The 44,298-nt window shown below is 32.6% G+C and carries 28 protein-coding genes; 12 read left to right on the top strand and 16 right to left on the bottom strand.

The features are described 5' to 3' along the window. Positions 1 to 177 precede the first annotated feature (177 nt). A complete protein-coding gene (locus F0000_RS19950) occupies positions 178 to 2,055 on the bottom strand; it encodes a peptidase M61 (protein WP_149626488.1) in 1,878 nt (625 codons plus the stop codon). 506 nt (positions 2,056 to 2,561) lie between these two features. On the opposite strand from F0000_RS19950, the gene F0000_RS19945 reads away from it, so the two are divergent. Further along, entirely contained in the window at positions 2,562 to 5,003 is a 2,442-nt protein-coding gene (locus tag F0000_RS19945) for a S9 family peptidase (RefSeq protein ID WP_149626487.1), read from the top strand. A gap of 69 nt (positions 5,004 to 5,072) precedes the next feature. Here the strand turns inward: F0000_RS19945 and F0000_RS19940 are convergent, their stop codons facing one another. Both F0000_RS19940 and ychF read right to left on the bottom strand, forming a co-directional pair. Next, positions 5,073 to 7,259 (bottom strand): ATP-binding protein, encoded by a 2,187-nt coding sequence (locus F0000_RS19940; RefSeq protein ID WP_149626486.1) that lies wholly within the window; start codon positions 7,257 to 7,259, stop codon positions 5,073 to 5,075. A 785-nt stretch (positions 7,260 to 8,044) separates the two neighbouring features. Beyond that, a complete protein-coding gene (ychF, locus tag F0000_RS19935) occupies positions 8,045 to 9,139 on the bottom strand; it encodes a redox-regulated ATPase YchF (protein ID WP_149626485.1) in 1,095 nt (364 codons plus the stop codon). A 233-nt stretch (positions 9,140 to 9,372) separates the two neighbouring features. On the opposite strand from ychF, the gene F0000_RS19930 reads away from it, so the two are divergent. The 3 genes from F0000_RS19930 (at position 9,373) to F0000_RS19920 (ending at position 14,215) form a co-directional block, all read left to right on the top strand. Beyond that, a complete protein-coding gene (locus tag F0000_RS19930) occupies positions 9,373 to 9,921 on the top strand; it encodes a hypothetical protein (RefSeq protein ID WP_149626484.1) in 549 nt (182 codons plus the stop codon). A 360-nt stretch (positions 9,922 to 10,281) separates the two neighbouring features. After that, positions 10,282 to 12,912, top strand: coding sequence for a TonB-dependent receptor (locus F0000_RS19925; RefSeq protein ID WP_149626483.1), 2,631 nt, complete (start codon positions 10,282 to 10,284; stop codon positions 12,910 to 12,912). 631 nt (positions 12,913 to 13,543) lie between these two features. Beyond that, positions 13,544 to 14,215 carry a hypothetical protein gene (locus tag F0000_RS19920; RefSeq protein WP_149626482.1) on the top strand — a complete coding sequence of 224 codons (672 nt, stop codon included), beginning with the start codon at positions 13,544 to 13,546 and terminating at the stop codon, positions 14,213 to 14,215. A 417-nt stretch (positions 14,216 to 14,632) separates the two neighbouring features. On the opposite strand, the gene F0000_RS19915 is transcribed toward F0000_RS19920, so the two are convergent. The 5 genes from F0000_RS19915 to F0000_RS19895 form a co-directional block, all read right to left on the bottom strand. Further along, positions 14,633 to 15,601 carry a T9SS type A sorting domain-containing protein gene (locus F0000_RS19915; protein ID WP_149626481.1) on the bottom strand — a complete coding sequence of 323 codons (969 nt, stop codon included), beginning with the start codon at positions 15,599 to 15,601 and terminating at the stop codon, positions 14,633 to 14,635. Between the two features lie 743 nt (positions 15,602 to 16,344). Next, positions 16,345 to 17,889: a hypothetical protein gene (locus F0000_RS19910; protein ID WP_149626480.1), complete on the bottom strand. Its 1,545-nt coding sequence runs from the start codon at positions 17,887 to 17,889 to the stop codon at positions 16,345 to 16,347. Positions 17,890 to 17,953: 64 nt separating this feature from the next. Next, the gene (locus F0000_RS19905; RefSeq protein WP_149626479.1) at positions 17,954 to 18,883 is read right to left on the bottom strand and encodes a hypothetical protein; all 930 of its coding nucleotides are present in this window, start codon (positions 18,881 to 18,883) and stop codon (positions 17,954 to 17,956) included. A 9-nt stretch (positions 18,884 to 18,892) separates the two neighbouring features. Continuing rightward, a complete protein-coding gene (locus F0000_RS19900) occupies positions 18,893 to 20,383 on the bottom strand; it encodes a RagB/SusD family nutrient uptake outer membrane protein (protein ID WP_149626478.1) in 1,491 nt (496 codons plus the stop codon). A 16-nt stretch (positions 20,384 to 20,399) separates the two neighbouring features. Further along, complete coding sequence (locus F0000_RS19895; RefSeq protein WP_149626477.1) at positions 20,400 to 23,474, bottom strand: TonB-dependent receptor; 3,075 nt, start codon at positions 23,472 to 23,474, stop codon at positions 20,400 to 20,402. Positions 23,475 to 23,704: 230 nt separating this feature from the next. Between F0000_RS19895 and F0000_RS19890 the strand changes: the two genes are divergently transcribed. Continuing rightward, positions 23,705 to 24,574 carry an AraC family transcriptional regulator gene (locus F0000_RS19890; RefSeq protein ID WP_149626476.1) on the top strand — a complete coding sequence of 290 codons (870 nt, stop codon included), beginning with the start codon at positions 23,705 to 23,707 and terminating at the stop codon, positions 24,572 to 24,574. 628 nt (positions 24,575 to 25,202) lie between these two features. Here the strand turns inward: F0000_RS19890 and F0000_RS19885 are convergent. From F0000_RS19885 to F0000_RS19875, 3 genes are read right to left on the bottom strand one after another with little or no spacing between them, the layout of a single operon-like run. Continuing rightward, complete coding sequence (locus F0000_RS19885; protein ID WP_223148926.1) at positions 25,203 to 26,798, bottom strand: sodium:solute symporter; 1,596 nt, start codon at positions 26,796 to 26,798, stop codon at positions 25,203 to 25,205. Positions 26,799 to 26,838: 40 nt separating this feature from the next. Beyond that, positions 26,839 to 28,395 carry a cellulase family glycosylhydrolase gene (locus F0000_RS19880; protein ID WP_149626475.1) on the bottom strand — a complete coding sequence of 519 codons (1,557 nt, stop codon included), beginning with the start codon at positions 28,393 to 28,395 and terminating at the stop codon, positions 26,839 to 26,841. Beyond that, positions 28,388 to 29,449: a glycosidase gene (locus F0000_RS19875; protein WP_149626474.1), complete on the bottom strand. Its 1,062-nt coding sequence runs from the start codon at positions 29,447 to 29,449 to the stop codon at positions 28,388 to 28,390. Before F0000_RS19875 ends, F0000_RS19880 begins: the two co-directional genes overlap by 8 nt. 506 nt (positions 29,450 to 29,955) lie before the next feature. On the opposite strand from F0000_RS19875, the gene F0000_RS19870 reads away from it, so the two are divergent. After that, the gene (locus tag F0000_RS19870; RefSeq protein ID WP_149626473.1) at positions 29,956 to 32,814 is read left to right on the top strand and encodes a TonB-dependent receptor; all 2,859 of its coding nucleotides are present in this window, start codon (positions 29,956 to 29,958) and stop codon (positions 32,812 to 32,814) included. A 62-nt stretch (positions 32,815 to 32,876) separates the two neighbouring features. On the opposite strand, the gene F0000_RS19865 is transcribed toward F0000_RS19870, so the two are convergent. The 4 genes from F0000_RS19865 to F0000_RS19850 form a co-directional block, all read right to left on the bottom strand. Continuing rightward, positions 32,877 to 33,677 carry an alpha/beta hydrolase gene (locus F0000_RS19865; protein WP_149626472.1) on the bottom strand — a complete coding sequence of 267 codons (801 nt, stop codon included), beginning with the start codon at positions 33,675 to 33,677 and terminating at the stop codon, positions 32,877 to 32,879. Then, the gene (locus F0000_RS19860; RefSeq protein ID WP_149626471.1) at positions 33,664 to 34,539 is read right to left on the bottom strand and encodes an alpha/beta hydrolase; all 876 of its coding nucleotides are present in this window, start codon (positions 34,537 to 34,539) and stop codon (positions 33,664 to 33,666) included. The genes F0000_RS19865 and F0000_RS19860 overlap by 14 nt, the downstream gene beginning before the upstream one ends. Positions 34,540 to 34,648: 109 nt before the next feature. Next, positions 34,649 to 35,263 (bottom strand): outer membrane beta-barrel protein, encoded by a 615-nt coding sequence (locus F0000_RS19855; protein ID WP_149626470.1) that lies wholly within the window; start codon positions 35,261 to 35,263, stop codon positions 34,649 to 34,651. A gap of 117 nt (positions 35,264 to 35,380) precedes the next feature. Beyond that, a complete protein-coding gene (locus F0000_RS19850) occupies positions 35,381 to 35,731 on the bottom strand; it encodes a 4Fe-4S dicluster domain-containing protein (protein WP_149626469.1) in 351 nt (116 codons plus the stop codon). Between the two features lie 66 nt (positions 35,732 to 35,797). On the opposite strand from F0000_RS19850, the gene F0000_RS19845 reads away from it, so the two are divergent. The 6 genes from F0000_RS19845 (at position 35,798) to F0000_RS19820 (ending at position 41,282) form a co-directional block, all read left to right on the top strand. Beyond that, the gene (locus tag F0000_RS19845) at positions 35,798 to 36,859 is read left to right on the top strand and encodes an acyl-CoA reductase (protein WP_149626489.1); all 1,062 of its coding nucleotides are present in this window, start codon (positions 35,798 to 35,800) and stop codon (positions 36,857 to 36,859) included. Positions 36,860 to 36,987: 128 nt separating this feature from the next. Then, the gene (serC, locus tag F0000_RS19840) at positions 36,988 to 38,052 is read left to right on the top strand and encodes a 3-phosphoserine/phosphohydroxythreonine transaminase (protein WP_149626468.1); all 1,065 of its coding nucleotides are present in this window, start codon (positions 36,988 to 36,990) and stop codon (positions 38,050 to 38,052) included. A 27-nt stretch (positions 38,053 to 38,079) separates the two neighbouring features. Beyond that, positions 38,080 to 39,030, top strand: a complete 951-nt coding sequence (locus tag F0000_RS19835; RefSeq protein ID WP_149626467.1) for a D-2-hydroxyacid dehydrogenase — start codon at positions 38,080 to 38,082, stop codon at positions 39,028 to 39,030. A 193-nt stretch (positions 39,031 to 39,223) separates the two neighbouring features. Further along, positions 39,224 to 39,862 carry a DUF937 domain-containing protein gene (locus F0000_RS19830; RefSeq protein ID WP_149626466.1) on the top strand — a complete coding sequence of 213 codons (639 nt, stop codon included), beginning with the start codon at positions 39,224 to 39,226 and terminating at the stop codon, positions 39,860 to 39,862. Positions 39,863 to 40,295: 433 nt separating this feature from the next. Continuing rightward, the gene (locus F0000_RS19825) at positions 40,296 to 40,724 is read left to right on the top strand and encodes a DUF6146 family protein (protein WP_149626465.1); all 429 of its coding nucleotides are present in this window, start codon (positions 40,296 to 40,298) and stop codon (positions 40,722 to 40,724) included. A 30-nt stretch (positions 40,725 to 40,754) separates the two neighbouring features. Continuing rightward, positions 40,755 to 41,282 (top strand): DUF6787 family protein, encoded by a 528-nt coding sequence (locus F0000_RS19820; protein WP_149626464.1) that lies wholly within the window; start codon positions 40,755 to 40,757, stop codon positions 41,280 to 41,282. Between the two features lie 41 nt (positions 41,283 to 41,323). Here F0000_RS19820 and F0000_RS19815 read toward each other — a convergent pair whose 3' ends face one another. Then, positions 41,324 to 43,903 (bottom strand): T9SS type B sorting domain-containing protein, encoded by a 2,580-nt coding sequence (locus F0000_RS19815; protein ID WP_149626463.1) that lies wholly within the window; start codon positions 43,901 to 43,903, stop codon positions 41,324 to 41,326. Positions 43,904 to 44,298: the final 395 nt, after the last annotated feature.

The following is a 44,298-nucleotide window of genomic DNA, read 5'->3' as shown; positions in this document are numbered from 1 at the left end:
TCTTGCCGCTCATAAATTGTTCAAGAGCTTTCTTCTCTAGTTCTTGTTGTTCTGTATTTGTCATCTTATCTGAATAATGTGTAAATTAAAAATTTAGTATTCAGACAAGGTTATATTTACACTCTCGATCTATATAATAAGAATACACAGACCTCTTTAAATATTTATCATTAATTTTTATCCTTTTAACCAGGCACTTTTTAATTTCGTTTGTTTTTCAGAAATATTATCCAATGCTGTTAACTTTTCTCCGTTAGTATATGATTTCACAAGTTTCGTTTTTATAACGACCTCTTCTCCTCCTCTATCTAATTTCACTTCAAGATCATCACCTTCTTTCCATTGAAAAGTTCCTTGTAAGACCTGATTAGCATTCAATAGTGTCACTGCGGTTCCATTAACTTCTTTAATAACATCATTAGCTTGTACACCACTATCTGCCCAAAAACTATTATCTTTAACTAATTCATTAAAAAAAATAGCTCCTTTTTCCTGATCCCCTGCCAGAATAAGAGCTCCTGCATTTTGGATATAGTTGGTTTCAATTTTTTCCATTTTTATTGCAAGACCAACCTTTTCAAAAAACTCATTATAATTAATTGGTGTATTTCCTACTACGTGTGTATTTAAAAACTTTCCTATAGAAGGATATGTCATTTCTATAATTTCTTCTATTATTTTATCATCTTCAAAAGGTTTACTTTTTCCATACTTCAAAGACAATTCTTTCATAAATGATAATATACCTCTATTGCCTTCGCTCTCTTCTCTAAGTAAAATATCGAGACACATACCAATTAAAGCTCCTTTTTCATATACGTTTGCATAATTTTTAGCATAAGGCTCTTCGAGTATATTTTCACTCATCTTAGTAAAACTCATACGATCATCATATCCGCCAGAGGATTGAATTTTAGCCATTATTTTTGTATAGAACTCATCTTCTGTAATCAAATCCTGATCTATCTGAAAAATATTAGCAAAATACTCTGTCACTCCTTCATACATCCATAAGTGTTTAGAAAAGGTAGGATTGTTATAATCAAAATAATGCACATCTTCTGAGTGTACACTTAATGGAGTAACAATATGAAAAAACTCATGAGACACAACATCAATCATTGCAGATGCTAATGTCTCTGTTGGTAATGCTTCTGGTAATACTACTACCGTTGAAGTATGATGTTCTAAAGCACCAAAACCTTGAGGAGCTGTCGGTGACTGCGGAGCCAAATATAAATAAATATCATATCTGGGTGTACTATTAATATCTCCCAGGTATGTTTTTTGTGCCTTCATCATCTTAAAAACAGTTTCTTTGATACTTGCTGCGGTATATGTTTTATTGGGAGAATAAACACTTAATACAATTTTAATATCACCTACCTTAAACTCCTCTACATCCAAGTCTCCATACATCATCGGATTATCCGTAATATCAAAATATCTTGCAGCAAAATACTTATCCGTTGTTATAGAACCGTCTTCGTTTTTCTCCATATCAATTTTCTGCAAAGCCGAGGTTCTCTTCATCGAAGTAGGTGCTTTTACCTCCAGAGCATATTGATTATTTTTTAAAACATCAAAATAACCGATAAACCCATGTAAATTTAATACATAGTTATCATCTTCTATATTTGTCCCCGAAGGTGAAAAAGGAATACCCTTTTCTGTATTTTCTATATCATACGTATCATTAACCTGATATGAGATCTTGTCTAATTGTTTTGCATTTATTATTTGCCATGTATTTGCATCTAGTTTCACTATTGGTAATTCTGCTCCTGCATAATCTATAGCTCTGAAATTATCAACAAATTTTCCAAAATCACTAACAGCATATGTTCCCTGCACCACTTTAGGAAGATAATATTTTATAGTATCCTGTAGAAAACGACCTGGATTAATAACCACCGGTACTTTATCTCCTTTTGTTTTGGTTAGATCTACCTGAGTAGCAATTGGTACTTTTGTAGCACTATTTTTAGATTGATTTGTTGATCCACATCCAATTAGTAATAATCCAATGGATACTAGGGTTAATGCATTCTTCATTTATAAAACTATTTAGTAAGCTAGACGTAAAAATTTAAAACATGTTACAGCTTTTGTGGTGCAAAATATATAATTTGCAAAGACTTTAACCTATTTTTGAATTTTATTTATAATAATCCGTTGTTTTGGGCACCATAATTGATAATGAACATCTATCTTTATTCTAAGTGAAATATCAAATTCCCTTATCTTACAAACAGCTCTTATGTAATCGTTTAGACTTTTATGACTAACCAAATTATTATTTTATACTTCATCGTAACCAAAAGAAATTAAGAAACGTATCAAAACTGAGTGTAAAAGGATATTTTAAAGAAAACTACCTCGGGGCAAGGATACGAGTCATTTATTGAAAAAAAATTCGATTTCGAGGCAAGCCTCAAAACATTTAAATCTCGATTATCAAGTAAAAACAATACTGATTTAATTACATTTCGTGTGACTATTTTTAATATCTTGTAATACTATACATCAATCTCTTAAAACTCTAAAATTAACCACACGACATGAAATTCATCAAATCATTTTTTATAATATTTTTCATATTCAATATATCTACTGCTCAAGATAATATCAAGTATCAAAAACCATCTAGAGAAATTTTGGATCTTGTAGATGTTCCTATGGCTCCAGCAATTAGGATTGATAAAAAAGGAGAAAATATACTATTATTATACAGAGATAGTTTCAAAACTATTGCGGAGCTCTCTGAACAAGAAATGCGACTGGCTGGGCTGAGAATTAATCCTAAAACAAATATCTCAAGCAGAACCAGATATTATAAAAATATTAAACTAAAGAAAACTTCTGAAAAAGAAGCAAAACAAATTGAAGGACTCCCTGAAAATCCTAGAATTACATATATCACCTGGTCTCCGGATCAAAGTAAAATAGCTTTTACCAACACCACAATAAAAGGAGTAGAACTATGGGTTTTGGATATTAAAACCAAAAAAACTACTAAAATTTCGAATCCTACGCTAAATGCTAATATTGGAAGCCCTTTTAAATGGTTTAAAGATAATTCAGCTCTTTTAGTAAAATTCTTGCCTAAAGAAAGAAAAAAAATAATCAGTACCGAGAAAATAGTGCCAGAAGGCCCGATCATTTCTGTAAGTGATGGTACAAAAGCTCAAAACAGAACATATCAGGATTTATTAAAAAATCAAAATGATGTGCATAATTTTGAAATACTAGCCACCTCAGAGATATACAAAGTAACTTTAGATGGTTCAAAAAAGATATGGGCCGATGCCAGTATGTATACTACTACTACATTTTCTCCGAATGGAGCCTATGTTATGGTCACAGAAATTAAAAAGCCATTCTCATATTTGGTGCCTTATCGTCGTTTCCCGCAAGAAACTAAATTATTTAAAAGTTCCGGAGCTTTTTTTAAAACGGTCAATAAAGTCCCTCTTACTGAAGTCTTACCAAAAGGGTTTATGTCCACAAGAACAGGGAAAAGGTTCTTGAACTGGAGAGCGAATCAACCAGCCACTCTTGTCTGGGCAGAAGCTTTGGATAATGGTGATCCCAATCTTAAAGTTGAGTATAGAGATGAGCTTTTCACACTAGAAGCTCCTTTTAATAATAAACCTACTAGTATCTTAAAAACTATTAATAGATTCCATACTATTCATTGGACAAATAATGATATCGCTATAGCATATGATTATTGGTGGAATTCCCGGAATACCAAAACCTATGTTTTTAATACATCCGGACTCGAGCAAAAACCAAACATTATTCATGACAGAAATTATCAGGATACATATAGTGACCCAGGTGATTTTGTAAGAACCGTAAATGAATATGGCAATTATGTGGTCTATATGGATAATGAAAATCTATATTTAACTGGTGATGGGTATACCAAAGACGGACAATTTCCTTTTATTGATAAGCTATCCTTAAAAAATAACAAGACAAGCCGAATTTACCAATCAACCTATAATGATAAGGTAGAAGATATATATAATGCTATCAATATTAAAAAAGGAGAATTTCTCGTTAGAATAGAATCTCCCAGTGAATATCCTAATTATTATATTAGAAATATCAATAAGGCTAATGATCTAAAACAAATAACAAACTTCAAGAATCCTTTCTCCACCATACAGAATGTTCATAAAGAAGTCATCAAATATAAGAGAGATGATGGGCTTGACTTATCTGGAACCTTATACCTTCCTGTAGACTACGATATTACTAAAAAAGAAAAAATGCCAATGATATTATGGGCATACCCTAAAGAATTTAAAGATAAAAATAGTGCTTCGCAAACCACCTCTAATCCAAATGCTTTTACGTATCCATTTTGGGGGTCAATGTTATATTGGATTACAAAAGGATATGTTATACTTGACAATGCCTCTTTTCCAATTGTTGGAGAAGGTAATGATGAGCCAAATGATTCTTTTAGAAAACAATTGGTTGCCAATGGAAAAGCTGCTATAGATGCCGTAGATGCTTTGGGATATATTGATAGAAATCGAGTAGCTGTTGGCGGTCATTCATATGGCGCTTTTATGACAGCAAATCTATTATCTCATTCTAATTTATTTGCTGCTGGTATTGCCAGAAGTGGTGCATATAACAGAACACTTACACCTTTTGGTTTTCAAAGTGAAGAACGCAACTACTGGGATGCTCCAGAGATATATAATACAATGTCTCCTTTTATGCATGCAGATAAAATGAAAACCCCTCTTCTTCTTATTCACGGAGAGGCAGATAATAATTCTGGTACGTATCCATTACAAAGTGAGCGATATTTTAATGCTTTGAAAGGGCTTGGAGCTACTACCCGATTGATAATGCTCCCTAAAGAAAGTCATGGATATCGTGCCAAAGAGTCTATTCTTCATTTGCTATGGGAACAAGATCAATGGTTAGAAAAACATGTCAAAAACCGAAAAAAACCTATTCCAGAGGGAACAAATTAAATTATAAAAAGTAAGATCCCTTATATCCCAGATTATATCATATAAGTCTTTCTAATGAGTACTATAAGATTACAAGAGATTTCTGCTTATAATATCTCTTAAATCACCTTTATTAAGAGGTTTATTGATGACATCATTCATTCCTATAGCAATGCATTCTTCTTCTACTTCTCCTAGTTCAGCTGCTGTTAATGCGATAATCGGTGTGGTCTTATCGAATTCTCGAATTCTTTTTGTAGCCTCATTTCCATTTAAATATGGCATATTAAGATCCATTAAAACAAGATCAAAATCTTCTTTTTTTATCATCTGTATTGCATTGAATCCATTCTCTACAATGATACAATCATATCCTATCAGATTTAGTAAGTTTTTTGTCACAATCTGATTAATCTTATTATCTTCTGCTACCAGAATTCTTCTATAAACCGTTGTTGCTCCATTGTTTCTTTTAGCACCAGCAAGTTTATGTTCTTCTTTTAAAATTTCTAACTCTAAATCAAAATAAAATTTAGTTCCTCTACCTTCATTACTTTCTAAGTAGATTTTACTCCCCATCATCGTCAAAAGGTTTTTTACAATAGAAAGCCCTAAACCTGTACCTTCTAATTTATTCGATTCACGATCTACCTGAGAAAATTTCTCGAATACAAAATCCTTTTTATCTTCGGGAATCCCAACTCCATTATCTTCGATCTCATACCTGATTTTAATTGTATTTTTTTCTAATGCCAAAATTTTAATCCGTAACCATATCTTACCATTTTCGGTAAACTTAGATGCATTACCAATAAGGTTTATTAATATTTCTGACAATTTAAGCGAATCCACATTTAGCGAGGTAGGGAGTTTATTATCGACGTCAAGAATGAGTACATTATCTTTACTTTTTGCCTGATACTCAAAAGAGTTTAATAAATTTTGTGATAATTTAAAAAGGTTCGTAGGTGTTTTTGCCAACCGTACTTTTTTTGATTCAATTTTACTTATTTGTAGTACATTATTAATTAGGTTCAAAAGATAATCTCCAGAAAACTTTAAAGAGTCTAATAATTTTTTATGTTTCTCTAATATATCTTTATCTTCCAGAAGTAATGAGGTAATACCAACTACTCCATACAAAGGTGTTCTTAATTCATGGCTGACCGTAGATATAAATTGTGATTTTGCTTGTGTAAGCTTCTCCGCTTCTGATTTTGCTTCTGATAATTGCAGGTTTTTATCCTTCAGCACATTATTAAGTCTTTTCTTAGACCTATATCCTATAAAAAAGAAAAAAGCTGCTCCTAATAAAAATATCAAGGCTATAATAGATATCAGGTTTATAATTCTATTGTTTTTAGCAATACTTATTTGGTAATCTTTCTCTCGGTTTGCTAGTTCAATTTCTCGCTTGTATTCATCTACATTAAAACTTATACTTGCTACTTCTATTTGTTTCAGTCGCTCTTTATCATAAAGTTTGTCTTTATATTCATTATACAACTTCATATCCTGATAAGCAGCAGGTAAATCACCTAATTTTTCGTGCAACTCTGCGCTGGCTTTATATAGATAAGAAAGCTCCAACAGCATATCATGTTTTTTGGAGAGTTCGATAGACTCCTTAAAATATGCTTCGGCCTGATCAAAATCTTTTTTGCCAAAAGCATATCTTCCTTTTAGATAGCGTACTTCACAAAATCCTTGTATATCGTTGCTTTCTGTCACCAATCTTTCTGCTTCTACCAAATAAGGGTATGCTTTATCATATTCTTCAATATCTATATACACCCAGGCAAGGTTAATTACAGGAGTCATATACTCCATTGGATTATGAAGCTTTTTTCCTAAGTTAGTAGCTCTATGGTAAAAATCTAAAGAAGATTCTAGATCCTTATATCCCTCAGAAAACACATTGCCTAATCCATTATAATTCCATAAAACAAGTAGAGAATCGCTTGATTTTTCTGCATATTCTAATGATTTTCTAAAATATTGTTCTGCATTTTTGTAATCAACTAATGTATTATAATTATATGCCATCAGGTAATAGGCTTCGGCTTTATAATGATCATTATCTAATTGATAAGCGTAATTAACTGCTTTTATAGCATACTCCAGAGATTCTTTTATTTTATATTTATAAGTTAAATTATTAGAGATATCAAGCAATGATTGTAAGCTATCATTTTTAGAAAATCCGGAATTTTCCTGACTATTTCCTAAAAAAACAATACCTACAATAAAAAATATAAATAGAATTATTCGTTTCAAGATGACTGGTTTTAACCTTCTGGAATGATTTCATACCATTTGTCAAACGAAATTACCTACTAAAATCATTTCTTTTTTTTCACTCTTCAAAATAAAATTCATTGATAGTGCTACGATCTATGAATTTTATTTCTCGTCTGAATTAAAAAATAATTTGATTCAGTTTACGATTATTTCGTCTAAGAACTGGCATCAATTATTAATATTATGAGTAAATGTAATTATTAAATTACTAAAAAATGCAAACAAACAACAAATAGTTAATGATCCATATATGATAGAAACGAGATATTGAACCCCTGTGTTTCCTGATAAATCAGAATTTAAGTCTTCAAAAACAGCGTACTAAGTCGCATGCCAGGAGATAATATACTACCTAAAAATTCGCAATTATTACTAGTAAAAAAAGGGAATAATACGTCCGATTATAAACTTATCCCGAGTATTCAATCAAAATCAACATAGCTAATCTTTATGCCTATTCTAATTTTTTTAGCTTCGCTGTGGTTTGAAAAGACCTTAATATCGAAATGCAGTATATAAATTTTGTCGACAATAGTATAACCAGTAACCACTTTTTCTTTAAAGATATATTTTTATTGTAAGAAAACCTGCGTTGAAAAACTTTCATTGACGTATCCTGTCCAGTTGTCAAATTTAGAACGTCAGTTTTTAGGTATAATTGCTGCGTAGCGCAAAACCTGATCTCCCTTTTAATGAACTCCTCTTGCCCCAAATAAACCTCTAGATTATATCGCTCTGTAAGAAATTATTTTTAGCCATGCTTATACATTAAATAAAAAGTGCATAACATCACCATCATTTACCACATATCCTTTACCCTCTATCCCTAATTTACCAGCCTCTTTAACCTTATTTTCACTTCCATAAGAAACATAATCATCATACTTAATGACCTCTGCCCTAATGAATCCTTTTTCAAAATCTGTATGAATAACACCGGCAGCTTGCGGCGCAGTAGCTCCTATTGGAATTGTCCAGGCTCTTACTTCTTTTACTCCAGCTGTAAAATATGTTTGTTGATTTAATAGCTTATATGCTGCACGAATTAATACGGATGCTCCGGGTTCTTCTAGTCCCATATCCTGAAGAAACAGTTGTCTTTCTTCATAATCTTCTAGCTCTGTAATATCCGCCTCGGTTCCTACAGCAAGAATAATCACCTCTGCATTTTCTGTTGCAACAGCTGCCTTTACTCTTTTTACATGGTCATTACCATCTACAGCAGCACTTTCGTCTACATTACAAACATATAGTACTGGTTTGTCAGTAATAAACTGTAGCGGATGTACATAAGCAAGATGATCCTCCTCTGATACTTCTATAGCTCGTATTGAAATGCCAGCGTCTAAACCTTCTTTTAATTTTAATAATACAGCTTCTTCTTTCTGAGCCTCTTTATTTCCTGTTTTGGCAGCTCGTTTTATTTTATCCAGCTTCTTCTCCAGCGTTTCTAAATCCTTTAGCTGTAATTCTATATCTATCGTTTCTTTATCTCTAATAGGATCAATGGAACCATCCACATGCACAATGTTATCATTGTCAAAACAGCGTAACACATGAATAATCGCGTCTGTTTCTCTAATATTCCCGAGGAACTGATTTCCTAAACCTTCTCCTTTGCTCGCTCCCTTAACCAGTCCTGCAATATCAACTATTTCTACAGTTGCTGGCAATACACGTTCCGGATTTACCAATTCTTCTAATTTCTCCAATCTGGGATCTGGAACATTTACCACTCCTATATTAGGCTCTATTGTACAAAAAGGAAAGTTTGCACTTTGCGCTTTTGCATTAGATAAACAATTAAAAAGAGTAGATTTTCCTACATTTGGTAACCCAACGATTCCTGCTTTCATAATATTTACTATAATACTCGGATAAAAAATCTCTATCCAAATTTTTAAGAGTGCAAAGATAATAGTATTACCCCTTAGTAAACAAATACAATCCTATAGATTAAAACAAAAAAGAACAGAGGAAATTTCATTTCTAAAAATAATAAACGATAATCGATACCCCATATTTTAAGTCCAAAAAATTAATTTATGTTTTTTTTGTAATTTTAGCCAATCAAATAAACAACTAACCTATGAAGATCTTTAAAACAATTGTATTCGCCATTTTGCTAGCATGTACTTGTATCACCTACGGTCAATCAGAAAAAGAGACTGTAGAAAAGAAGGAAGCCGAAGAGATAAAGCCCAAAGAAAATTCTTCTCAGGAGACAGTCACCAAAATCATTAAAATTAAAGGAGCTAATGGAGAAGAAAAAGTGATTAAAGAAGAGCAAATCATTACCAAAAAAAGTAAGTTACAACTGGATCCTGAAGATGAAGATAAAACAAATCAAACAGCTGTTTATACAACAGAAGAAATATCTATTAAAAATTCGGATTCTTCGTCAGACGAAAGAAAATATACAATGATACCGGATGGAACAGGATATATCATGACTTTTAATGATGAAAATGGACAAAAAATATCAAAAGCAAGATTAGTAAGTAATGGGTATTATCTGGTGAATAACGGAAATAAAGACAATTGCTTAGGGCATTTTGATGAAAATAAAAATTTCATTTTAGAAATGTTTGATTCTAAAACAGATTCTATAATTAAAATAACATACTCTGAAAATTAAATTACTATAAGATAGAAGGTAGCAGAAATTGAGATATCAAAAAAAGACAACCCTTTTTTTGACATATACTATTTTTTTGTTCAAGATATTTTTTGAACAAGACCTAAGAAAATTTTCTTATAAGCTATCAAAAATATCAAAAAAGAATTCATCATAAATTGACCATCTCACATTTTTATCAGAATATCTGCAAATATCTGACTACAAGATGATTTCTTGAATGAAAAGTATTATTTTTTGTTTAAAAATTGTTTAAATAGATAAAAATATACTCAATCAAAATACTAAACTTACAATACACATTATCAACACTTTCCTTTATTTGATAATGAAATATATTTAAAAATTAACATTACATAAATGAAAAAACTTACACTTATTTTATTCGGCTTATTAACTACCATATGTTTTGGTCAACAAACAGTGACAGGAACGGTTACTGATACCTCTGGAGTACCAATCCCATATGTTAACGTTTCTGAAAAAGGTTCTTCTAATGGCACTACTACAGATGGTGATGGTAATTATAGCATCAGTGTAAATAAAAATGCTACTTTACTATTCAGTTATGTCGGTTTTCAAACTCAAGAAGTCAATGTAGAAACACAAGGCAAAATTGACGTTGTTCTTCTGGAAGGAGAAGCATTAAGTACCATAATTGTTGTAGGTTCCAGAAGCCCAAAACGTACAGCTACAGATACCCCTGTAGCAATCGATATTATAGATATGCAGGATGTTATAACTAAAAGTGGTAAAATAGAAATTAATGAACTATTACAATATTCTGCTCCCTCATTCAATGCCAACAAGCAATCAGGTTCTGATGGTGCAGATCATATAGACCCCGCTTCTTTAAGAGGTTTGGGACCAGATCAAACATTAGTATTAATAAATGGTAAGCGAAGGCATGCATCTTCTCTAGTCAATATCTTTGGCACCAGAGGTAGAGGTAATTCTGGTACAGATCTAAACGCTATTCCTGCTTCTTCTATTAAAAGGATCGAAATTCTTAGAGATGGTGCAGCTGCACAATATGGATCTGATGCGATTGCAGGAGTAATTAATATTGTATTAAAAGACAATGTTGATAAACTTAGCGGTAGTATTAGTTATGGTACATACAATACGAATGCAAAAGGTGATTTCCCTGTCGGAACCCCAAATACTGATGGAAACCGATTAGACACAGAAAATGATGGAAACAGGCTTGCTGATGATCAAAATTTTGATGGAGGTTCTGTAAAAGTTACTGCTAATTATGGAGTACAGATTGGCGATAAAGGATATGCTAATTTTACTACTGAATATCTTAGTAAAAACAAAACACTGCGTCCTGGATTTGATTTTAGAAGAGGATTTGGAGAAGCTGCAATAGATGGTTTTAGTTTCTTTACAAATGCAGCGATTCCAGTAACAGACAAAACAGAATTTTATGTATTTGGTGGCAGAAATTATCGTGATACAGATGCTTTTGCATTTACCCGTAATGGTGGGGAACGTGTGGTTGTCTCCATATTTCCAAATGGTTTTACACCAAGAATCACATCCAATATTATTGACAATTCTGTATCTGTAGGCGTTAGAACTGAAACTGCAAGTGGTTGGAAAGTAGACATCAATAACACCTGGGGTAAGAACAATTTTCACTACTTTATAGAGGGAACTCTAAATGCTTCTTTACAAGAATCATCTCCAACAGAGTTTGATGCTGGTGGACATAGCCTAAGCCAAAATACAACAAGTCTGGATTTTTCTAAATATTATCCTGATGTAGCAAATGGATTGAATATTGCCATGGGTACGGAGTACAGAACAGAGAATTTTATCATATTTGCCGGAGAAGAAGGTTCTTATGCCACTTATGATATTAATGGACTGGCAATTACAGATCCAGCCAATCAAACACAACCGACTTTTACAGATCCCGATACGGGTGAAATATCTCTAAGACCCGGAGGTTCCCAAGGTTTTCCTGGATATAGCCCTGCTAACGAGGTAGATCGTTCTCGTTCTAATCTTTCATTATATGCCGATGCAGAAATAGATATTACTGATGCATTCTTATTAGCTGGAGCTGCTAGATTCGAAAATTATAGTGATTTTGGCAGTACCGTAAACGGTAAATTAGCGCTTAGAATAAAAGCAGCAGAAACAGTTAATATTCGTGGATCAGTAAGTAGTGGTTTTAGAGCCCCATCTTTGGCTCAAATATATTATAATCTACGATTCACAGATTTTCAGGGAGGTGTTGCAACCGAGACACTGCTATCTGCGAATAATAGCCAGGTAACTTCCTCTTTTGGTATTGAAAGTCTTAAAGAAGAAACCGCGATTAATGCCGCTGTTGGAGCAACGGCGAGTATTGGAAATTTCACACTAACTCTTGATGGCTATTATATTGATATCAAAGACAGAATCGTTTTGACAGGTACATTTGCTGCTCCTCAGATACCTAATGTAGCAGAAGCACAATTTTTTGCTAATGGAGTGGATACAGAAACTATAGGAATGGATCTGGTACTTTCCTGGAAAGGAAACTATAGCTTTGGTAACTTATCAACTATTATTGCAGGAAATGTAAATAATATGTATATAACTGATGTCAATACAGATCTTGATCCCGACATATTTTTTGGAGGAAGAGAACAAGCTTTCTTACTAGCCTCAGCACCAAGAAGTAAGTTTGCACTAAATGTAAACTACAGTACTCAAAAATTTAATGCAGGATTAGGAGTAACTCGATTTAGCGATATTACATTGATTGATTTTACGGATACAGCAGATGAATATAGTGCCAAATTTACTGCTGATCTAAATGTAGGATATAAAATAACCGAAAATCTTAAGTTTACCATAGGTGGTAATAACATATTTAATGAGTATCCTGATCAACAAAATGATGGAGAAACAGAAGCTGGTGGATACTGGGATTCTGTACAAATGGGATTTAGCGGTGCATATTACTATGCTAGATTAGATTTTAATTTTTAATAGTATTTGAACTCATCTTGAGTAATGTTTCAACCTACAAAATTTACGTTTTGCACTCTAATTTTGTTTTTTTTAACCGTATGGCTATGCTAAAAAAAACTTATTTCATTATAGTACAAAAGCCAAGCTTTTCGGTTGAAAACCACTACGCAAGATGAGTTCTTTATTATCATATACGTATTCATATAAGACCCCATAAGAAATTGTTATTTCTTATGGGGTTTTTAGTAGTCCACAAATTATGTTTTAAAAATACTCCAGTGAAAAGCGACAATTTCCTGCCTGAACAAAAAGAGAGTTAAGAAATAGCTGCGACTTCTTTTTATTTTGAAGAATTCACGAAAAAACTAAATTTTATTAGATAATTTTATAGTCGAAAGGGTATTAGGATTCAAAATATAAATTTGTTGGTAAAAGCATCGACTCAATATGAAATCATACTTGCTTATACAACTATCAAATCATTTTCTTGTATGTATTACCCGCAAATCAACAACCTTATTTTTAGACTGAAAAATTATGTTAAAATAATAAATTTTTAAATTCATAAATAAGAAAAAAAAGAAAGGTTTATTACCTTTTCATTACATTTGCGGAGTTTAATTTTCAAGTCCCCTTAACACCTAAAACCGTGAAAAAAACAATACTATTCTCTTTATTAATATCAACCCCAATTGTATTTGCTCAACTTCCTGAATCATTAATTACTCCAATAGAAAAAATCAAAAAATTTGAGGGTTATGATGGTTATATTTATAAAAATATGAGCTATAAAGATTCAAAAGTTATTAATGAAAAAATCGGAACCTTTTCGTCTAAATTAAAATATAATATCTATACAGATGCTATAGAATTGAGTATAGACTCTCAATTATATGAATTGAAAAAAACTCCCGAAACACATGTAGTCATAAAGAATGATTATTATTACTATTGCAACTTTAAAGATCAATTAGACAGAATAAAAAGTGGGTATTATGTATTAGTCGAATTAACTAATAATTATAGAATATATAAGAAATATACACTTAAAATAGATGACCCTGAAAAATCTAAAATCATCAAGAATTCTTCTTCTAATGCAGGTACTATTAAATTAATTAAAACCTATTACCTGGAAAAAAATGGCATCATCAATATATTACCAACTGATAAAAAAACCATACTAATTACTTTTAGTGATAAAAAAAAGGAATTGGAAAAGTATATGAAAAAAGAAAAAATTCGTCTAAAAAAAGAAGAAGATTTAATGAAGCTGGTAGCAAAGTATAATGCACTAAAGAACATGGAATCTCGCTTTTAATATAGGAAAACTGTGTAGAGAATAGTTTTTCTTAGTACACCAAGCTTACTTTGTATTAATGCAATATATTATTTGTTTGATTTTATTAGATTAGCTTGTCATTAATTGATCATACGTTTTAATCTACTTCTGATAACGCAAATCCTAATTGTGAATCAGCTTGTAAGAAGAACAACGTATTGTTCATCATAAAAAAATAGAAGTTCGGTATAGCCTGCGCTATGGCTCACGCTTATTTTAAGCAAAAGCCCTTAATTACTAACAAATTATTCAGGAGACAAAAGATCAATAGCATAAGGAAAACACATAAAATTTATAAAAACAATAACCTTATTTGCTAATGCAAATAAGGTTTATTGCTGCGTTTCAATTAAATTTAGTTTGATTATAATTAATCGAGTACTATGGGGAATGGGGTTAAATTTTTGTGATTTTTTTTGTCGTAATAGTTCCTTTTATATCTTCTACAGAAACAAAATAGAATCCTGAAGAAACATCGGTAAGATCTAGTTTTGGGGTAACAGATGTTTTTATAACTTGTCCATTGATGTTGGTCAATATTAATTTTTTAATTAACTCTGATTTATCGCTTTTTATACTAACAAAATCTGATGTTGGGTTTGGATAAATCATCAATGTATTAGAAAATGAAGAATAATTATCCTCAATCGACAGTAGCATCATATCCACATCAATATCTGCATACGCGTTACCATCGCCATCTGGTAATGCCTGTATTTTTGCTACATAGTTTCCTCCATCCTCAATGGTTACTGATCCATGTGTTCCGGTATATTCAAATGTATTAACACCAGCAGGAACGGTAGTTATATATACGTCTCCACTACCATTATCAGGTTCTACTATAAAAATATTATGTCCTTGTGTCGCATTCTGATCTGCATCCCAACTTAATGTAAAACTTGCAGGTGTAGCATTAGAAATCGATAATCCCATTGGTGCTGATGGATCTACAATCGCTCCACCGCCTATAGTAACAGAAGTATCTGCAAATGCATTTCCATTAGCATCTGGTAATGCTTGAATTTTTGCTATATACGTTCCTCCTTCTCTAATGGTTATCGATTGATATGTTCCTGCATATTCATAATTGGTAGTACCTGCAGCAACAGTAGTTATATATATATCACCACTATCAGCACTAGGCTCTACAATAAAAATATTATAGCCTAGTGTGGCATTTGCATCTGCATCCCAAGTAAGTGTAAAACCTGTTGATGTTTCATTAGAAATGGTTAATCCTGTTGGCGCAGAAGGATCTTGTGCGTATAGAGAAGTTGTCAAAAACAAATAGACAAAAATAATGACACCCGAAAAAGTAGGTCTTTCAGAAAAAAAGTGAGTTCTAGTAATTTTACAATTCATATTGATATCGCGTTTAGATTAAGTACATTGTTTGGTTAATATCTTATTAAATTACACTAAATACTACTTAATGTAAGATTATAAAAAGATTTAATTCTAACATTAACTATTAAAATTTTGATCACTAAATTCGAAGGTAAAATTAGTTATTAGACGGCTTTAGAAATGACTATATAATGTTTATAACTACCTTTATGATGAATTTTTAAACATATATTCTGAATATTTGAGTCATACATGATGGGGAATTCTACTTTGTAGCTAGCAATAAAGAACAAATTTTAATAAGTAATAGTTCAATTCTCAAATGGAATTACCTGCTAAAATCATTTCTTTTTGTTTTATACTTCAAAATAAAAAGCATCGATAGTGCTGTCATTTATGAATTTTCTTTCTCGTCTGAATTAAAAAAATAATTTGATTCAGTTTAAGTGATTTCATCCAAAAACTGCTATAATTTTAAGGTAGCATTGGTAGTATCCGTTCTTGCTAAAAAAATCCTTTTATTTTTCATTAAAAAAAAACTGCAAACAACTTTATATTTCAAAAGTCATTTACAGCTTACGTCAACATTCAATTTTGAGAGTTTTTAGGGCTAACTCTCTCTCATTAAATGTCATGTCTGAAAATTTTTAAATTTTCAGTTAAATTAAGATATCAATTTAGTATGTTGACATCCATAGTCAAGTAGGTAGTTAATCCTTCTTTATATAAGTAATAGAGTTTATGTGTTTCTAAGTTAATTAGTATTCAAAATTTGTAATTACGGTTAATGTTTTTGAGGAAACCGCGATTGATGCTCCTTTAACAAGATCTAATGTTAATCCTTCTTCTTCAGGCACTGGAAAGCCATTATCATCTATTTTTCTATCATTCTCTTTATATACAAATTTCTTAGCCCCGGAAAGACTAATATTGTTATCAAACTTAACATCAACAACATACTCATCCTCATAAATGTTATTTATTGCGATCATATACTTACCATCTTTTTCAATAGCAATAGCGTCCACTCCTATCAAACCAGGCACTTCTACTTTAAAAACTTTAGTACCTTTTTGCATATATCTGGTTAATAAAGAATATGAATAAAAATGAGGTCTTATTTCTTCTTTTTCGGGACTTCCTAAAAGCTCATCTCCTAAAATATTCCAAAATCCCCATACTTTCAGATCTTGTCCTCTTTCTGTTCCACTATGCATCGCATCATCTAAGTTCCAATTAATTGCTCCAGAATATCCGGCATTGATAATTTTCATTGTAATAGCGATCAGGTCAACACCGTGGAAATATTCGCTTACCAGCGTATTAGAATCATTTGCTATATTGACATCAGCATTAATTGCATTGAGGTTTAGATCATTTAGATTACTATCCATGTTAGAACTGCCTGTATCATATTTAAATCCAAATTCTCCAATAATAATTTGAGAACCAGCAGGTGTAGCATCTTTGTATACTTTTAATCTTTTTTCATAATTCCCATTAAACATGTCTTCTTTAGGCGGATATGTATGGATATCGTATAATGGTACTTTATCGCCTAAATTACTGGCTGTATTCGTTATCCAATCCGTAATATCATTAGAAAACGGAGCAATATCCGGACCTGCAATTTTTACCTGATTTTCAATTCCCAAAGCAACTAGTTGCTCATAAAAATATCCTGTAGCTTTCTCCCACAGCTCATAGTTACCGTTAGTTGCTGATCCTTGTAAATTAGGTTCATTAATCGTATTGTAATATTTGATACAAGTAAACCCTTTTGTATTTATCAAAAAGTCAACATATTTTGCTGCATTTTCTATTCTATTTTCAAAAATTTTATTTTGACTTGCGTCTACTTGATTATACCCCCAATCTCCTAGCATCACTGTTATTTGATGATCCTGGCAGTATTGTAATATCTTACCCAAACCTTCAAATAAGTTTTCTGGCTCATAACTATCAGGACCATCTGCTGCATATTTATCGTATGATCCCAGCACAACACGCATAAAACTTGGTTTCATATAATCAAGTCTTTTATACATCTTATTCCAGTCTTGATCAGGTATGGGTTGCCCCCAATATTTATATGCCTGAGGATATGCATCCCATTGTACACCATTACCGATATAAGACTCATTGATCACTTCATTAGTTTTCACCAAAATAGTGCCCGTATTTTGCGTCTCTGTAGGTTCCCAATTATCACTATTACAATTAGTAAAGCTTAATAGTAGTATCAAACTAAAAAAACCAATCATACTCTTTGTACTTATATTTTTAATCATTTCAATTTTCATTTTTTATCATTTTTAATCATCGTAAAATCTCACTGGTACTATCCAATACATCTCTATTTATGTCTTATCCTTTTTTAAAGTAATAAAACATTGAAATTGCGCTTTGTATATGTGATTCTGCTTCAAAATGATCAAAACTATATTCGTTAATCCAGGTATCATACGCAATACTTATACTACCATCTGCATCTACGCTTAATACACCTTCTGTTTTAGCTCCATTTTTATTTTTATCCCAAAGTGTTAAAACTCTTGTTCCTTGATTAAATTCCCAAACACCATCTCCTCGATGTATCTTTCTAAACCTTGCGGAATAATCGCGCGAAGCTCCTGTATGATCTGGGTTGAGAATAAATGAGGCGAAAGTATTATCACTACCTGCTTTATATGAAAAAGTTCCTTCGGCATTACCATCTTCATTAATAGTAGTGGTCATAAATTCTATAGTATTATCTTCTTCAAAAGCTACATTCCCAAAATCATTAGAAAATACTTCTGGTTGATATTGCTCTGGATTATATGTCATATTCTCTTCATCATATTCTCCAAAAACTCCATAACCCCACGTCTGATTTAGACCAATATGCCAATCATATAATATTTTATCTACATTCCAGGCACCATCAATTGCAGATTCATATGGTGTAATTTTGATTGTCCAATTTCTAATTTTCCCAGACTCTGAAATAACCTGATATCCTATGTTATTACTGCTAAAATCTTGTGCTTTCCCACTTTGAGGGCTTACCTGGGCATATTCAGACACATCAAAAGTTGGTACTATAGATGATAAATCAATGTTTGATACATTTAGAAAAACCTCGATAGTACCTTCATTATCACCAATAGATTTTATCATTGCAGGTCCCACCTGACCTGGCATATTAAAGCTTAAAAATTGCCTGTCATCACTAATGATGTCTTCAAACGGATCTTCCACGCAGGAATCAACAATTGACGCAATAAATAGGAGCAAAAGTATTTTTACTTTCATAACTGCTTTCTAATTTGTAGGGTTTAATTCTCTTTCTATAGCTGGTATTGGATAAAAATATGCGCTATTCACAATATTTTTTCCATAAATATCTCGTAATACACTTTCTACCTTATTCGTTCTTCGTAAATCATACAACCTATTTCCTTCAAAAGCCAGCTCAAAAGAACGTTCTTCTATAATTTTATCTCTAAATTCCCTGATAGACAAACCGTCTGATAATGCGGGTAATCCAGCTCTTTCTCTCACCTGATTAACTGCTGCATATCCTTCTGGCGTTGGTCCCTGTGCTTCAGCATATATCAATAATATATCAGTAAATCTCAATAAATAAGGATGTGTACTGGTATTATCCCCTATAAACTTAGGATCTATATACTTTCTAGAGAATGGTCTGGATTCTCCTCCCGTTGGAGTCCATATCACAGCATCATTTTCATCTAATAACTCATCTACAATAAGGGTTGTTTTTCTCAGGTCTGATGTTTCAAAAGAATTTAAGAATTGTGTTTCAGAAACATATACTCCAAAACCACCATGTGTTACTGTTCGCTCTGGGTCATTTATATAGGAAATAGAAGGTGCATTTGCAGGAATGAAAAACTTAGATAGTTTAGAAAACTCTCCTTCTACAAGCCCATTACGATCCTGAGGTATAAAGAATATATGTTCCGGACCGTTAAAACTCTCAGGCTCTGACACATCAAAAACATGTAACAAGTCAGGGTCAAAAGTATATTCTGATTGCCCATTAACTACTTCAGACGCCATATCAGAGGCAAGCGTGTAGTATGTATTTGCATCAGATACCCATTCATAACCAGGACTCCCTGTTTCTTTGGCAGATGCCATAGTAATATACACTTTGGACAACAATGCCTGAGCAGCTACTTTATCTGCTCTTCCCCCATCTCTTTGTATCGGTAATAGATCTATCGCTTTTTTTAGATCTGCAATTATAGATGTATACACTTCTTCTATAGATGCATCCGGTGTACCACGTACTTCACCTAGTTCGTCTACTGCAGATAACCTAAGTGGGAATGATCCAAAAAGACGAGCAAGCATAAAATGATGCCAAGAACGCAAAAACAAACCTTCTCCTTGATACCTTGCTCCCAGAGAAGCGTCATAATCCACATCTTCTGTAACTTCGATAACCGTATTTGCCCTGTTTAATCCTATATATGTCAATCTAAAAAATTGTTCTAAATTTTGATTTCTGTCATCAACATTCCAAATTTCAAATTGATCTATATTAAGTCCTTCCCCTTCTTTAGGAAAGGTTTCCTCAGAGGCAGCAGTTGGAATATTCATATAAGGTCTTAAATAATCCAGAAAAGTCATTGTCTGATATGAATGCAATACAGCAGAGTTTGCTTCTTCCGGAGTATTATAAAAATTAGAATCTGTTAAGAAAGTTGTAGGCTCAGGTTCCAGAGAGCAAGAACCGACACAAATTAACAATGATGCTATTAATAGTATATTTAAATTCTTCATAATGTTATTTTTTGTTCTAAAATGAGACCTCTACACCAAAAGTGAATTTTCTTAACCTGGGAATACTATTTTCATCAATCCCTTCTGGGTTAATTTCCGGATCCAATCCTGTATACTCAGTAAAATTATAAAGGTTATCTACATTGACATAAAACTTGGTAGCTGCAAGATATTTTATACCAGAAGTATCTATATCATATCGAACTCTAAGGTTTTGTACCTTAACAAATGATCCATCTTGTATCCACCAATCAGAGAAAGCTACATTTCTGGTTTCTCTCAAAGAAGGAAACTCATTTGATCTATTATCAGGAGTCCATCGCTGTAATTGATTACTAGTACTTCCTCCACCTGCTTGTGTACTGAATTGATTTATATGAACTGCATCTCCTCCAAAAGAAGCATTAAACAATGTACTAAGACTCCATCTTTTATAAGATAAGTTTAAGGACAAACTCCCTACAAAATCCGGATTAGGATCTCCAATAACAGTTCTGTCTGCTCCAAAAGGCTCTACAACTCCATCTCCATTCAAATCTTCATATAAAAATTCTCCAGCTTGTGCATTTACTCCCGTAAGACCATTTGCCAAACCTTCTGCTTCAGATTGTATAATACCTCGTACCCGTGCTCCATAAAACACATTAATTGGTTGACCTATCACTAGTGTATTTATTGAGGAACGAAATTGATCTCTAAAATTAACTCCTGTAAACCTGAATTGGTTCCCAAATTCATCATTCAAAACAGATGTGAATTCAGAAGGACCTAAACTAATCACCTTATTTTCATTTTTATTAAATATAATGCCCGCAGAAAATTGAAAATCTTCACCTCTAAACAAATCCATATTAAGCCCAACTTCTATTCCTTTATTTTCTATTTTTCCTGCATTAATTCTTAAAAAATCAAATCCAGACGAAGGTGGTAAATTACTATCCACCAAGAGATCATCGGTGATTTTATTATAGTAATCAATATTAAAGCTTACTCTTTTGTTAAATGCTGCAAAATCTAATCCTACATTAAAAACTTCAGTGGTTTCCCATTTTAAATCAGGGTTTCCTAATCCGCGGGATTCTACAAATATTCCATTATTATTAATGATTCCTGGTCCGACAGTCGTTACAAAACCTCCATTATTAAAAAATCTTCCCTCTCCTAATCTATTTAGCGTTTCAAAAGGACCTATTGCCTGATTTCCTACTATTCCCCAACTTACTCTTGGTTTAAACTCATTAATAAAAGGAAGTCCGTTTCTAATAAAACCTTCATTCTGCATTTTCCAACTTATGGCTCCTGATGGGAAAAAAGCCCATCTGTTATTCGCTCCAAAATTGGAAGATCCATCTACTCTACCAGTATAGGTCAATAAAACTTTATTTGCATATGTATAATTAACTCGTGATATCCCAGAGTTCAATGTGGTCGTCAAGAAGTTATTAGCGACTCTTTGATTCGCACCCAAACTTAAATTACCTGCTCCCAGAGATTGATTAACAAAATCTTGTGCTCTCAATTGAGAAGTACGAACATCAAAATACTCATTAGAGTACCCGCCTAGCAATGTTATCTTGTGGTAATCTCCCAGTTTTTTATCATATGTAAAATAGGCATCTGTTACAACACGCTGATTCTGAAAATTATCATTAAAACCTACTCCATTTCCTTCATTACCTAATTGAGTGAATTCTGATGGAAAAAAACGTTCCTGAAATGAAGAACCTAAACTATAATTAAATTGAGATTTAAATTGTAATTCATCAGTAATATCCCAAAGGAGTATCGATGAAGATGTTAAATCCAGACTAGTTGTTTCATTAACCCTAAGAGCTGTTAAGGCTGCTGGGTTTCCAAAATCATTATCATTTGCTCTAAAAAAATTGCCATCTTCATCAAATATTGGAAATGTCAAATTTCTATTAAACGACAAACCACTATTGTCATTTCGTTTTGATCTGGAAAATACTATATTAGAAGATACACTCAATCGATTTGTTAAGTTTTGATCAATACCAAAATTAGCTGTCGTTTTTGACAAGTTATCCTCTGTTACGGCACCATCCAAGGTGATAAAATTAAGACCAAAATTATACTTGGTGTTTTCATTTCCTCCGGTAATACTAACATTATAGTTATAGTTAATCGGGTTTCTAAAAGAAAAATCTATATAATCAGTCGTTGGAAAACCTGCTCTTAATTGCTGAATAGAAGGAAAAAATGTACCGTTAACATCCTCTGCACCTACATAAATAGGAGTTAACCCTGAGTTTACTCGACTCTCGTCTGTTAACACTGCCAAATCTACCGGGTTTGTGAATGAATCAAACTCTGACGAAAATGTACTCACTGTAGTCAGTGCAGAAAAACTGACTTTCATTTTACCTTCTTTACCACGTCTTGTCGTTATTAATATTACTCCATTGGCACCTCTAGAACCATATATGGAGGCTGCAGATGCATCTTTTAGCACTTCTACAGAAACAATATCAATTGGATTAATTTGCTGTAGATTACCGGCATCTCCCAATGGAAAACCATCAACTACAATTAATGGAGTTGTTGCAGTAAACGAACTGGCCCCTCTAATTCTTACAGTAAGACCTGCTCCAGGAGCATCAGATGGATTTCCTATTACCAAACCTGGAATCCTACCTATTAGAAGTTCTTCTACAGAATTTGCAGGAATCTCAGACAGTTCCTCTGTTTCTATATTTAATTGGGAAACAGAACCTGTTAGATCACTTTTCCTTATTGATTGATATCCTACGACAACTACTTGATCCAATTCTTCGGTATTCTCAAATAATGTAATATTAACAACCTTTTTATTATTTACTTTGATACTCTGCGTAACATATCCCACATAAGAATATTGTAATACGGCATTTTTACTTGAAATTTTGATAGAATAATTACCATCAAAATCACTTGAACTACCATTTGATGTACCTTCTTCTAATATAGTAGCTCCAGGGATTCCCATTCCATTTTCGTCAATTATCAGTCCTGTCACCACGGTTTGAGCTAAGACCGTAGTATTAAAGAGCAATATTGATGCAAATAGAATTAAATAACATATTTTATTCATAAAATGATGATTGGTTGTTTACACTGCAAATGTAAAGTAGGAAACCGTATATTTCTGATACTCTAAAGTCTATTTATCCTCATTTTATGAAATTATTATACAGCTATTTTTTTTAATACTAAGGAAATAATATTCAATTATTATTTATATTTTTATAACGTTAATCATCAGTAATAATTTAAAAAACTAAAACTCTGGTATTTACCCCAAGAGCTCGAGAAACCCAACTAATGAAGATTATTAGAGAAATTACCCCACTTAAATCAAAGGATCCTTTTGTGATTTTAAGACATGAAAACGCTAATTTTGATTATCCACTTCACGTGCACCCAGAATATGAGATTAACTTTATAACTAATTTTTCTGGTAAAAGAATCGTAGGAGATTCCATAGAAGACTGTGAAAACACAGATTTGGTATTGTTAGGACCGCATCTCCAGCATATGTGGAAATCAGAAGAACTTACTACCAATGCTACTGTAATTACAATTCAATTTCCGGAACTTTTTTTGAAATCTAAATTTGGGAATTTTGATCTGTTCAATGAAATAACAGATTTGTTAGCCCTCTCCAAAAGAGGAATTTCATTTTCTAATCCAACAAGAGATAGAGTAGGTAAAAAGATAGCTCAGCTCTATGACTCTAATTCGTTCTGTAATTTTTTATTTTTTCTCGAAATTCTGCAAGAACTGGCTACTTCTCCTGATAAAAAAAAACTATCTAGCTCCCCAATTTCCAACTGCTCCCCAGAAGGGAAAGATCTTAGAATTAACAGTGTCATAAATTATATAGAGAGTAATTATTCTGAAGAAATAAAACTAAGTACTGTAGCAGAAATTATCAATATGTCTGAATCTGCATTTAGTCATTTTTTTAAAAAAAGAACCAGCAAAAGTTTTACGCAATATATTCTTGATTACAGAATAGGGATCGCTACAAAATTATTACTCGAAACTCAGATGGCGATTAATGAAGTTTCTTATAGATCAGGTTTTAAAACTTTATCAAATTTTAATAAAACATTTAAAAAGAAGTTAGGCAGCACTCCAAAAGATTATAAACAGAATTATCAAAAAGTGACTTTACACGATTATTTATAAAAAACATATAGTAAACTACCTCTGGGAAAGCGCGTGAAGTATTTATTGAAAGAAACATTTCGGATTCGAGGCAAGATTCGGAGCATTTATACGATTTGTGATTAAAAAATTCGTATAAATTCATTAAATTATTTTTTCTTTATGCAAGGCAAAAAAATCAAGCATAGCTATAGCTACGGTTTATTTTTTAAACGAAGTAGAAAGGAAAAAGAAACGATGAATATGCGAAATTTTTAGTTATAAATCGTATTAAACCTCGATTATCGAGTACATACGGATTTCGATTTTTATGTTTTGAAGCAACAGAAACAAAAAATATGATAGGGATCTTTGGTTTTGTAAAGGAAACCAAAATATAATTAATCCCATGATATTTGTGTTAAACTACAAATTGAAATGCATCAAAAAACAATATAAAAAAACTGTAATTTCAAGAAACTTGAAAATTCAATTACATCCTCACAATTGGGTATACATGTATTGAAGATCTCAAAAAGTCTTTAATTTCGGACAGGAACAACTATACTGACTATAATTTTTCCGGCAACCAATACTAAAGATATTATTCCCAATATCAAAATACAAATGCTCTGACCAAAACAAACAAGATTGAAATCATTTCAACAAATTATTGATATAAGAATAATACGAAGCCACAAAAAATAACCAAAACCAATGACCAAAACCTAAAATTTTTATAAAAAGGAACCCCTATTAATTCCTCAGTTTCTTTTTTATAAATCTCTTTTGTCCAGATAAATTCTTTTATCTTTTCTTCTTCGTCAGGTGTACTAAAAAGGCTTACCACAATAATTATAAAGGCACTAAATATAAAATAATAAGGAACTTTTAGTAGAAAATGCATCCCTTCTAATAATTCATATCCAAAAACAGTTTTCAGTATTATCGTTAATGCGGCCATCAAAAAACCAGCTATCAACCCCCAAAAAGCTCCGTGCCTATTTATTCTTTTCCAAAAAACTCCCAAAAAGAACACTGCGACAACAGGAGGTGCTATATATGTTAGCATCTCTTGGTAATACTTTAATAAAGAATCAAACTTTGAGAGAAAAGGCACCCAAATTACCGCTAGTATCAACACAATTACAGATACAATTTTCCCTACAATTACCTGACTCTTTTGAGATGTGTTTTTTTTGAATTTCACATAAAAATCCATTGTAAAGAGTGTTGCCACAGAATTTAATAATGCACTTAGCGATGATGTGAGTGCAGCTATCATTGCAGCAAGCATTAGTCCCAATACTCCTTCTGGCATAAGAGTTATAATCATTTTGGGATATATCATATCGTTTTTTTCTAATTCGGGAAACAATTTTCTACCAATTACAGCTGGAAAAATAATAACAAATAAAATTAATACCGTAAGAAACCCTACCATAAGAACACCTTTCCTGCCATGATCAACAGATTTTGCAGTCAGAACCCGCTGCACAAGAACTTGATTATTTCCCCAAAAATAAAATCCTAAAATAGGAATACCAACGATCATACCCAACCAGGGAACCGAACTATCATCCATTGGTCTAATTAATTTCATCATTATATCATCGCTTTGCAAAAGATCTTTTATATACTGAAAACCTTCATTTTGCATAGCCAAAAATGTTAACACAAAAGTTCCAATCAGCAGTATAATTCCCTGAATCAGATCCACACGAATTGCTGAAGATAACCCACCAGGAATGGTATATACAGCTACAATAATGGCAAATATTATACAAAGTTCTATTATACTAAATGCAGGAAACACTAATTTCATCAACAATGAAGCTGCATACAAGGCTCCAGCTGCATCCAAAAATGTAGACCCCATCAGTGTGATAAATGAAAAATAATATCTGGATCGAGCATCAAAACGTTTTTCTAAAAACTCCGGAATTGTAAAAATTCCTGATTTAATGTAAAAAGGTAAAAAGAACAAGGCAAAAAATACCATCACCAGTACCGAAATCAGATCATAATTAAAAACGGCTATTCCTGTAGAATATGCATCACCACTCTTACCTATTAATGTAGTACTCGAAATACTTGCAGCAAATAATGAAAACCCAATAACTGACCAAGTCATTTTACGACCTGCAAGAAAATAATTATTAGTTGATGTACTCCCTTTTTTAGAATACCGAATACCAAATAAAACTATAAAGATAAAATACCCAATTAAAATTATAGTATCAATCAATCCTAAATTATCCATCATAAACATTCTGTATTTTAAAACTGAATTATATCATTAAAAATCAATTGACCAAAATAGTGCTTACAAAAACTACACTATTAGGCTTTATTTCTAGATATATACCTCCTTCTGTACTTTTATATTTTAAAACTTTTGAATATACAGGAAAGTTATCTTTATTGACTGGTCTATAATTTTCGGAATATTCATACAAATACAACTTTTCTGGAAGGGTATCAACATCTGTACGTAGATAGTATTTTTTTAATTGCTTAGACTGGTTAACTACAATAGCTGTAAAATCGATATCTTTTTTTGCTGCAACACACCGCACGCTTTTATCATTTAGCGAGCTCTTAGCTTTTATAATTATTGAATCCGGAGGTAATAGATTGCATAATAGAGTCCAAACATAAGACCAGGGTCTAGGCACTAAATCTTTTGGATTGTTGTATAATTCTTCACCTAAAATATTCCACATCCCCCACTTTTTTAACTGCGTTTTATCTCCCTTATCATCCACGGTATGCATGGCATCATCCAGATCCCATGCAATAGCACTCCCAAAACCAGCTAGCATACTTTGTATTGTAGCGTCAGCCATATCAACACCATAGAAATAATCATACACAAACATGGATGAATCATCTGCTCCTGCTTGAGGGTCTGCTTTTCCTCTTTTTTTATTTTCTACAGCTAATTCTCCTGTATACTTCATTCCTAATTCCCCAAGAATAAATGGTTTTTTCTTATCTTTTGCAGCCTCATGCATTGGAGATAAAAATTGTTCAAGATTTCCTGTTCGTACCAATTGTTGATCTGCATACATATGAATATCAAACATAGCATTTACACTACCTAATTCATGAATCGTCGAGTATACCCAATCCAAAGCCTTCTTTGGGTGTGTGGGATGATCCCATTGAACCACGGCATCAGGCCCCACTAATTTTACATATTTTAATAAATCATTTTTTCTAAGAGCAGCGTCTAATTTAAGAAAACCCTTGCTCCATTGATCCCAATCCCCATCGGTAGATGCCCAAAACCCATTAGGCTCATTCACCAAATTATAATATGCAATACAAGTATATCCTTTATCGATTATGAGATGTTTAAGATATCCTATTATCATTGAAATCCAGCGATCATCATCTGCACGATAAATACCAGGAATACTTTTATCTTTATTCCAGAAACCAGGAGTTCCCCATTCTCCAAATAAGACTTTAATATTTTTGTGCTGGCAATAATCGAGTAATTTATATAGACTCCTTACTTCTTGAGTATTATAATCTATGATAGGTACACCCTCAGTATCCAATCCTTTATAATAACGCCAGGATGCAACATCCATTACCCTTATGATATGAGGTTGTAGATAATCCAGTCTCTTATACAATTCTTTCCACTTATCATCTGTCATTAATAATCCCCATTCTGCCGTGTCTGAATCTGCATGAGGATAGGCTGACCATTGCACACCGTGACCTATAAATGGAGCATCAATTGTATTATCCTCCAAAAAAGAAATTTCCGGAATATTGTTTCCTATCTTTTCTTGACAAAAAACATTTGTATTAAAAAAAAATAAAAGTGAAAATATAATCCTATACATTAAAACTATCGTTAAGCTGTTTTAGAAGTACATTTATGTCACAAGTTGCAAGACCAATATATTTATCAGCTGCTCCATAGTATACATATAAGGTGTCATCTATAATAGTATTTCCTGTAGGAAACACACATCCATTATAATATCCTTCTATTTCATAATCGTGTTCTGGCTCCATAATCCAGTCTTTTAATCTTCCTATTACTTTTGTCGGGTCTTCAAGATCTAAGAGGGCAGCACCTACTCTATAATACCCTTGTCCTCCATTTTCTACTCCGTGATAAATTACCAGCCAGCCATCTTTGGTTTTTAATGGCGGTGTACTTCCTCCGATTTTTTCTTCCCAAGTTCCATTAATTCCCCTCAAAAGTAAAACACTTTTTTCTTCCCAGACCATTAAATCTTCAGAAAATCGTATCCAGATAGCAGGATTATCTACTCCGTACTCCTCACCTATCCATTCCTTGGGTCGATGTAACATCACAAATTTATTATGTATCTTTTCTGGAAACAGGATGACATCTCGGTCATCTAAATTAGAGGTTGTAATCCTTCCCAACCGTTTAAAATTCCTCAAATCTTTTGAAATCGCCAATCCAGAATTGGCAATATTATTTTTATAAACCAAAGGTGTGTTTTCCCCTGATTTCGGAAGCAAGACAACATCATGATCAAACTTCCAATATTGTCCTGGAGGAAAAGGTCTATACGCATAGGTAATATAAAACTCATCATCAAATTTAACAATACGAGCATCTTCTACACCACCCATATCCGGACCATCAGAACTGGGATAAAATACAGGTTCATCCGAAACTCTAGTAAAATTAACCCCATCAGTACTCGTTGCTAAACCAAATCTTATATAATGCTCCTTATCATTACCTGCTGCTCTGTAAAGCATTGAGAATACTCCATTTTCATACCATACACCAGGATTACAAACGACTAGATTTTCCCAGTCATTTTCTGGATTAGGTTTTAAAACAGGATTGTTTTTATATTTTTTTAATCGAATCATTCCTACCTCTTGTTGTTTACTTTTAACGCTATTCATTTCTTTTTTGTTTAGAAGTTCTAAAACTTCCTTTTTTTCCTTATTTTTTGTCATTATAATCTTAACAGATGAATTCCCTATTTTTCATCCATAATTTTTTCATTCATGTAAAATTATAAGATATAAAAACAGCTTAATGACACTATAAAGTCAAATTCTATGCGTTTAATGAATAATTATTGAGATATAGTAGTACCTCCCTTTTTATTTTAATAGAAAAAAAACCTAATCAGATCGATAATTTTGAAAAACCTGTACTTAAAAACAACAAGAAATAAGTAGTATTTAAGTATAAAATTCAAATCAAGAAATAATAATAGCTTTTATCGAGATCTCTTAAAGGTTAAAAAACTATTTCGATATGTGTAATAAACAACAAGTATAATTGACTTTTTAAATGTTTTACTAATTATTCACTAAATAATTAATAATATAATTCTTATAGAGATTTCTTCAATATTTTATAGATATATTTAGGCGCATAAACCAATTTTAATTACTCATATATGAAAAAATTCACATTCATCTTATTTACTCTTTTTATCAATATTTTGTTTGCTCAGACTACTGTCACGGGAACAATTACCGACGCAGAAGGTCAACCTTTGCCTGGAGTAAATATTATTATAAAAAGTACAAATAGTGGTACATCTTCTGATTTTAATGGCTTATATACTATTGAAGCAACCCCAGAAGATATTTTAGTTTTTAGCTTTATTGGATTTGAAAGTAAAGAGGTAAAAGTAGGAACCCAGACAGTTATTGATATTACAATGATCAGTGGTTCGCAGCTTGATGAAATTATCCTGGTAGGTTCTAGAGCATTACCAAGAAGTAATACAACATCTTCTCTTCCTGTTGATGTACTTCCTGCAAAAGAACTAGCTTCTACAGGACAAATCACTTTTGACAAGGCATTACAGTACAAAATCCCGTCTTTTAATACTGTACAGACACCTGTTAACGATGCTACTTCACTATTAGACCCTTATGAAATAAGAAACATGGGACCTAGTAGAACATTGATTCTTATCAATGGAAAACGTAAAAATCTTAGTTCATTGTTATACACACAGACTTCTCCTGGTAGAGGAGAAACCGGGTCTGATATTTCTGCAATACCTACAGATGCAATCAAACGTGTAGAAATACTACGGGATGGTGCTTCTGCCCAATACGGATCTGATGCGATCGCTGGTGTAATGAACATTATTCTTAAAGATAGTTACAAGGATGGTTACGCAACCTTAAGGACAGGTATCACTTCTGAAGGAGATGGGGAGACCATAGGTATCAGTGTAAATAACGGAACTTCTATTGGAGAAGATCAAGGTTTTTTTAACTACACTGTAGATTTTTCTAAGGTAAGTTTATCTAATCGCCCGGGAGACGTGGATGCAGAAGGAGAATTTGCAGATTTTGGAGGAACAAGAGTTGGCGAAAGATTGGAAGACATCAATAATTTCCTGGCTAGACGCCCCGACGCAGGAAATATTAATGGATCACCAGAAACAGCAGCTGCAAAATTTTTGGTTAATGGAGGATATACTCTTAACGAAAATACTGATATCTATATGAATGCTGCCTATGTTTATAAAAAAGTAAATAGTTTTGCTAATTACAGAACTCCCTATTGGAGAGATATTCAGGATTTTCCGTATTTATCAGATTTTTTTCCGAATGGACCAGGTGGCGCATATGATGGGTATCTTCCAACTTTTGAAGGTGATCTAAATGATTACAATGCCACTATAGGATATAAAACCAAAAAAAATGGTTGGAATTATGACCTTAGTTATACCACTGGAGGAAATTCTCAGGCATATTCTGTGAATAACACCCATAATGGTAATACTGTATTATCACCTTTGACCTGGGACGATGCAAACTCGGATGGTATTGTCGACCCTGGCGAGGTAATTGGAGGTACAGATTTGTATAGAGAAAACAGCCCATTATCATTTGATCCGGGAGGAACTAAATTTACACATAGCGTAGGAAATATTGATATTGCAAAAACTATTTCTGATTATGTTAGTATTGGTGTTGGTGCTGAGTTCAGAACCGAAGTTTTTGAAATTATAGAAGGAAACCTCGCATCTTATGATGGTGGTGGTTCTGATTCTTTTGGAGGTAATCGACCAGAAAATTCTGGTAAATTTAATCGATACAATTTTGGGGGATATTTTGATATTTCGGCAGACATTACAAAAGATTTTTTAATTAACGGAACCGCGAGACTTGAAGATTATAGTGATTTTGGTGAAGCTTTTGTTTGGAAACTAAGTTCTCGTTACAAATTTTTAGAAGATAAGCTTACACTTCGCGGGTCTATATCAACAGGATTCAGAGCTCCTACCTTGCATCAAATATATACACAAAGAGCTCAGTTTTCTTTTGTTCCCGGTCAGGGAATTCAAGTAGGAGGATTAGTTAATAATGTTTCTCCACAAGCCAGATTATTAGATATCCCACAGCTAGATGCAGAAGAGTCTACGAATATTACGGTAGGTATTGGAGCCAAAATCAATAAAAACATAAACTTTACTATCGATTATTACAATATTGAAGTTAGAGATAGAATAGTTTTGAGTACAGAAATTGGGGCTACAGAACTAGATGCTAATGGTAATAACATTGGTACAACATCTTTAGATGATGTACTTAGAGATAATAACTTATCTGATGTAAGCTTTTTTGTCAATGCAATTGATACCAGAACTTCCGGGATTGATTTGGTTGCTAATTACAAAAATATAGAATTAGGACCAGGAAAACTTAACTTTAGCTTATCTGCTAATTATACACTCCAAAATGAGAGAGACGGGGCTGTTAATAACCCTATACTCGTAGAACAAGCAGGTCAATCTGTAGTAAATGATACTCAAGAAGCCTTATTTTTTACTTCAAGACCAGAATTTAAAGCAATCCTGGGAGCTAATTACGATATTGGTAAATTTGGATTTTCATTGAATAACACTTTGTTTGGTCCTACCAAATTTAGAAATCAAGGCTTGCAAAATTTAGAATCTCTAGTTGGTGGTAATGCTGATGACAGTGATGGAGGGTCTGATCTGGGTGTAGAATTCATGACCAAAGTAGTAACGGATCTAGCCATTAATTATAATGCGACTGAAAGAATAACAATCGCACTAAATGTCAATAATGTACTTGATGTATTACCAGAATGGGAATTTAAAGCACTTACTCCTACGGGGACTGCTGTACTTAATGATCCTGCGGCAGAAAAAACAGCTTTTAATCTTATCACTTTTAATGGCAGATATTCTCAGATGTCATACGACGGCTATCATTTTAGCCAATTAGGAACTATGCTTAATTTATCCTTAAATTATAAGTTCTAAAATATAACAGACTTAAAAAAATATGAGCCGTATTACTTCTTAACTACAGAGAGTAATACGGTTTATTTTTTTAAAATACGATCAATAGTAGTCGTATATTCATCAAAATGAATTAGGTTATTATGTGATCCTCCTTCTACAGAAATCATTTCTTTATTTGTAGCTGGTATCCCATTATATAACTTCATCCCAGAAGCATAAGGTACTACCCTATCATCAGTGCCGTGATAAATAGTCACCGGGCAAGAAACTTTTTTGATAAAATCCTTTGAAGGAAACTTAAATTTTAATAATTTTTTTACCGGAAAAATTGGTAACCAATGCCTAGTTACCTCTTCCATTGTATTATATGGAGTTTCTAATATCAAATTACCTGGCTTATTAATAGATGCAATCTTTATAGCAATTCCCGTACCTAATGATCTACCATAGAGTATAATCTTATCTTCTGGATATTTTGTTAAGACATATTCATAAAACAACTGGGCATCATTATATAATTTTTTTTCTGTTATCTCGCCTGTACTCTTACCATAACCTCTATAATCCATGACAATAACATCGTATTCTTTTCTGGCAAAAAAAGATGTTATAACTCCCCATCTGGAAAGATTCCCCCTATTACCATGAAAATATAGAATTATTCCTTTTGGGTTTTCATTCTTAAAATGCACGGCATTCAGCTGCTCGCCATCAGCTGTTTCTAAAAAGAATTCTTCAAAAGGATTGTTGAACTGAAATGTAGATTCTGCAGCTAGTTTTTTAGACTGAAAAATAATTTTTTTTTGAAAAATATAGACAAAACTTAGACCCATAAAATATATCAAAAATATCCAGAACATAGATTTCTTAAGTCTGGACATTTACTTTTTTTTCAGAATGTTTTATACCAATACTCGTGTTGGATAAATTTATTTTCTTCACCTTAGAATTAATAATCTCTCCAAGCATTTTGTGATATGATTCAAAATTATTCAGATTTTTATGACCTCCGCCAATCACTGTATATAATCGAGTGAGTTTAGGTTTTATTTTTGATAACTTAATACTGGAGCTAAACGGAATTAATTTATCCTGCGTACCATGTATAATATGAATTGGGCAATTCACATATTTTAACCATTTATAGGTAGGTATCGGATAACGCATTATCAATGAAATAGGCATAAAAGGAATAAATTTACCCGCTACCTTGCTCAGGCTATAATAGGGAGCGTCCAAAATCAACATTTTTGGACTATTGATAGAGGCTAGTTTTGTTGCAAATCCAGATCCCATGGATCTACCATACACTATAATGTATTTTTCATCTACTTTTTCTCTTATTTTGTCATAAACAAATTGAAGATCTCTTTTTATAGCTTTAAAAGAACGTCTGCCTGTACTTTTTCCAAAGCCTCGATAATCTACCATAATTACCTCATATTGATGTCTTGTAAAATCTACAGCAAATTTACCCCAACCTCTGATACTCTTAGAATTTCCTTTTAAATATAATACAACCCCTTTGGGGTTTTTAACTTTAAAATGGAGACCATTAATAACTGCTCCATCCCTGGTTTCTAGATTATACTCTTCTGTAATTTGATTATTATAATGAAATTGAAAGTCTTTATCTAGTTTTTCCGGTTTAAAAATAAAGTACTCCTGTAAATAGTATAGACTGATACTAGCTACCAGATAGCACACGAGAATAATAATTAGTATGTATCCCCAATTTGGCATATGTATATTCCTTTATTTTTCTTGTAAGTACCTAATTTACAAAAAATTAATATACTCAAATAAAAAAATCCCGCAAAAGCGGGATTTTCATTATCTTATTACTATTTTTTTAACGTCTGGCATCATAAATTCTAAAACGAACACCTATTCTTGCATAGATATCAAAGAATTTACTACTTCCGGTTTGTAGTATTGCAGTATCATTATCTTTTAAGTTATCCGTAAAATCATTCATGGCACCGGCCTCAAAAAAGATATCGAACATCTCTCCTATCATTTGAGAAAAACCTACACCATAGACACCACCTATCACTAATTGTTCATACTGTTCTGTTTCTAATTCTTGCGAACCAATTTCAAAACTTGTATTGAATCTAAAAGACGGTCCTACATTAACAAAAGGTCTGAAACGATCTTTACCCCTATTAAATAAATATCTAAATTTTGGATTGAATCCCACTTGTAATGCTTTTACATCGCCGATACCTTCAATCTCACTCGATCGTTGTACCAAATCCAGCGAAAACACAAAACTGGTCTTAGCACGAACACCGGATAAATATCCATACCCAGCATTTACATAAAACCCAACTCCACGATTGGTTTCAACATTACCAAGATCTAAGCTGGAACTGGTAAGACCTCCAGAAACTTCCCACCGATATTGACTGTAAGAACTCACAGATAGTAATGCTAATAAAATAAATACAGCTATTTTTTTCATAATTTCTTGTTTAGATTTGGGTTGTAATTCTTAACGAAAATACTAAAATTTAAAAAATGAGTACAAAAAAACCTGTCTAAACAGACAGGTTTTTGATAAAATTATTAAATAATACTTTTATGATTTATGCATAAAAGCTTGTTTTTGTAACAAAAAATCTTCGGTTTCTACCACATCTTCATCTGGTACACAACAATCTACCGGGCAAACAGCAGCACATTGCGGTTCTTCATGAAAACCTTTACATTCAGTACATTTATCAGGTACAATATAATAAAGCTCATCACTTACAGGTTCCTGAGCTTCTTCAGAATTTACAGCTTTTCCTCCAGGAAGAACAACGTCTCCTTCTAAATCTGTACCATCAGCATATCTCCAGTCATCTGCACCTTCATAAATTGCAGTATTCGGGCATTCTGGTTCACAGGCACCACAATTTATACATTCATCAGTTATTATAATCGCCATAGCTTTTTTTTGTTCTAAATTTGCAATACAAAAATAACTCGTAAACTAGTGATAAACAAATTAGAAATGGTATTAAATGATAGAATTGTAGCTTTTTCTGAACTGGGTCTGTTCTTAACGCAATTTAAAAATACTGGTTATGAGAATATTAGCAATGTAAAATGCAACCCAGATTTTTTTGACGGAATGGTTCAGAAAATACAATCAGCAAAGCATTATAACGGATGGTTTACCGAAGAAAATGTAGTATTCTCCTTATCACAATGGGCTAATACACTAACTAAAAACAATATAGAAAACTGGATATCCAACTATTCGACAGAAAAAAACGTTTCCAAAGTCATCGGGATAATCATGGCTGGAAATATTCCATTGGTTGGATTCCACGATTTTCTTTCTGTATTAATTAGTGGACATCGAGTTTTAATCAAACAATCTTCTAATGATAATCAATTGTTACCTTATTTGGCTTCTTGTTTGATTGCAATAGAACCACGATTTAATGAACTCATTACTTTCTCTAATGAAAAGTTTACTGATTTTGATGCCATTATTGCCACCGGAAGTAACAATACTGCTAGATATTTTGAACATTATTTTGGTAATAAGCCTAATATCATTCGTAAAAACAGAAATTCTATTGCTATACTGACTGGAAATGAATCTAAAGAACAATTGGAAGCATTGGGAGAAGATATATTCAGATACTTTGGGTTGGGTTGCAGAAGTGTATCCAAACTTATGGTGCCACAAGACTATGATTTTGATTTATTTTTTAAATCAATATATCCATACAAGGATATCATAAACGGAGCTAAATATGCCAATAATTATGATTACAATAAAGCAGTCTACTTAATGAGTAATTATAAACTTCTCGATAATGGTTTTTTAATGTTAAAAGAAGATGAGAGCTATGGATCTCCGATTGCAACACTTTTTTATGAAACATACGCTTCTCAAGATGAATTACAAAAAAAAATAGTGCTAAATAAAGAAAATATACAATGCATTGTAAGCAATGATTTTTCTGCAAACAGTATCGATTTCGGAAAGACTCAATACCCATTGATATCAGATTATGCAGATAATATCGATGTTGTTGAATTTTTAACAAAAATTAATTAAATATTTTATCATTTTGACAATGATTTTGTATTAGATTATTAGCACCTTTGTGGTGTTTTTTTCAGACTTGATTAAAAGCAGTTAAAAAAAGTAAAAAAAAGTAACAAATAAAAAGATAAAAACTACTGATGAAAAAGCATAACTTTAGCGCAGGACCTTGTATTTTACCACAAGAAGTATTTAAAGAGGCGTCCCAGGCTGTATTAGATTTTAACAATTCTGGCCTATCCATTTTAGAGATTTCGCATCGTAGTAAAGATTTTGTAGATGTAATGGAGGAAGCTCGTAATCTGGCTTTAGAATTATTAGGTTTAGAAGGCAAAGGATATAAGGTACTCTTTCTTCAGGGCGGCGCTAGTACACAATTCCTGATGGCAGCTTATAACTTATTACAATCAAAAGCTGGATATATTAATACAGGAAGCTGGAGTGATAAGTCTGTTAAGGAAGCTAAAAACTTTGGAGAAGTTATAGAAATTGCTTCATCAAAGGGTGCCAACTATAATTATATCCCAAAAGGTTATGAAGTCCCCGAAGATTTAGATTATCTGCATTGCACAAGTAATAACACCATTTTTGGCACTCAGATAAAAAATTTCCCTGAAACTAATGCTCCTCTGGTATGTGATATGAGTAGTGATATCTTTTCCAGAGAATTAGATTTTTCTAAATTTAGTTTAATCTATGCCGGAGCACAAAAAAACATGGGACCGGCTGGCACCACTCTTGTTGTTATCAAAGAAGATATTCTAGGAAAAATGGATAGAAAAATACCATCTATGCTAGATTATCAAGTACATATTAGCAAAGGAAGTATGTTTAATACTCCGCCTGTATTTGCTGTATACACTTCTATGCTTACCTTAAGATGGTTAAAAAAATTAGGCGGTATTTCTGCTATCGAAGAGCAAAATGAGAAAAAAGCAAAACTTATTTATTCAGAAATTGATCTAAACCCATTATTCAAAGGTTTTGCTGCCAAAGAAGATAGATCGATGATGAATGCAACGTTCTCATTAGTAGACGAAGATCTTAAAGAGACTTTTGATGCCATGTGGAAAGAAGCTGGTATTAACGGTGTAAATGGTCACAGAAGTGTGGGAGGATACAGAGCTAGTATTTATAATGCAATGACAATAGAAAGTGTAGCTGCTCTTGTAGATGTTATGGGAGATTTAGAAAGAAAAGCATAATCAACTTATTAAATTTAAAACTTAAAAATGAAAGTATTAGCAAACGACGGTGTATCTCAAAGTGGTATTGATGCGCTAGAAAAAGCTGGATTCGAAGTACAAACTACAACTGTAGCCCAGGATCAGTTAGTTGATTACATTAACGAAAATGAAATTAATGTATTGTTAGTTCGCAGTGCTACAAAGGTAAGAACAGATATTATTGACAATTGCAGTTCTTTAAAAATCATTGGTCGCGGTGGAGTTGGTATGGACAATATCGATGTAGCGTATGCCCGTGAAAAAGGATTACATGTTATTAATACTCCCGCTGCCTCCTCTGGTTCTGTAGCAGAGTTAGTTTTTGCACACCTATATGGTAGCGTGCGTTTTCTTCATGACTCTAATCGTAATATGCCATTAGAGGGTGATAGCAAATTTAAAAATCTTAAAAAAGCATATGCAGGTGGTATTGAGTTAAGAGGAAAAACTCTTGGTGTTATCGGTATCGGGCGTATTGGTCAGGCTACAGCAAAAATTGCAATTGGTGTAGGGATGAATGTGGTTGCTTACGATCCTTTTATAGAAGAGGTAGACATCCCTTTAGAGTTTTTTGACGGACAATCGCTAAACTTTAAAATAGAAACTGTCTCTAAAGAGCAAGTTTTAAAAGAGTCAGATTTTTTCACGTTACACGTTCCTGCCCAAAAAGAATATGTTATCGGTAAAGCAGAAATAGATCAAATGAAAGATGGTGCTGGTCTTATTAATGCTGCTCGTGGAGGTGTCATTGATGAAGTGGCTCTGGTTGAAGCGCTAGAGAGTGGTAAATTAAGTTTTGCAGGATTAGATGTATTCGAAAACGAACCTAGCCCAGCTATCAAGGTATTAATGAACAATAAAATATCATTAACCCCGCATATTGGTGCTGCAACAGGTGAGGCTCAGGATCGAATTGGTCAGGAACTTGCGGATCAGATAATATCAATACTGAAATAAGTAAGACTATAAATAATATTTTTATTTAAAAACATCTTTTACCTACCTTGGTAAAAGATGTTTTTTTTAATATATTCCTTTTATCGATAAAATACTCTTTTCATCTATTAATCTTCAAAATAAAAGTATGCCTATTTTATAATTTTATTAATAAAAAATGTAACTTTAAATCACATTATAAAAAACATAAATCATGTCTGGAATTTTAGATCTTTTAAATAGCCCTGTAGGGAAACAAATTATTAGTGGTGTTAGTAATCAAACAGGACAATCCACCGATAAAACAGGAAGCCTATTAAGTATGGCTATGCCTGTACTTATGGGTGCAATGCAAAAGAATGCGTCTACTCCAGAAGGTGCTTCAGGAATATTAGGAGCCTTATCTGGAAAACATGCTGGTGGTGGAATATTAGATAACCTGGGAGGTTTATTTGAAGGAGGAGTTGAAGACAGTGTCTCTAATGATGGAGCAGGAATCCTAGGTCATATTCTGGGAGGTAAGCAACCAGTTGTCGAGAATGCTTTAAGTCAGAAATCTGGTATCGACGCAAGTTCTGTTAGTCAGATTCTCAAAGTTGCTGCCCCTATATTAATGGGAGTACTTGGTAAGCAAGCTGCACAGAATAATGTTTCTGATGCCAATGGACTAAGCAATATGCTTGGAGGAATGCTTGGAGGAGGTCAGGGATCTAAACAACAATCACTTATTGAATCATTTCTCGATGCAGATGGAGATGGTAGTATTCTGGATGATGTAGCAGGAATGGTACTTGGCGGAGGACAGAAAAAAGGTGGTTTAGGTGGACTGATCGGAGGTTTATTTGGTAAATAATATATTTTTAAACCCCTATACAAATTAAAATTACTATTATATTTTGATGCAGTTTATACTTTTTTGATTCTGGCGAAAAATAGCTGCTTTTTGATCAGTTGAAATATTTTTCGCACTTTATTGTAGCACTACGAGCTAAGAAAAAGTCAAAAACTGACTCAAAAAAAACATTTTTTATGTCGAATTGAAAAAACTTAGATTACTTTTTTTTAGAGTATGTTTAAAAAGAATATAAATTGAAAATCAATAGTTTGAGGTTCTGAGTATACTTGAAATCATGAGCATATCAGGATATTTGAATTATTTGAAGTGACCTTATGGTTCTTAAAATATTTGTTTTCAGGAAGTAAGGTTTTTAAACAAGCTCTTAGTAAAACGTTAAAGCCGGAGGTTATTCTTCGGTTTTTTTGTACATTGAAATCAAGTAAAGAAAATGAAAAATTGTATCTATATAATATTACTCGTAACTTTTATTATTAGTTGCAGCTCTATTCAGGATCGAAATTTAAATACCTCCTCTGTAGATAAATCTTCTGATACACTGAGGATTGCTAATGATAGTCTTGAATATGAGATTATTATCATAGAACCTGGTTTTAACACTTGGCTTGTCACTCAGAGACCTAGAGGCTTTTATTCTGAACAATTTATGGAAATAAGAAACAGACAATATGTCATAGAATACAACCAGAGAGTAATACAACCACAACGATTTGATCCAAATTTGTATATACAAACTATAAATTATGAATCTAGCATTCATTATGGATATGAGGTAAATTACTTATTATATAATTACTTTTTATATTTTGAACAGCGTTATCGACAACGTTTTTTAGCAACCAGAGGTCAACGATTTTGACAAAGAAAGTTTTAGTTGTAATTTTACACTATGCAAAAATTTAAAGATCGTTGGGAGATTAAAGCAAACTGGCAACTAATTTTCCCATTATTAGGACTAATAGGTTTGTTATTTTCATCTTACCTGCTAAGCAAAAGATTAACTATTTCGGTTTTAAAATTATCTGAGACTGATGATGCCTATATTCTATCACTCTCATTGATTACTTTATTCTTTTTTATTCCTTTATTAGGACTTACACTTAAAATCTTTAATGCATTAGAAAAAAAATGGAAGATTAACTACCGATGGGAGTTAATAGCAATTTTTATTGCCTTTGCCATAACTGGCTCTACTGCTGCAAAAATTTCTGATCCGATTATTTCGTTATTAGGATTGGATAGAGCGTCTACCAGTGGATGGATATATTGGCCTGTAAGAATATTTTTAATATTTCCCGTATATCAAATCCTTCTTTTACTTGTTGGTTGGTTATTTGGTCAATTTAATTTCTTCTGGAATTTTGAAAAAAAAATGTTGCGTAGAATGGGCTTATCCAAGTTTCTTAAAGAAAGTTAAATACAAAACTAGTGTAGTATCTTTAATTAAGGATTAATGTATTATCGTTTTAAGGAAAAATGACTTCGGAATTTTTTCATTATGCTTTCTTCGGGATCGTTATATTCTAATACAAACCAATAATCAGTACTTGGCAAAGGACGTCCTAAATAAGTGCCATCCCATGAACTTTCTGAAGGCTTAAAAACACTTAGTAATTTCCCATAATGATCAAAAATAAATAATGATGCTTCAGGCTGATCAGCGACACAATCTATAGTCCACCTGTCATTAAATGAATCATTATTAGGTGTAAAAAATCTTGGATAGTTCAATAAAAAAATAGATTCAGACAAATTATTACAAAGACCATTTCCTCTTACCGTTATAGTATGCAAACCACAATCCAGAATATCTGTAAATATGTTATTACGCTGCCAGGGACCATTATCTAATTGATATTCAAAAGAACCGTCATCACCCGATACGACAACTTCTAATGTATTACGTTGAGAAAAATTAGCCGTAAGTTGGTTTATGGTAATCGAATTATCAGGAGGGGTTACTTCTATAACCTCGGTGGTTGCTACATTCTCACAGTTGGTAGTCATATCAGTAAACCTAACCTCATATAAACCGGGTTGTTGCACGCTTAAATCAGCAACATTTTCTCCAGAAAGTAATACACCATTAAATAACCACTCAAAAGTATAATCTATATTTGATAAACCTGTAGCAATAATTATGGGGATGTTATTTCCAGCTGAATCTTTACAAATAAGATATTCTTCTTCTAAGGTAATTACAGGTAAAGAATTTACATCAATAGTAAGTGTCGCTATTTCTGAACAACTTCCATTTTGAGGAGTAAAAGTATAGGTTGTAGTTACTGTATTATCAATTGCCGGAGACCAGCTACCCATGATCCCATTAAGATCTGTAGTGGGTAAATCTGCCAAAGAATCTCCAAAACATATAGGATCTACGGGATCAAAACTTGGAATTGACAAAGGAGTTACTGTAACCAGCACGTCTTCTGTGACAACATCTCCGCACTGTCCTGTAATAGTAACAGTATATGTAGTGGTAGTCGTAGGAGATAATGTAACTATGGGACTTATGGGGTTATCTACTCCAATTACAGGAGACCACACATAAGAGATTGCATTTACTGTAATAGCATCTGCAGAAACGGAATCTCCAATACATATCGTATTATCTGTCAAAGAAGGAGTACCTAGAGCACCATCTACTGAAACTACTACATCTTCTGTGATAACATCTCCGCACTGACCAGTGATCGTAACAGTATAGGTAGTCGTAACAGTAGGAGATAATATAACTACGGGACTTATCGGGTTATCAACTCCTACTGCAGGAGACCACGCATAAGAAACTGCATTTACCGTAGTGGCATCAACAGAAACAAAGTCTCCTGCACATAGCGTGCTATCCGTTAATAAAGGAGTAGTACCCAAAGCACCATCTATTGTAATCAGCACATCTTCTGTGATAATATCTCCACACTGCCCGGTAATAGTAACAGTATACGTAGTGGTAGTCGTAGGAGATAATGTAACTATAGGGCTTATAGGGTTATCGACTCCCACTGCGGGAGACCATATATAGGAAACTGCATTTATTGTAGTAGCATCAACGGAAACAGAGTCTCCAATACATAGTGTACTATCTGTTAATGAAGGAGCAGTACCCAAAAGGTCATTTACGGTAACCAGAATATCTTCGGTAAAAACATCGCCACACTGATCCGTAATCGTAACTACATAATTTGTAGTAGTTGTTGGGGTAAGCTCTGGATTAGGAATCGTAGGATCACTTACTCCAACGACAGGCGACCAATTATAAGAAATTGCCGAAGATAAAGTAACATCAACCAAAACAGAATCTCCCAAACAAATTGTAGTATCATTTAGAATCAAATCTTCAACAAAGGAAATACTATTAAAACATAATTGATTAGAATTGAAGAAAAAACCTGTAGAAGATACAAAACCAAAATGAACAGTATCATCTCCGAAAAAAATATCAGTCTTGACATCTCCAGTATAACTCAATCGCAGATCACAATCAAAAAACACATTCAATGTAGTAGTTCCAGCAATCCATTCTATTTTTATCAAATGATCTAATCCATCTTCGATATTAATATCTGTAGCACTTGCTTGCACTGGTCCAGAAAGATTGGTAGCATCTCCATGGTCTGTATTGCCATCTCTTGTGATCGCTACGTGATCAAATGTAGGATCATTACTTGTAGGGTTTTGAAAAGTATCTAACTCTATAACTAAAGATTGATTTATTCCCCCATAACCAATTCCTTCTCCAAAATTACCTAAAACAGGTGTTGCATCGTTCTTGAACACTAACGCAATTCCATCGGCACCATCAGCATCAAAAGTACCAAAATTACCTTCATAAATTATTGTGAAATCTTCATCAAAATTAATCGGATTACCATACCAGACACCACCTACCTGATCTTTAATACTTGGTGTAATTTCAAAACAATTATTCCCAAGATCTGTAGCACTGCCAATAGTCGTTCCTATAAGTTGAGAATGTCCGATATAAAAAGAGAAGAAGAAAATAAAAAAGCAATGTAATTGGTAGTTTTTCGCCATAGTTTTGTATGATCAATCATTAAGTTTATACAAAAACAATTAATAACCTACAAAAATGAAAGAAGGAAACTAAAATTCAATCAATACACAAAAAAAAGCCACAACCAGATTTGTTTTTAGTATTAAAGAGGTTTTGATTTTAACTTATTATTAATATTCTAAATACAATAACGTTATCTAAGCTATATTATTGTTGACAGCGACAAACAAAATGTATATAGCCGTTTTTTTTTTTAAAGTGAATATCTCATAAAAAAAAATATGTTGTTTTTTATACGATTTATAACTAAAAATTTCGCATATTCATCGTTTCTTTTTCCTTTCTACTTCGTTTAAAAAATAAACCGTAGCTATAGCTATGCTTGATTTTTTTGCCTTGCATAAAGAAAAAATAA

Origin of the sequence: Aquimarina sp. RZ0 (genome assembly GCF_008370685.1) — a bacterium.
Lineage (GTDB): Bacteria > Bacteroidota > Bacteroidia > Flavobacteriales > Flavobacteriaceae > Aquimarina.
Note: the sequence above shows the minus strand (reverse complement) of the source record. Positions and strands in the feature narration are given on the sequence as shown.

Excerpts from the sequence above, each read along its gene's own strand:
- F0000_RS19870 (WP_149626473.1), top strand. The coding sequence starts at position 29,956 with ATGAAAAAATTCACATTCATCTTATTTACTCTTTTTATCAATATTTTG.
- F0000_RS19850 (WP_149626469.1), bottom strand. The coding sequence starts at position 35,731 with ATGGCGATTATAATAACTGATGAATGTATAAATTGTGGTGCCTGTGAA.
- F0000_RS19880 (WP_149626475.1), bottom strand. The coding sequence starts at position 28,395 with ATGTATAGGATTATATTTTCACTTTTATTTTTTTTTAATACAAATGTT.
- serC (WP_149626468.1), top strand. The coding sequence starts at position 36,988 with ATGAAAAAGCATAACTTTAGCGCAGGACCTTGTATTTTACCACAAGAA.
- F0000_RS19895 (WP_149626477.1), bottom strand. The coding sequence starts at position 23,474 with ATGAATAAAATATGTTATTTAATTCTATTTGCATCAATATTGCTCTTT.
- F0000_RS19830 (WP_149626466.1), top strand. The coding sequence starts at position 39,224 with ATGTCTGGAATTTTAGATCTTTTAAATAGCCCTGTAGGGAAACAAATT.
- F0000_RS19825 (WP_149626465.1), top strand. The coding sequence starts at position 40,296 with ATGAAAAATTGTATCTATATAATATTACTCGTAACTTTTATTATTAGT.
- F0000_RS19835 (WP_149626467.1), top strand. The coding sequence starts at position 38,080 with ATGAAAGTATTAGCAAACGACGGTGTATCTCAAAGTGGTATTGATGCG.
- F0000_RS19915 (WP_149626481.1), bottom strand. The coding sequence starts at position 15,601 with ATGAATTGTAAAATTACTAGAACTCACTTTTTTTCTGAAAGACCTACT.
- F0000_RS19845 (WP_149626489.1), top strand. The coding sequence starts at position 35,798 with ATGGTATTAAATGATAGAATTGTAGCTTTTTCTGAACTGGGTCTGTTC.
- F0000_RS19890 (WP_149626476.1), top strand. The coding sequence starts at position 23,705 with ATGAAGATTATTAGAGAAATTACCCCACTTAAATCAAAGGATCCTTTT.
- F0000_RS19820 (WP_149626464.1), top strand. The coding sequence starts at position 40,755 with ATGCAAAAATTTAAAGATCGTTGGGAGATTAAAGCAAACTGGCAACTA.
- F0000_RS19855 (WP_149626470.1), bottom strand. The coding sequence starts at position 35,263 with ATGAAAAAAATAGCTGTATTTATTTTATTAGCATTACTATCTGTGAGT.
- F0000_RS19930 (WP_149626484.1), top strand. The coding sequence starts at position 9,373 with ATGAAGATCTTTAAAACAATTGTATTCGCCATTTTGCTAGCATGTACT.
- F0000_RS19860 (WP_149626471.1), bottom strand. The coding sequence starts at position 34,539 with ATGCCAAATTGGGGATACATACTAATTATTATTCTCGTGTGCTATCTG.
- F0000_RS19910 (WP_149626480.1), bottom strand. The coding sequence starts at position 17,889 with ATGAAAATTGAAATGATTAAAAATATAAGTACAAAGAGTATGATTGGT.
- F0000_RS19925 (WP_149626483.1), top strand. The coding sequence starts at position 10,282 with ATGAAAAAACTTACACTTATTTTATTCGGCTTATTAACTACCATATGT.
- F0000_RS19945 (WP_149626487.1), top strand. The coding sequence starts at position 2,562 with ATGAAATTCATCAAATCATTTTTTATAATATTTTTCATATTCAATATA.
- F0000_RS19950 (WP_149626488.1), bottom strand. The coding sequence starts at position 2,055 with ATGAAGAATGCATTAACCCTAGTATCCATTGGATTATTACTAATTGGA.
- F0000_RS19900 (WP_149626478.1), bottom strand. The coding sequence starts at position 20,383 with ATGAAGAATTTAAATATACTATTAATAGCATCATTGTTAATTTGTGTC.
- ychF (WP_149626485.1), bottom strand. The coding sequence starts at position 9,139 with ATGAAAGCAGGAATCGTTGGGTTACCAAATGTAGGAAAATCTACTCTT.
- F0000_RS19865 (WP_149626472.1), bottom strand. The coding sequence starts at position 33,677 with ATGTCCAGACTTAAGAAATCTATGTTCTGGATATTTTTGATATATTTT.
- F0000_RS19875 (WP_149626474.1), bottom strand. The coding sequence starts at position 29,449 with ATGAATAGCGTTAAAAGTAAACAACAAGAGGTAGGAATGATTCGATTA.
- F0000_RS19885 (WP_223148926.1), bottom strand. The coding sequence starts at position 26,798 with ATGATGGATAATTTAGGATTGATTGATACTATAATTTTAATTGGGTAT.
- F0000_RS19905 (WP_149626479.1), bottom strand. The coding sequence starts at position 18,883 with ATGAAAGTAAAAATACTTTTGCTCCTATTTATTGCGTCAATTGTTGAT.
- F0000_RS19815 (WP_149626463.1), bottom strand. The coding sequence starts at position 43,903 with ATGGCGAAAAACTACCAATTACATTGCTTTTTTATTTTCTTCTTCTCT.